At 65.7% G+C, this 56339-nt stretch carries 48 protein-coding genes, 1 tRNA gene and 1 pseudogene (2 of these 50 running past the window's edge); 24 read left to right on the forward strand and 26 right to left on the reverse strand.

Features of this window, described 5'->3' with window-relative positions:
- Nucleotides 1-569, reverse strand: partial view of an ATP-binding response regulator gene (locus ACQKQA_RS02150; RefSeq protein ID WP_427553010.1) — the 5' end (the start) only. The gene continues 1084 nt to the left of window position 1, outside the view; only the first 569 of its 1653 coding nucleotides appear in the window; the start codon lies at nucleotides 567-569; its stop codon lies off the left edge, out of view.
- A gap of 109 nt (nucleotides 570-678) precedes the next feature.
- Here ACQKQA_RS02150 and ACQKQA_RS02155 point away from each other — a divergent pair, with 109 nt between their 5' ends.
- A complete protein-coding gene (locus tag ACQKQA_RS02155) occupies nucleotides 679-1290 on the forward strand; it encodes a LuxR C-terminal-related transcriptional regulator (RefSeq protein WP_427553012.1) in 612 nt (203 codons plus the stop codon).
- 104 nt (nucleotides 1291-1394) lie between these two features.
- Entirely contained in the window at nucleotides 1395-2057 is a 663-nt protein-coding gene (locus ACQKQA_RS02160) for a glutathione S-transferase family protein (protein ID WP_427553014.1), read from the forward strand.
- 130 nt (nucleotides 2058-2187) lie between these two features.
- Here ACQKQA_RS02160 and ACQKQA_RS02165 read toward each other — a convergent pair.
- Nucleotides 2188-2262: transfer RNA gene (locus tag ACQKQA_RS02165), tRNA-Gln, on the reverse strand.
- Nucleotides 2263-2684: 422 nt separating this feature from the next.
- On the opposite strand from ACQKQA_RS02165, the gene ACQKQA_RS02170 reads away from it, so the two are divergent.
- From ACQKQA_RS02170 to ACQKQA_RS02190, 5 genes are all read left to right on the forward strand, one after another.
- Nucleotides 2685-4409 carry an amidase gene (locus ACQKQA_RS02170; protein WP_427553016.1) on the forward strand — a complete coding sequence of 575 codons (1725 nt, stop codon included), beginning with the start codon at nucleotides 2685-2687 and terminating at the stop codon, nucleotides 4407-4409.
- Nucleotides 4410-4556: 147 nt separating this feature from the next.
- On the forward strand, nucleotides 4557-4856 hold the full coding sequence (locus ACQKQA_RS02175; protein ID WP_427553018.1) for a hypothetical protein: 300 nt from the start codon (nucleotides 4557-4559) through the stop codon (nucleotides 4854-4856).
- A gap of 195 nt (nucleotides 4857-5051) precedes the next feature.
- Complete coding sequence (locus tag ACQKQA_RS02180; RefSeq protein WP_427553020.1) at nucleotides 5052-5675, forward strand: dihydrofolate reductase family protein; 624 nt, start codon at nucleotides 5052-5054, stop codon at nucleotides 5673-5675.
- A gap of 345 nt (nucleotides 5676-6020) precedes the next feature.
- Nucleotides 6021-6554, forward strand: a complete 534-nt coding sequence (locus ACQKQA_RS02185; protein WP_427553022.1) for a dihydrofolate reductase family protein — start codon at nucleotides 6021-6023, stop codon at nucleotides 6552-6554.
- Nucleotides 6551-7141: a TetR/AcrR family transcriptional regulator gene (locus tag ACQKQA_RS02190; RefSeq protein WP_427553024.1), complete on the forward strand. Its 591-nt coding sequence runs from the start codon at nucleotides 6551-6553 to the stop codon at nucleotides 7139-7141. The genes ACQKQA_RS02185 and ACQKQA_RS02190 overlap by 4 nt, the downstream gene beginning before the upstream one ends.
- On the opposite strand, the gene ACQKQA_RS02195 is transcribed toward ACQKQA_RS02190, so the two are convergent.
- Complete coding sequence (locus ACQKQA_RS02195; RefSeq protein ID WP_427553026.1) at nucleotides 7091-8026, reverse strand: LysR family transcriptional regulator; 936 nt, start codon at nucleotides 8024-8026, stop codon at nucleotides 7091-7093. The genes ACQKQA_RS02190 and ACQKQA_RS02195 overlap by 51 nt on opposite strands.
- Nucleotides 8027-8160: 134 nt before the next feature.
- Here ACQKQA_RS02195 and ACQKQA_RS02200 point away from each other — a divergent pair, with 134 nt between their 5' ends.
- On the forward strand, nucleotides 8161-9147 hold the full coding sequence (locus ACQKQA_RS02200) for a zinc-binding dehydrogenase (protein WP_427553028.1): 987 nt from the start codon (nucleotides 8161-8163) through the stop codon (nucleotides 9145-9147).
- A 27-nt stretch (nucleotides 9148-9174) separates the two neighbouring features.
- The gene (locus ACQKQA_RS02205) at nucleotides 9175-9660 is read left to right on the forward strand and encodes a YybH family protein (protein ID WP_427553030.1); all 486 of its coding nucleotides are present in this window, start codon (nucleotides 9175-9177) and stop codon (nucleotides 9658-9660) included.
- Nucleotides 9661-9745: 85 nt separating this feature from the next.
- On the opposite strand, the gene ACQKQA_RS02210 is transcribed toward ACQKQA_RS02205, so the two are convergent.
- From ACQKQA_RS02210 to ACQKQA_RS02220, 3 genes are all read right to left on the reverse strand, one after another.
- Entirely contained in the window at nucleotides 9746-10531 is a 786-nt protein-coding gene (locus ACQKQA_RS02210; RefSeq protein ID WP_427553033.1) for a PhzF family phenazine biosynthesis protein, read from the reverse strand.
- Between the two features lie 5 nt (nucleotides 10532-10536).
- Complete coding sequence (locus ACQKQA_RS02215) at nucleotides 10537-11265, reverse strand: helix-turn-helix transcriptional regulator (protein WP_427553035.1); 729 nt, start codon at nucleotides 11263-11265, stop codon at nucleotides 10537-10539.
- 98 nt (nucleotides 11266-11363) lie between these two features.
- Nucleotides 11364-12242: a LysR family transcriptional regulator gene (locus ACQKQA_RS02220; protein ID WP_427553038.1), complete on the reverse strand. Its 879-nt coding sequence runs from the start codon at nucleotides 12240-12242 to the stop codon at nucleotides 11364-11366.
- 181 nt (nucleotides 12243-12423) lie between these two features.
- Here ACQKQA_RS02220 and ampC point away from each other — a divergent pair, with 181 nt between their 5' ends.
- Together ampC and ACQKQA_RS02230 are read left to right on the forward strand one after the other, a co-directional pair.
- Nucleotides 12424-13614 (forward strand): class C beta-lactamase, encoded by a 1191-nt coding sequence (gene ampC, locus ACQKQA_RS02225; protein ID WP_427553040.1) that lies wholly within the window; start codon nucleotides 12424-12426, stop codon nucleotides 13612-13614.
- A 133-nt stretch (nucleotides 13615-13747) separates the two neighbouring features.
- Entirely contained in the window at nucleotides 13748-14302 is a 555-nt protein-coding gene (locus ACQKQA_RS02230; RefSeq protein ID WP_427553042.1) for a UPF0149 family protein, read from the forward strand.
- Nucleotides 14303-14391: 89 nt separating this feature from the next.
- Here the strand turns inward: ACQKQA_RS02230 and ACQKQA_RS02235 are convergent, their stop codons facing one another.
- Entirely contained in the window at nucleotides 14392-14790 is a 399-nt protein-coding gene (locus ACQKQA_RS02235) for a hypothetical protein (RefSeq protein WP_427553044.1), read from the reverse strand.
- Nucleotides 14787-14948, reverse strand: a pseudogene (locus ACQKQA_RS02240) (PAAR domain-containing protein); the annotation flags it as partial. The pseudogene ACQKQA_RS02240 and the gene ACQKQA_RS02235, both read right to left, overlap by 4 nt.
- Before the next feature lie 447 nt (nucleotides 14949-15395).
- On the opposite strand from ACQKQA_RS02240, the gene ACQKQA_RS02245 reads away from it, so the two are divergent.
- On the forward strand, nucleotides 15396-15659 hold the full coding sequence (locus tag ACQKQA_RS02245; protein WP_427553046.1) for a short-chain dehydrogenase: 264 nt from the start codon (nucleotides 15396-15398) through the stop codon (nucleotides 15657-15659).
- 258 nt (nucleotides 15660-15917) lie between these two features.
- Here ACQKQA_RS02245 and ACQKQA_RS02250 read toward each other — a convergent pair whose 3' ends face one another.
- The 4 genes from ACQKQA_RS02250 to ACQKQA_RS02265 form a co-directional block, all read right to left on the reverse strand.
- Complete coding sequence (locus ACQKQA_RS02250; protein WP_427553048.1) at nucleotides 15918-16703, reverse strand: sulfite exporter TauE/SafE family protein; 786 nt, start codon at nucleotides 16701-16703, stop codon at nucleotides 15918-15920.
- 197 nt (nucleotides 16704-16900) lie between these two features.
- Nucleotides 16901-17434, reverse strand: a complete 534-nt coding sequence (locus ACQKQA_RS02255) for a DUF3087 domain-containing protein (protein ID WP_427553050.1) — start codon at nucleotides 17432-17434, stop codon at nucleotides 16901-16903.
- Nucleotides 17435-17580: 146 nt separating this feature from the next.
- On the reverse strand, nucleotides 17581-18189 hold the full coding sequence (locus ACQKQA_RS02260; RefSeq protein WP_427553052.1) for a hypothetical protein: 609 nt from the start codon (nucleotides 18187-18189) through the stop codon (nucleotides 17581-17583).
- 90 nt (nucleotides 18190-18279) lie between these two features.
- On the reverse strand, nucleotides 18280-19017 hold the full coding sequence (locus tag ACQKQA_RS02265; RefSeq protein WP_427553054.1) for a DUF533 domain-containing protein: 738 nt from the start codon (nucleotides 19015-19017) through the stop codon (nucleotides 18280-18282).
- Nucleotides 19018-19217: 200 nt separating this feature from the next.
- Here ACQKQA_RS02265 and ACQKQA_RS02270 point away from each other — a divergent pair, with 200 nt between their 5' ends.
- Nucleotides 19218-20348, forward strand: coding sequence for an HlyD family secretion protein (locus ACQKQA_RS02270; protein WP_427553056.1), 1131 nt, complete (start codon nucleotides 19218-19220; stop codon nucleotides 20346-20348).
- Entirely contained in the window at nucleotides 20345-21937 is a 1593-nt protein-coding gene (locus ACQKQA_RS02275) for a DHA2 family efflux MFS transporter permease subunit (protein ID WP_427553058.1), read from the forward strand. The genes ACQKQA_RS02270 and ACQKQA_RS02275 overlap by 4 nt, the downstream gene beginning before the upstream one ends.
- 11 nt (nucleotides 21938-21948) lie before the next feature.
- Here ACQKQA_RS02275 and ACQKQA_RS02280 read toward each other — a convergent pair whose 3' ends face one another.
- From ACQKQA_RS02280 to ACQKQA_RS02300, 5 genes are all read right to left on the reverse strand, one after another.
- Nucleotides 21949-22389, reverse strand: coding sequence for a carboxymuconolactone decarboxylase family protein (locus ACQKQA_RS02280; RefSeq protein ID WP_427553060.1), 441 nt, complete (start codon nucleotides 22387-22389; stop codon nucleotides 21949-21951).
- A gap of 218 nt (nucleotides 22390-22607) precedes the next feature.
- Nucleotides 22608-24050, reverse strand: coding sequence for a mechanosensitive ion channel domain-containing protein (locus ACQKQA_RS02285; RefSeq protein ID WP_427553062.1), 1443 nt, complete (start codon nucleotides 24048-24050; stop codon nucleotides 22608-22610).
- Between the two features lie 221 nt (nucleotides 24051-24271).
- Nucleotides 24272-24898: an isochorismate family cysteine hydrolase YcaC gene (ycaC, locus tag ACQKQA_RS02290; protein ID WP_427553065.1), complete on the reverse strand. Its 627-nt coding sequence runs from the start codon at nucleotides 24896-24898 to the stop codon at nucleotides 24272-24274.
- Nucleotides 24899-24954: 56 nt separating this feature from the next.
- A complete protein-coding gene (locus ACQKQA_RS02295) occupies nucleotides 24955-25638 on the reverse strand; it encodes an isochorismatase family protein (RefSeq protein ID WP_427553067.1) in 684 nt (227 codons plus the stop codon).
- An 86-nt stretch (nucleotides 25639-25724) separates the two neighbouring features.
- Nucleotides 25725-26591 (reverse strand): pirin family protein, encoded by an 867-nt coding sequence (locus ACQKQA_RS02300; protein WP_427553069.1) that lies wholly within the window; start codon nucleotides 26589-26591, stop codon nucleotides 25725-25727.
- A gap of 106 nt (nucleotides 26592-26697) precedes the next feature.
- On the opposite strand from ACQKQA_RS02300, the gene ACQKQA_RS02305 reads away from it, so the two are divergent.
- Nucleotides 26698-27606, forward strand: coding sequence for a LysR family transcriptional regulator (locus tag ACQKQA_RS02305; RefSeq protein WP_427553072.1), 909 nt, complete (start codon nucleotides 26698-26700; stop codon nucleotides 27604-27606).
- A gap of 111 nt (nucleotides 27607-27717) precedes the next feature.
- The gene (locus tag ACQKQA_RS02310) at nucleotides 27718-28257 is read left to right on the forward strand and encodes a PaaI family thioesterase (protein WP_427553074.1); all 540 of its coding nucleotides are present in this window, start codon (nucleotides 27718-27720) and stop codon (nucleotides 28255-28257) included.
- 213 nt (nucleotides 28258-28470) lie between these two features.
- On the opposite strand, the gene ACQKQA_RS02315 is transcribed toward ACQKQA_RS02310, so the two are convergent.
- From ACQKQA_RS02315 to ACQKQA_RS02340, 6 genes are all read right to left on the reverse strand, one after another.
- Nucleotides 28471-28950 carry a hypothetical protein gene (locus tag ACQKQA_RS02315; RefSeq protein ID WP_427553077.1) on the reverse strand — a complete coding sequence of 160 codons (480 nt, stop codon included), beginning with the start codon at nucleotides 28948-28950 and terminating at the stop codon, nucleotides 28471-28473.
- Nucleotides 28951-29155: 205 nt separating this feature from the next.
- Nucleotides 29156-29563, reverse strand: a complete 408-nt coding sequence (locus ACQKQA_RS02320; protein ID WP_427553079.1) for a hypothetical protein — start codon at nucleotides 29561-29563, stop codon at nucleotides 29156-29158.
- Between the two features lie 202 nt (nucleotides 29564-29765).
- On the reverse strand, nucleotides 29766-30482 hold the full coding sequence (locus tag ACQKQA_RS02325) for an MgtC/SapB family protein (protein WP_427553081.1): 717 nt from the start codon (nucleotides 30480-30482) through the stop codon (nucleotides 29766-29768).
- 140 nt (nucleotides 30483-30622) lie between these two features.
- On the reverse strand, nucleotides 30623-33388 hold the full coding sequence (mgtA, locus tag ACQKQA_RS02330) for a magnesium-translocating P-type ATPase (RefSeq protein WP_427553083.1): 2766 nt from the start codon (nucleotides 33386-33388) through the stop codon (nucleotides 30623-30625).
- A gap of 563 nt (nucleotides 33389-33951) precedes the next feature.
- Nucleotides 33952-35286: a lysine N(6)-hydroxylase/L-ornithine N(5)-oxygenase family protein gene (locus tag ACQKQA_RS02335; RefSeq protein WP_427553085.1), complete on the reverse strand. Its 1335-nt coding sequence runs from the start codon at nucleotides 35284-35286 to the stop codon at nucleotides 33952-33954.
- Between the two features lie 131 nt (nucleotides 35287-35417).
- Nucleotides 35418-35900 (reverse strand): sigma-70 family RNA polymerase sigma factor, encoded by a 483-nt coding sequence (locus ACQKQA_RS02340; protein ID WP_427553087.1) that lies wholly within the window; start codon nucleotides 35898-35900, stop codon nucleotides 35418-35420.
- A gap of 331 nt (nucleotides 35901-36231) precedes the next feature.
- Between ACQKQA_RS02340 and ACQKQA_RS02345 the strand changes: the two genes are divergently transcribed.
- From ACQKQA_RS02345 to ACQKQA_RS02355, 3 genes are read left to right on the forward strand one after another with little or no spacing between them, the layout of a single operon-like run.
- The gene (locus ACQKQA_RS02345) at nucleotides 36232-37404 is read left to right on the forward strand and encodes an efflux RND transporter periplasmic adaptor subunit (RefSeq protein WP_427553089.1); all 1173 of its coding nucleotides are present in this window, start codon (nucleotides 36232-36234) and stop codon (nucleotides 37402-37404) included.
- Entirely contained in the window at nucleotides 37405-39378 is a 1974-nt protein-coding gene (locus ACQKQA_RS02350; protein ID WP_427553091.1) for a MacB family efflux pump subunit, read from the forward strand.
- Nucleotides 39379-39385: 7 nt separating this feature from the next.
- Nucleotides 39386-40780 (forward strand): efflux transporter outer membrane subunit, encoded by a 1395-nt coding sequence (locus tag ACQKQA_RS02355; protein ID WP_427553093.1) that lies wholly within the window; start codon nucleotides 39386-39388, stop codon nucleotides 40778-40780.
- Between the two features lie 261 nt (nucleotides 40781-41041).
- On the opposite strand, the gene ACQKQA_RS02360 is transcribed toward ACQKQA_RS02355, so the two are convergent.
- Entirely contained in the window at nucleotides 41042-42667 is a 1626-nt protein-coding gene (locus ACQKQA_RS02360) for a PvdJ/PvdD/PvdP-like protein (protein WP_427553094.1), read from the reverse strand.
- Nucleotides 42668-42896: 229 nt separating this feature from the next.
- Between ACQKQA_RS02360 and pvdM the strand changes: the two genes are divergently transcribed.
- The 3 genes from pvdM to ACQKQA_RS02375 are packed head-to-tail and all read left to right on the forward strand — an operon-like array spanning nucleotide 42897 to nucleotide 46525.
- Complete coding sequence (pvdM, locus tag ACQKQA_RS02365; protein ID WP_427553096.1) at nucleotides 42897-44258, forward strand: pyoverdine-tailoring dipeptidase-like protein PvdM; 1362 nt, start codon at nucleotides 42897-42899, stop codon at nucleotides 44256-44258.
- Nucleotides 44259-44286: 28 nt separating this feature from the next.
- Complete coding sequence (locus tag ACQKQA_RS02370) at nucleotides 44287-45579, forward strand: aminotransferase class V-fold PLP-dependent enzyme (protein WP_427553098.1); 1293 nt, start codon at nucleotides 44287-44289, stop codon at nucleotides 45577-45579.
- 46 nt (nucleotides 45580-45625) lie between these two features.
- Nucleotides 45626-46525 (forward strand): formylglycine-generating enzyme family protein, encoded by a 900-nt coding sequence (locus ACQKQA_RS02375; protein ID WP_427553100.1) that lies wholly within the window; start codon nucleotides 45626-45628, stop codon nucleotides 46523-46525.
- Between the two features lie 266 nt (nucleotides 46526-46791).
- On the opposite strand, the gene ACQKQA_RS02380 is transcribed toward ACQKQA_RS02375, so the two are convergent.
- The gene (locus ACQKQA_RS02380) at nucleotides 46792-47619 is read right to left on the reverse strand and encodes a N(5)-hydroxyornithine transformylase PvdF (protein WP_427553102.1); all 828 of its coding nucleotides are present in this window, start codon (nucleotides 47617-47619) and stop codon (nucleotides 46792-46794) included.
- Nucleotides 47620-47807: 188 nt separating this feature from the next.
- Between ACQKQA_RS02380 and ACQKQA_RS02385 the strand changes: the two genes are divergently transcribed.
- Both ACQKQA_RS02385 and ACQKQA_RS02390 read left to right on the forward strand, forming a co-directional pair.
- Nucleotides 47808-49460, forward strand: coding sequence for a cyclic peptide export ABC transporter (locus tag ACQKQA_RS02385; protein WP_427553104.1), 1653 nt, complete (start codon nucleotides 47808-47810; stop codon nucleotides 49458-49460).
- Between the two features lie 106 nt (nucleotides 49461-49566).
- Nucleotides 49567-52008: a TonB-dependent siderophore receptor gene (locus ACQKQA_RS02390; protein WP_427553106.1), complete on the forward strand. Its 2442-nt coding sequence runs from the start codon at nucleotides 49567-49569 to the stop codon at nucleotides 52006-52008.
- A 410-nt stretch (nucleotides 52009-52418) separates the two neighbouring features.
- On the opposite strand, the gene ACQKQA_RS02395 is transcribed toward ACQKQA_RS02390, so the two are convergent.
- Nucleotides 52419-56339, reverse strand: partial view of a non-ribosomal peptide synthase/polyketide synthase gene (locus tag ACQKQA_RS02395; protein ID WP_427553180.1) — the 3' portion only. 7860 nt of this gene lie beyond the right edge of the window; the window shows 3921 of its 11781 coding nt (coding positions 7861-11781); its start codon lies off the right edge, out of view; its stop codon occupies nucleotides 52419-52421.

Below are 56339 nucleotides of genomic sequence, written 5' to 3' on the forward strand. Positions count from 1 at the left end.
TCATGGCTGGCCTGGGCGAGAAACCGCGACTTTTCCAGGTTGGCGGCAATTGCCTCTTCCGAAGCCTTGCGTGTGCGTTCGAGCAACAGGTGGGCGTAGACCGGGATCACCGTACTGGTGATCAGCAGCATCAGTACCATGAAGGGTTGCGCCTGCCACGCCGGCGTCAGCTGATAGACCATCCCCAGCGCCAGCAACGCCAGCACGGTGGCGATCGCCAGGTAGCGCGAACCGAAGCGCATGCCGTTGCCCAGGTTGACCCAGACCATCACCGCGTACAGCGGCAGCGCCGTCTCGCCGCCGACCACCAGGCCGAACGAGGTGCCGGTGTAGTCGTGGACCATGCCCAGGATGCGCCGCGCCGGATAATGCCCGGGCCAGCGCACGATGGCCTGGCGCAGGACCACCGACAGCAGCAGGAACAGGCTGATATAGATCACGATCGGCAGGTAGGTCGCGACCTGCCGCCCGGGCAGGAAGCCCAGCGCGCTGATATAGACCAGCGCGCAGCTGGCCACGATGATGCGCAGATTGGCCTGGTCGAGCTCGGTGTTTTTCTCGAACTTCATGGGGAACATCCTTGTGCGTCAGTCGTCATACCCAGCACGAACCACAGGCAGTTACCGAGCCCGCTGCTAAAGTAGCTGCCTCAAGGAACGCCCAAGGAGGGGGCACCCCATGGCATGCCGGATCATCATAGCCGACGACCACCCGCTGTTTCGCGAAGGGATGTTGCGCACCGTACAGCGCCTGTTGCCGCAGGCGCTGATCGAACAGGCCGGCGACCTGGACGCGGTGCGCACCCTGAGCCAGGCCGGCGACGAGCTGGACACCCTGATCCTCGACCTGCGTTTTCCGGGTTTGACCAGCGTCAGCCAGCTGGCCGAACTGCGCCGGCAACTGCCGCGCACTACCCTGATCGTGGTGTCGATGGTCGACGACCAGGCGCTGATCGCGGAGGTCATGGCCGCCGGCGCCGACGGTTTTATCGGCAAGAACATCGCCCCGGACGAAATCGCCCAGGCGGTCCTGGCCATTCGCGAAGGCGAAGTGCTGGTCAAGTTCGCGCCTTCCGGCCTGCTGCCCCTGGGGAGCGGCGCCACCCCCACCCTCACCGCACGCCAGCAAGAAGTGCTGCGCCTGATCGCCCAGGGCCAGACCAACAAGCAAATCGCCCGTGAACTGGGCATCTCGCCGTTCACCGTGCGCATCCACGTGACGGCGTTGTTGCGCGCCCTCGGTGTACCTTCCCGGGCCGCGGCGGCGGGGAAATATTCCGGCGAGCCCTAGGCCGCCTCGTCGCCTGCCGGCGCAGCGGCCTCAGGATCGACCGATAATCCAGGGGTTTCCCTGTTTGCAAGGGGTGCCCACCACCGGTACACGAGGAACCGACCATGCCGCTGACCCTGTATTTCCATCCGCTGTCGTCGTTCTGCCACAAGGTGCTGATCGCGCTGTACGAATACGGCATCGACGTCGAAAAGCGCATCATCGATCTTTCTGACGAGGCCGACCGGGCCGAGCTGCGAAGCCTGTGGCCGATCGGCAAGTTCCCGGTCATCCGCGATCACGACCGGCAGCGCGACGTGCCGGAATCCAGTGTCATCATCGAGTACCTGGACCACTTCCATGGCGGCCGGCAGCGGCTGATTCCCGGCGATTGGGACAGTGCCCTGGAGGTCCGGCTGTGGGATCGTTTTTTCGACCTCCATGTCCAGGGGCCGCTGCAACAGATAGTCGCCGACCGCCTGCACGGCACCCACGCCGACCTGGCACCACAACGCACCGCGCTGCTGACCGCCTACCACCTGCTCGAACAGCACATGGCCTCGAGAATCTGGGCGGCCGGCGCCGACTTCAGCCTGGCCGACTGCGCCGCCACCCCAGCCCTGTTCTACGCCAGTACGCTGGTGGCCTTTCCCGACGACCATCGTCACCTGGGCGCCTATTTCGAGCGGCTGGTCCAGCGGCCGTCCGTCCAGCGGGTGATCGCCGAAGCCAAGCCCTACTTCGCCTGGTATCCGTTTGCCGAGGCGATCCCGCAGCGGTTTCGCTAGCGGTCGGGCCAGAGCATGACAGATGCGCCCAGGCGGGCGGGTGCAGAAGTATTGTGCGCAAAGCCGGACGCGCCTCAGGCCTGATGGCTGAGTGGTACCTGGAAGAGCAAGAAAAGAAGAGTAAGGAAAATGGCAGGGGCGGCTGGATTCGAACCAACGCATGGCAGGATCAAAACCTGCTGCCTTACCGCTTGGCGACGCCCCTGTATCGACCGTTGCTTGCGTTTACCGCCAGCCCGGGGAGGGCTGCTGCAAGAACGGGCGGAAATTTATCAACTTTTCTGCCGTCTGGGAAGTGATAAATGCACAAATTTGTTGTGAAAACAGCTACTTACTTTTTTAACCCAGGACCGAGTGGCCAACCACCGCGCGCCAAGCGGGCTTTGCCCGGGGCCGCGCCGGCCGCCAACCCCCCGTTCTACAAGGGCGGCGCAACCTTTAGCGGCGCCCGTGCCACGACTTGGTGCAAAATACCCCGTTCAGGTTGTAGCCCAGCCCTGTCGCGTCATGCCGTGCAACGAGAACCGATATGAAAACCCATTTTGAGATCCGCGATGTGCCCCAATCCGCTATCCCGCGTGATGGCCACCTTCACCCCCTCCCCCATCAGCAGCCGGCGGTAGCAGCATGATCGAAGTCACCGAGGTTTCCATTGCCCAACTGCGGGCCGCGCTCGAAGCCGGCCAGACCACGGCGGTCGAACTGGTCCGGGCCTATCTCGCCCGGATCGACGCCTACGACGGCCCCGACACCCCCACCGCCCTCAATGCCGTCGTCGTGCGCAATCCCGAGGCGCTCGAAGAAGCCCGGGCTTCCGATGCCCGCCGGGCCCGAGGTGAGACCCTGGGGCCGCTGGACGGCATTCCCTACACCGCCAAGGACAGCTACCTGGTCAAGGGCCTCACCGCCGCCTCCGGCAGCCCGGCCTTCGCCAACCTGATCGCCTATCGCGACGCCTTCACCATCGAACGGCTGCGTGCTGCCGGCGCCATCTGCCTGGGCAAGACCAATATGCCGCCTATGGCCAACGGCGGCATGCAGCGCGGGGTCTATGGCCGCGCGGAAAGCCCCTACAACGCCGACTACCTCACCGCGCCCTTCGCCTCGGGCTCGTCCAACGGCGCGGGTACCGCCACCGCCGCCAGCTTCGCCGCCTTCGGCCTGGCGGAGGAAACCTGGTCCAGCGGCCGCGGCCCGGCCTCGAACAACGGCTTGTGCGCCTACACGCCGTCGCGCGGGGTGATCTCGGTGCGCGGCAACTGGCCGCTGACTCCGACCATGGACGTGGTGGTGCCCTACGCCCGCACCATGGCCGACCTGCTCGAAGTGCTGGACGTCGTAGTCGCGCAAGACCCGGACACCCGCGGCGACCTGTGGCGCCTGCAACCCTGGGTGCCGATCCCCAGCGTGGCCTCGGTGCGCCCGGCCTCCTACCCGGCACTGGCCGCCAATGCCGCGGCACTGGCCGGCAAGCGTTTCGGCGTACCGCGCATGTACATCAACGCCGACCCCGAGGCGGGCACCAGCGAAGCGCCGGGCATCGGCGGGCCGACCGGCCAGCGCATCGACACCCGGGCCTCGGTGATCGCGCTCTGGCAGCAGGCGCGCCAGGCCCTCGAAGCCGCGGGCGCCGAAGTGCTCGAGGTGGACTTCCCGCTGGTGTCCAATTGCGAGGGCGATCGCCCGGGGGCGCCAACGGTGTTCAACCGCGGCCTGGTGTCCAAGGAGTTCCTGCACCATGAGCTGTGGGACCTGACGGCCTGGGCCTTCGACGACTTCCTGCAGGCCAACGGCGATCCGAAGCTCCATCGCCTGGTCGACGTGAACGGACCGCTGATCTTCCCGCACGACCCGGGCACCCTGCCCAACCGCGAAGGCGACCTGGCCGCCGGCATGGACGAATACGTGAAGATGGCCGAGCGCGGCATCACCCCCTGGGACCGGATCGACACCGTGCCGGACGGGCTGCGTGGCCTGGAGCAAACCCGCAAGATCGACCTGGAAGACTGGATGGATCGCCTGGGCCTCGACGCGGTGCTGTTCCCGACCGTGGCCGACGTCGGCCCGGCCAATGCCGATGTCGACCCGGCCTCCGCGGACATTGCCTGGAGCAACGGCATCTGGGTCGCCAACGGCAACCTCGCCATCCGCCACCTGGGCGTGCCCACGGTCACCGTGCCAATGGGGGTCATGGCGGACATCGGCATGCCCATCGGCCTGACCTTCGCCGGCCGCGCCTACGACGACTCGTCCCTACTGCGCCTGGCCGCGGCCTACGAGTCCACCGGCAGCAAGCGCCTGATCCCGCCGCGCACCCCGGCCCTGGGCGGCCAGCAGGTGAGCGCTCAATAACGCCAACGGCGGCAAGTGCCGCCTCCCCGTCCTCAGCTGAAGACGATGGCTGCCAAATGGCCGCCATCGCCCTGCGCCATGGGCCGCGGCTAAACTAAGCAGGTCACAGGCAAAACGCTTCAAGCTTCTAGCAGCAGGGGAAACAAGATGACCGCAAACACCGCGCGCCCATACTCGTCATGGGCCCTGCTCACCCTGCTCGCCATGGGCCTGGCGCTGACGGCGGGCTGTTCCAGCAAAGCCTCCAAGGCTCGCTACCTGGCCGCGAACGCCGGCTCCAACTGCTACGCCAAAGCCTTGCCCTCGGTCGGCGAAGGCGGCCTGGCCTGGGGCTCCACCCTGAGCATCGCGCGCCAGAAATCCATGGACAACTGCATCCGCTACGCCGGCCGCTCCGGCGGCACGCCAAGCACCTGCCAGGTGGTATTGGCCAAGTGCAAGAACTGAGGCGGCCCCGCATCCCCGCGGCACGGCCTTGAGACAGGATCGCAATCGACCTGTCGCCCGAAGCGCATTCGCCAGCTGTCCTCCTGTCGATTTCCCGACCGCCCGTTCGACTATCCATCAGAAAATGAATCTGCGAGCCCCGCTCGCAGGCATCCCTGTACGAACCCTTGACCCGAACGAACCAGGAGAGACCCCATGCGCCCACTTATCGTTGCCGCGTTCATCAGTCTGGATGGCGTGATTCAGGCCCCCGGCGGGCCCGGGGAAGACACCAGCGGCGGTTTCCGCTTCGGTGGCTGGCTGGTGCCCTACGCCGACGAGGTGTTCGGCCAGGTCATGCAGGCGCTGTTCGCGCAGCCCTTCGAGCTGCTGCTGGGGCGTCGCACCTACGACATCTTCGCCGGGTATTGGCCGCACATTGAGGCCGACTCCGGCAATGGCGCCATTGCCGAAGTGTTCAACCGCGTGCCCAAGCATGTGGCCACCCATCATCCCGAGACGCTGGATTGGCATAACAGCCATGGGCTGCCGGGCAATCTGGCCGACGCCATACGCACCCTCAAGCAGCAGGACGGCGCCCCGCTGCTGACCCAGGGCAGCGGCGAGCTGGTGCGCCAGCTGCTGGCCGCCGGGTTGGTGGACGAACTGCGGCTGATGATCCACCCGGTGCTGCTCGGCCATGGCAAGCGCCTGTTCGACGGCGCGGCGCAGCCGTCGGCCTTCACCCTGACGGACTGCACCACCAGCACCAGCGGCGTGCTGCTCACCCGTTATGTGCGAGCCGGGCAGGTGCGCACGGGCAGCTTCGACGAGGCCTAGCCGCCAAGCCCTTTGCCTCGCCGTGGACGACACCTCGGCGAGATAACCCTGCGCGAAGCCCAAGCAGGTTCGCACTAGGGCCACCGGCAGATAACCGTGATCCGAGCCGATATCGTCCAGCCGCGCGTGGACAATGCCCGTTGATTCAACTGCAGCCCCTTCCCGCCACGAACGTCCGGCACCTGTGGCCGGCTCGGGCCGCGATTCTGTCGGTCAATGCCGGGCATTTCAAATTGATGCGGGGCCGGAGCCGCAAATTCGCACCCCCGTGGAGAGCGCCGGTCATTGCGCTCGTGCGCGACTTCGGAACAATATATACACCGTATATTTATAAGGAGCCCGCCCATGATCACCGCTCATGTCTTCATCGCCACCAGCCTGGACGGATTTATCGCGCGCCCGGATGGCGGCATCGACTGGCTGCCGCTGGAACCGGTCGAGGATTTCGGCTATGACGATTTCATCGCGGGCATCGACATACTCGTGATGGGGCGAGGAACCTACGAGAAAGTCGTGACCTTCGAATCCTGGCTCTACGACATCCCCGTGCTTGTCCTGTCCCGGCAACTGGCCGGAACCCCGGTGCCCGAGGCACTGCAAGGCAAGGTCCGGTTCGCGGCACTCACGCCCAAGCAAGCGATGGAAGAGCTGGGCCAGCAGAACGTCCGCCGGGTCTATGTCGATGGCGGGCAAGTGATCCAGTCGTTCCTGCGTGAAGGGTTGATCGAGGACCTGGTCATCACCTCGATCCCGGTCCTGCTCGGCGCAGGCAAACCCTTGTTCGGAACCGTGCCAGCGGACATCCGGCTCAAGCTGGTTGCCAGCCGCGGCTTTGCGGTTTCCGGCGTCGTTCAATCCACCTACCGGGTGCTCCCATGAGCAAGCCCCGCGGGCGGCCGAACCAGGGCCAGGGGATTTGCCAGGCCGATATTCTCGATACAGCGCTCGACCTGCTGGAAGCCGGCGGGAATACCGGACTGACGATGCGCAGCCTGGCATCGCGCCTGGGGGTCACGCCCATGAGCCTCTACAACCATGTGGAGGATCGCGTCGATCTGCTGCGCAAGATCTCGGACCGGGTGTACAGCGACGTCGCGCACGACAACGACCCGGCGGACGACTCACCGGAGCCATTACGCCTGCTGCTGACCCGCTATTTCAGTGCGGTCGCCAGGTACCCGCAACTGACCCTGGCCATCTTCACCGAGCCGCAAGCCTTCGCCGGGGTAACGCGCAAGATTTCCGATCGGCTGACCGAGCTGTTGGAGCCGCTCACCCCCGAGCCGTCCCTGTGGCGGGACATCCTGGTCGACCATGCCCATGGCTGCGGCATTGCGCTGGCGCTGTCCTCGGCCGCTTGCGGGCAGGTGGACAAGGCGTCGCTCCAAGCGCAGTACTCACTGGCACTGGACCGGTTATTGGCCCGGATCCGGAGCGATAAGGTACCGCTGCAGTCCAACGGCTGACGCCGCCGTGGACGACACCTCGGCGAGATAGCCCAGGTAGCCCTGCGTGAAGTCCAGGTAGGCCCGCACGATGGCGGACGGGTGGCGGTGCGACGGGTACAGCAGGTGGATCTGCTGTTCCGGCAGCGGGTGTTCGGGCAGCAGCGCCAGCAGCTTGCCTTCGCGGATCGCGCCGGCCGCCAGGAACGGCGGCAGCTCCGTGACCACATCGCCGGCCAGGGCCCGGCTGCGCAGGTGCAGGTAGTCGTTGGTGGCCAGCAGCGCTTCGGGCTGGAACAGCTCCTCGCCCAGCCGCCATGTCGCATGAACGCCCTGGCACCAGATCGCGCAGGGATAAGCGTGGAGCGCCGCGACGCTGCCCGGTGCGCCCAGCCGCTCTATCAGGGCCGGGCTGGCCACCAGGATGTGGCGGTAGCTCAGCATGCGGCGTGCGACCATGCTCTCGTGGGTGATGGCGCCGACCCGCAGCGCCACATCCACCCCGTCCTCGATCAGGTCGATGCGCCGCTCGGTGGTGTAGACGCAGACCTGGATCTGCGGGTAGCTGCGCTGGAACGCCGCCAGGACTTCCCACCAGGGCTCGAACGACGGCGGCAAGGACAGCCGCAAGCGCCCTTTGAGCTGCGCCTGATCGCTGATCACCGCCTGCTCGCCCTCGATCAGCGCCTCGATGCCACGGCTGGCGTGTTCGTACAGGCGCGCCCCGGAATCGGTGAGCCGGGTGCCGCGCACCGATCGCTCCAGCAGTTGCACCTTCAACTGCTGCTCCAGCTCGCGGATGCGCCGGCTCAGGGTCGGCAGCGGGATGTCCAGGCGCTCGGCCGCGGCCGACAGGCTGCCGGCCTGAGCCACGCTGACAAACATGCGCACCGCATTGAAGTCCATGGATCACCCCTCTCAATTTTGAGAGCCAGCTTATCTTTCCCGTGGATTATCTTCCATATTCGATTGGTGGATAGTGGCCTCACTGCCTGGCAAACGCTCCTCAACCCACCCGCCACGCACCTGAGGAAATGACCATGAAAGCCTATGTGATCGAACACCCCGGTGATGCCCAAGCCCTGCAACTGCGGGATGTCCCGTCCCCCGAACCCAAGCCGGACGAAGTGCAGATCCGTGTCCGGGCGTTCGGCCTGAACCGCGCGGAAACCTACCTGCGTGCCGGCAAGATGGGTGAAATCACCGCGCCACGGGTTCCCGGCATCGAGGCCGTGGGCGAAGTCATCCATGACCCGGCCGGCATCTTCCACATCGGCCAGCGCGTGGCCACCGCCATGGGCGGCATGCAGTTCGGCCGCAACGGCAGCTATGCCGAACAGGTCACCGTGCTGCGTGACAACGTGATCGCCCTGGACGGCACCTCGCTCTCCTGGGAAGAACTGGCCGCGCTGCCGGAGGCCTACCTGACGACCTGGGGCGCGCTGGACAAGAGCCTGGCCATCCAACCGGGCCAGACCCTGCTGGTTCGCGGCGGCACTTCTTCGGTGGGCCTGGCCGCCATCGCCTATGCCAAGGCCCGTGGCTTGAGCGTGATCGCGACCACCCGCAGCGCCGCCAACAGCCAGCGCCTGCTGGAGGTGGGCGCGGATCAGGTGGTGATCGACAGCGGCGAGATCGCCCAGCGCATTCGCGAAATCGTCCCCGCGGGCGTCGATGCGGCCCTGGAAGTGGTCGGCGCGCCCACCCTGCGCGACACCCTCAAGACCGTGCGCCCCTTCGGCGCAGTCAGTGTTATCGGCCTGCTCGGCGGCGCGCCGGTGCTGGAGCAGCTGCACCTGATGCAGGACCTGCCCGGCGCCGTACGCCTGAACTTCTTCCCCAGCGGTTTGCTGGGAACGGCGGCCATGCCCTTGAAGGACTCACCGCTGCCGTGGATCGCCGAGCAGGTCGCCGCCCGGCGCATGCCCTCGATCCGCGCCCGCACCTTCGCCTTCGACGAAGTCCGCCAGGCCCACCGCCTGATGGAAAGCGATCGCGCCCTGGGCAAGCTGGTCGTCCTGCTCTGACCCCCACCAGCCTTCAGGAGTATCGCCATGCGCAACACAGTGATCGCCCTGGTCCTCGGCGCCCTGGTCCTGCCCTTGACGGCCCAGGCCGCCACCCCGGCCTCCAGGGAGGCGGTGCAGGCCGAGGTCACCCAGCAACTCAAGCGCTATGAGGCCGCGCTCAACGCATCCGATGTCGACCAGGTCATGACCCTGTACGCCAAGGATGCAGTGTTCATGCCCCAGCACAGCCAGCCAGTGGTCGGCCGTGACGCGGTGCGCGCGGCCTATTGCCGGATCTTCGGCCAGATCAAACTCGACATCGGTTTCACCGTCGACGAGATCCAGCCGCTGGCGCCTGACTGGGCCTTTGCCCGCACCCGCTCCCAGGGCACGGTCAAGGTCCTGGCCGGCAACCAACAGGCTCGCCCCGAAGGCAACCAGGAGGTGTTCCTGCTGCACCGGGAAAGCGATGGTCAATGGCGCTTTGCACGCTACATCTTCTCCACCACCCAGCCTCCCGCTGCGCCGTGAGCGTCCCGCGTGAAAAACGACACCCTGGCCGAAAGGTCCAGGGTGTTTTTTTGCGGGCGCGGTCAGCGCCCCTCGGCATCGGAGTTCAGATAAAGATCGTGCCCCGCAGGTACAGCGCGCCCTGGCCGCTGATCAGTACCCGGCCGTTGTCCAGCACCTCGCACCACAACTGGCCCTTGCGCGCCCCGCCCTGCTCGGCGCTCAGCCGGGTTTTGCCCAGGCGCGCGGCCCAGTACGGCGCCAGGGAGGTGTGGGCCGAGCCGGTGACCGGGTCTTCGTTGACCCCGACGTTGGGGCCGAACCAGCGGGAAACGAAATCGAACTGCCGGCCCGGCGCGGTAACGGCGATGCCGCGCACATCGAAGCGGGCCAACGCCGCGAAGTCGGGCTTGAGGCGGGCGATCGTCGCTTCGTCCTCGACCACCAGCAGGTAGTCGTCGGTGCGGTACAGGGCTTCGGCGCGTGGCAGGCCGAGGGCTTGCAACAGGCCGGGCGGAATGTCCACGGCCACGGGCTGTTTGGCCGGGAAGTCCATGGACAGGCGCTGGCCGTCGCGGCGCACCCGCAATTCGCCGCTGCGGGTGCGAAAGCGCAGCAGTTCGCTGGGCTCGTTCAGTTGCTCGAACAGCACCCAGGCCGCCGCCAGGGTGGCGTGGCCGCACAGGTCCACTTCCACGGTCGGGGTGAACCAGCGCAATTCGAACAGCTCACCGTTGCGCACGAAGTAGGCGGTTTCCGACAGGTTGTTCTCTTCAGCGATACGCTGCAGCGTGGCGTCGGGCAACCAGGCGTCCAGGGGGCAAACCGCCGCCGGGTTGCCGCCGAAAGGCGTGGCGGAAAACGCGTCCACCTGAAAGATTTCGAGCTGCATCGGGTTCACTCCTGGTTGGATTGTTGTGGGGGGGTGGGGTCGGTGGCCCGGATCTGGTCCAGGTAGTTGTAGATGGTGTAGCGGGTGACGCCCAGGGCCGCGGCGGCCTTCTCGATGCCGCCCTTGACGATGAACAGCCCGCGGTCCTGCATCCGCCGCACGGCCTCGAGCTTCTGGGGCTTCTTCATCAGCGCGGTACCGCCGGGGCAGGCACCCTGAATGATCTCGGCCATCAACTGCTCCATGTCCTGGGGCTCGTCGCCGCGCGGCTCGGGGGCGGCGCCCAGCCCCAGCAGTTCCCCCAGGCAGGCGTGGGCGGCGGCGATGCCGCTGAGGTCGGCGTTGGTGCACAGGGTGGCGAAGGGCTCGCCGCGGCTGTCGCGGTACACCACCGTCGAGCTGCGCAGCGGACGACCGTCGGGCGCGCGGGTCGGGTAGTTCTCCACCACCAGCGGCTCGCTGCCGGAACGGTCTTCCATGGCCCGGCGCACGGCGATGAACCCCAGGTCCTCCCGCGGCCCGCCCAGCACCGGGCTACCGACCCGGCGCCCGGTGACGTGGCCATTGACGATGGCGACGATGGAGGACTCGGGGCGGCTCAGGTCATGCAGGACGATTTCGGTATGCCGACCGACCACGCTGCCGAGCATGTTCAGGGTGCTGTGCAGCACCTTGAACACCAGTTGGCGTTCGGTGGCGCATTCGGTTGGCAAGCGGAGGTCGGGCGGGCTCATAGGGGTTCACGCAAAAGGAATCCGGGGAAAATATCAACATAACGTTTAATATTCAACTGTATGTTGATATTCGGCGATTCCTGCTACCAGCAGCGCCCTCAAGCATGCTCCACAGTCGCCAGCAACCACTCCTTGAACGCCAGCATCGCCGGGCTCTGCGCCCGGGATTGCAGGCGGGTCAGCCAGTAGCGGCCGGTGGTGATGCTCACCGCGAACGGCTGCACGATGCTACCGGCCTGCAACTGCCGCTCGAACATCAGCGGCGGCGCCAGGGCCACGCCCAGGCCTTGCTGCGCGGCTTCCATCATGCCCAGGGACGAGTCGAAGACGATGCTGCGCGTCGGCAGGCTGCTGGCCGGCAGGCCGGCGGCGCTGAACCACTCCGGCCACTCATCGGTGCGATAGGAGCGCAGCAGGGTCTGGCCCAGCAGGTCGGCGGGGCCGTTCAGCTGCCGCGCCAGCTCCGGTACGCAGAGCACCGACAGCGGCGCTTCCAGCAACGGCACGGCGTCGGTGCCGTGCCAGGCCCCGCTGCCGAAACGGATGGCATAGTCCAGGCCTTCGGCGGCGACATCGACCCGGTTGTTATGGGTCGACAGGCGCAGGTCGATAAACGGATGACGGGCCTGGAAGTCCTCCAGGCGCGGCAGCAGCCAGCCGACGGCGAAGGTGCCGACGGCGCCCACGCTGAGCATTTCCCGGTAGTGCCCGCCCTCGAAGCGGCCAAGGGTTTCGGCGATACGGTCGAAGCATTCGCACAGCACCGGCAGCAGGGTCTCGCCCTCGCTGGTGAGCATCAACCCCCGGGGCAAGCGCTTGAACAGGGTGACGTTGAGCTGGGCCTCGAGGCTCTTCACCTGATGGCTGACCGCGGCCTGGGTCACGCACAGCTCGATGGCGGCGCGGGTAAAACTCAGGTGCCGCGCCGAGGCTTCGAAGGCCCGCAGGGCATTCAGCGGCAAATGGGGTCGGATCATGACACTCCCTAGTTTTTCTAATGGCTCCTGCGAAATATCGTCGTTTGTCGATCCTTCGCCGGCCGCCTACATTGAGCCCCTCGCCGCGCCGTGCTGCAGTACCGCAAGCACGGGCGCCGGCAACAGCCGCCTGGAACGCAGTGGCTATCCTCTCCACGAAATCATGGAATGTCGCCTCATCATGCACAACAAAAACTTGACCCTTCCCGGGTTTATCACCGCCTCCCTGCTGATCTTCACGGCCACCAACAGCCTCGCCGCCAGCCAGCCGGACAGCACCTTGAAGCCGCTGGTCGACGCCGCGATCCGCCCGCTGATGCAGCAACAGGACATCGCCGGCATGGCGGTGGCCATCACCCTCAAGGGCCAGCCCCATTACTTCAACTACGGCCTGGCTTCCAAGGAGGAGCAGAAAGCCGTCGACCAGGACACGCTGTTCGAGATCGGTTCGGTGAGCAAGACCTTCACCGCGACCCTGGCGGCCTACGCCCAGGCCAGCGGCAAGCTGTCCCTGGACGCCCCGGCCAGCCGCTACCTGCCGGCACTGCAGGGCAGCGCCTTCGATCACATCAGTGTGCTGCAGTTGGCCACCTACAGCGCCGGCGGCCTGCCGCTGCAGTTCCCGGAGCAATGGGACAGCCAGGACAAGATGCTCGGCTATTACCAGCAGTGGAAACCGGCCTATGCCCCCGGCGCCCAGCGCCTGTACTCGAACCCGAGTATCGGCCTGTCCGGCTACCTGGCCGCGCAAAGCCTGGGGCAGCCGTTTAACCAGTTGATGGAGCAGCGCCTGTTCCCGCAGTTCGGCCTCAAGCACACCTATCTCCAGGTCCCGGCCGCGCAAATGGGCAATTACGCCCAGGGCTACGGCAAGGACGGCAAGCCGGTGCGGCTCGGCCCCGGCGCCCTGGACGCCGAAGCCTACGGGGTGAAGACCAGCGCGGCCGACCTGCTGCGTTTCGTCGAAGCCAACCTCAAGCCCGAGTCGCTGCCGCAGCCTTGGCAGCAGGCAATCGCCCTCACCCACACCGGCTATTACCAGGTCGAGGGCATGACCCAGGGCCTGGGCTGGGAGCTGTACCCCTACCCGATCGGCCTGGACGCGCTGCTGGACGGCAACTCGTCGCAGATGGCCTTCGAGCCGCACCCGACCCGCTGGCTGACCCCGCCCCAGGCGCCGCAGGCCAATACCCTGCTGAACAAGACCGGCTCCACCAGCGGCTTCGGCAGCTATGTGCTGTACGTGCCCGGCAAGGACATCGGCCTGGTGCTGCTGGCGAACAAGAACTACCCCAACGCCGAACGGGTGAAGGTCGCCCATGCCTTGCTCGACGCCCTGGATGGGACAGTCGGTACCGACAAGCAACCCTGAGGAAACGGCTGGCCGGGCGCGAGGCTCGCCCGGCCACGATGATCGGCGCTGGATAAAACCGGCGGAACGCGCCATCCTCCGCGTCTTTTCCCGCGCCCCACCTGGGGCGCGTGCTTTTCCAAGGAAGCCGTCCATGCACAATCAGCCACTCAGCGCCGCCGAGTTCGAATTCATCGAAGACACCCTGCTCAAGTACGGCGACGACCACTCCGTGCTCAACCTGGCCGAGCTGGACGGTTTCTGCACCGCCCTGGTCTCCGGCCCGGCCCCGGTGGATATCACCGAATGGTTCCCGGCCATCTGGGGCGGGCAGAACCCGGACTGGCAGAGCCCGGACGAATGCAAACGCTTTATCGAGCTGAGCGTGCGCCACCTGAACGCCATCGCCAGCGCGCTGGCCAGCGACCCGGCGAGCTTCCAGCCGCGCTTCGAAGAGACCGAGCATCAGGACCAGCCGCTGACGCTGGCGGAGGAATGGTGCTTCGGTTACATCCGCGCCATGGCCGTGAGCAACTGGCCCGAACTGCCCGCCGCCCAGGGCGCCCAGTTGCAAACCATCATCACCTGCGCCGAACAGGACAACTTCGAACTGCCGGCCGACCTCGATCGTGCGCAACACCAACAAAACGTCGCCAATGTCGAACAGGCCGCGCGGGCGCTGCATGATTATTGGGTAGCACAACGTTGATACAGGGGTTGGGGGGCAGGCCGAGGCCTGCTCTCTCGGTTCTCGACCGCATAAACGCCGAGATAAGAAGACGGCAACTAAGAGCTCACTTACATTAAGGGCCAGCGCCTGATCACCATCACGGCCACAGACTCCATAACAAGTACCACCAAAAGACCACCCATAATGTAGTGCGAAACAATCAATCTTCTTTTAAGCGGTTGAGGAAAGTTGTTTATCTCATCGGCATCCAACAGCCCTCTTCTGATGAAAAATCCCGGAAAAGCCAGGTAGCCCGCCACTACCCCCACCATCATGATCCGGCCCCACGTCCCCATATGCAGATAAAACCTGTTGCCGGTTATCATCTGGCAATTCTTAACATATCCGAGCATTTCACTTATACGGGTATACCCCCAATACAGATAAACACCGATCATGGCGAACATACCGATAAACGTTATTCCAATAAAAATACCCAACACGATATGAGCCGCCGTGATTACCATATCGTTCCTCCTTCAAACCCCACCGTCTGGCACACCGGGCACCAGACCGGATCGGCAATGCGGGCGACCCGTTGATTCACGACAAAGCTGGTGCTTGACCCAGCAATGACCTTGCCGCCGGTTGTGGTGGGGTCGCCTTCTCTGATGACAAAGGCCATGGCGTACGTTCCTGGTGAGGGATGGGCCCTCGAACCTAACGACACGCATCAGACGACTGAATCAGGCGATCCTGAAAAAAACGGCGCCTTCGAACCGCCCATAAATAACGATGCAGGACGCTTGTGCAAATCAGGATCAGGGCGCGACTAGCCCTACACAATTTGCAGAAAGCGCTGACTAGTTCGCGCCGGAGCCTGCGCCTTATAGTCCTGGCTCGCCCATCGAGGCGACCGGGTTTGGCGACCTGGCTATCCATCGACAAGCCGTCATGCTTGCAATCGTTGCCGTCGAGACTTTATGTTCGCGGCGATCTTTCATGGCGGCTGTGCGCGGGAGATCTTCTGATCTGCCGATTTGTGGATGGTCGGTTCGCCAACCTGCGTACAGCTGCCACCTTTCGTTTGGCGACGACAGGCAGCTCCTCTCATCTGCAAAGGAGTCATCCCATGAACTCGCAATACATTCCCATCACCGGCATCGACTGCACCATCCCCTGCCTGCTGATCGACAAAAACACACCACTCGACGTCCTCCACGCCCACAGTAGCGCCCGCCTGCTGGCCGTCACCCAGGTGCTGGAAAGTCTTTCCCGTCTTGAACTGAAAGACGCCGACGGCACCGACCTGCAACACCTGGCCCGCGCCAGCGCCATCCTCCTGCGCGACAGCTGCGACCTGCTCGACGTCATGGGCTGGCGCCTGCAGGCCTGATGCCTTCTGGAAGCACTGCGCAAAACCTGTAGCCGCTGCCGAGCCTGCGAGGCTGCGCTCGACTGCGAAGCAGTCGCAAAGCCTGACGGCGCAATCCATCTGGAAAATTGCGTCGCCTGCCTGGCGAGCGCTGCGCGCTCGTTCGCAGCCTCGCGGGCTCGGCAGCGGCTACAGGGGTCGGTATTGGATCGCGGGGAACGCTGCAAAGACGTAAAAGCCTCCCGAAGGAGGCTTTTTGGCGGACCCGCGAGCCGCGGTTCAGAACGCCAGTTTGTAGCCGATGGAAAACAGCATCACCGCCAGGAACGGCCGCAGCAGTTCGTCCGAGACGCGGCCGGTCATGTGGCTGCCGAGCCAGATCCCCGGCAGCGAGCCCATCAGTAGAAAGCCCAGCAGCTGCCAGTCCATGTTGCCCATGCTGGCATGGCCCAGGCCGGCGACCAGGGTCAGCGGCACGGCGTGGGCGATTTCAGTGCCCACCAGGCGCTTGGTGGCCAGGAACGGATAGAGGATGAACAGCGCCACGGTGCCCAGGGCCCCGGCGCCGATGGAGGTCAGGGCGACCATGGTGCCCAGGATCAGCCCGGTGACCACCGTCAGCGCGTTGAGGTTGGAGTCCTTGAGGTGGTAGTGGTCGCCGGCATGCTTCTGGGCGAAGGCCAGCAGCTTTTTCTTGAACAGGATTGCCAGCGCGGTGAGCAGCAGGACAAAACCCAGTGCCTGCTTGATTACGCTGTTCAGCGCTTGCGGATCGGTGTCCAGGCTCTTGAGAAACCACAGGGTCAGGAGCACTGCCGGAACGCTGCCCAGGGTCAGCCAGCCGGTGATCCTCCAGTCGATGTTGCGGTTTTTCTGATGGACCAGCACCCCGCCGGATTTGGTGATGGCGGCGTACAGCAGGTCGGTGCCGACAGCGGTCGCCGGATTGATGCCGAACCACAGCAGGATCGGGGTCATCAGCGAACCGCCGCCGACCCCCGTCATACCGACAATGAAACCCACCACCAGGCCCGCGATTACAAAACCGAAATTACCCACATCCATCAATAAGCCCTACGCATCAACCGCGGCCAGGTGAAAAAACTGGCGGCAGCATAGCGCTAATGCTTATGTCCATTTATATGAATAAAATCTAACGTTATAACTCCATGGCGCTTATCAATGTGCTCGGCGCATGCCGATCCTTGATTTCATGCACCCGGCACATGCCAGCACCGCGTCGAAGACGGCCCGGTCGCCGGTCATTTTTTTACTGCAATCCGCTTTACCGCCTCGATCCAGTCCGGGTTCAGGCGATTCTGCTCAGTGTCCATACCCAGGGCTTCCATGCGTTCCTTGTGCCGGTCGATCTCGTGCACCGCCTGGCTCAAAGCGCTGGAGTTGGCATCCAGCTGATGCATCTGGGTCAGGCCCAGGTGATAGAAGCGCAGCAGTTTCATCGCCGTCGGGTCCCCGGCCTCGACGCCGGCGGTGACGTGGTGCATGACGTTGGTCACGCTCATCAGGCTGCGCTTGAGCTGCCAGCCATAGACCGCCGCGGCCATCCACGGTTGCGACCAGAAGCGCAGCCGCATCAACGCGATGCTCAGCAGCAGGCCGGCCAGTACGCCCGCGACATTCAGGCGGAAGTTGTCGCCGCCCGGCGTGCCGAACAGCAGCACCGCGGCGCTGGACAGCAGCATGGCCAGCGACAGAAAGATCAGGGCGATGTACAGGGTGCTGCGGCGGGTCTGCTGACGAAAACTCTCAGGGCTCTGCGGCTGGATCTCGAACATGGTCACGACGCTTGGGTGGCGGACAGGTCGGCCATTATCACCTCTCCGACGCCCGGAGATGGCGAATAAATCCGCGCTGCGACAATCCACCTCGCCATTGCTGGCGCCACCCGCAGCGCTGCGGGTGGCCTGGTACTTCGCCCCTCTCAGATCGCGCGGATATCGATCTCGTAATCGCAGCGACTGCTTTCATCCAGGTACTTGAGCTGCTGGCTGATGGCGTACAGCTCGGTCAGCCCCAGCTCGTCGCGCAATCCGGTGAAAAAGTCGCCATTCACCGGCCATTGCAGGTACTGGTCGATGCCCAGGGCGTGGGTGATGCGGTGGTAGCGGTCGACGCCGGTCATGCGGATGCGAGCATGCCCGGCGTCGAATTGCAGGATCTCGAAACGGAATTCCGGGTTGGAGGTGAAGATCGCCGCGAGCACCAGCGTGGTGATGCCCCGGGCATTGCGCTCCAGCTCGGGTTTCCTAGCCATGTGGCGCTGCGCCAGGCTTTTGCCATGCTGGTAGAAGGTCCGGCTGGACAGCTCCTGCATGCGCTCCAGGCCAAACAGCTCGCCGGCCTGCTTGAGCATCTGGCCGTAAAAGGACGCGGTGATATTGGATTGCGTCTGGGTCAGCTCCAGCAGCGAGTCGGGGTAGAAGTCGTGGACCAGCGTCTGCCAGTCCATGTACGGGTGATAGACGTCCTGCGCCCTGAAAAATACCGATTGCCTGAAGATGTCAGGCAGCTCCCGATTGAGTGAACTCATGGCGTATCGCTCCTTGAAGATGAATATCCCTGTTGCCGCACTTCCGTTACTGGCGCTGGACCGGCCCCGCCCGGGGCCGGCCCGCGTTCGTCAAGCTGTCCCGCCCTTGGCCTGCTGTTCCAGGTGCAATTGCAGCTCGGGGTCGATCTGCAGGGCCGCGGCCAACTCGTCCAGGTAATTGCGTTCAGCGTCCTGTTGATCGTCCACCAGCATCACGCTGGCCAGGTACATTTCCGCCGCCATGCCCGGCTCGCCCGCGGCCGATTGGGCCACGTCGGCGGCGTCCAGCGGACGCGCGACTTCGTCGTCGAGCCATTGCTGCAATTGCGGGTCATCGGTGTGACGGCCGATCTCGGCGCTGATCAGTTGTTTTTCCTGTTCGTCGATACGGCCATCGGCCTTGGCCGCGGCGATCAGGGCACGCAGGATCGCATGGCTGTGTTCTTCGGCTTCCGGGCCGGCCAACTGGTCGACGGTACGCACCGCCTGTGGCGCGGCCGACTGCTGCTGTTGCCAGGCCTGATAAGCCTGGAACGCCATCATCCCCAGGGACGCCAGCGCCGCGTAGTTCGTGCCACCGCCGGAGCGGCCCTGAAGCCCCCCACCGGAAAGCGCGCCGCCCAGGCCACCGCCTCCCAGCAAGCCGCCGAGCAGACCGCCGAGGCCGCCGCCCAGACCACCCGCGCCACCGCCGCCACTGTTGCCGCCAAGCAGGCCACCGAGCAAGCCGCCCAGGCCGTCCTGCGGCGCTGAAGCCCCGCCACCCTGCTGCGTCATCGAGGCCTGGCCGGCGCGCAGCAACTGTTCAAGCAAATCACTGGTGTTCATGGCATTGCTCTCTTCGGGCAGTTATTCAGATTCCCAACAATAGTCTTCGCCACGGATTGCGCCAACTGCTGGCACCGGTGCCACGGTCGCTCTTTTTAGCGCCCGGCCCACCAGCTGACGACCGGCGCAAGAATTGAATTGCCAGGAAATATTACATACATCATATTACACAAATAATATTCAGCTCCAGGTGCCCCGCCATGACCAGCCTGTCCACCCTCGCCCCCTCCGCAGTCACTGCCACCCAGGTATCGGACAAACCGCCTGTGCTCAAGCGCCTGGCCTTCACCACCCTGGCGGTGGCAGCGCTGGTCGCCCTGGCGTTCTACGGCCTGCACTGGTGGACCAGCGGGCGCTTTATCGAAAAGACCGACGACGCCTATATAGGGGGCGATGTAACCGTGGTCGGGCCCAAGGTGGCCGGCTACATCGAGCAGGTGCTGGTCAGCGATAACCAGCGGGTCAAGGCCGGCGACCTGCTGATCCGCCTCGACTCGCGGGACTACCGCGCCAGCCTGGCCAAGGCCGAAGGCGCGGTGGCCGCCGCGCAGGCGCTGCTGGCCAACCTGGATGCCACCGAACAGTTGCAGCAGGCGGTGATCAGCCAGGCCCGCGCCGGGATCGACGCCACCGCCGCGGAAATGAACCGCTCTCGCGATGACAACGCCCGCTACAAGCGTCTCGTGGGCAGTTCGGCGGTATCGGTGGAAAGCGCGCAGCGGGCCGAGGCCGGCTTCAAGACCGCCCAGGCCCTCAACACCCGGGCCCAGGCCGAGCTGCTGGCGACCCAACGCCAGTTGCAGGTGATCGCCACCCAGAAGCTGCAAGCCAAGGCCGCCCTCCTCCAGGCCAGCGCCGAACGCGACCTGGCGCAGCTGAACCTGGGCTACACCGAGATCCGCGCGCCCATGGACGGGGTGATCGGCAACCGCCGGGCGCGCAATGGCGCCTACACCACGGCCGGCGCCCAGCTGCTGTCGCTGGTGCCCGCCAGCGGCCTGTGGGTGGACGCCAACTTCAAGGAAGACCAGCTGCAACACATGAGTCCGGGCCAGCGCGTGGTGATTCGCGCCGACGTGCTGCCCGGCCGGGAATTCCATGGCCACCTGGACAGCCTGGCGCCGGCCACCGGCGCCCAGTTCAGCGTGCTGCCGCCGGAAAACGCCACCGGCAACTTCACCAAGATCGTCCAGCGGGTGCCGGTGCGGGTCATCCTCGATCCCCAGGATGCCCTGCTCGGCCAACTGCGCCCCGGCCTCTCGGTAACGGCCGCGGTGGACACCCAGGCCCCAGCGGCAGCCGCCGCGCCCGCCGTGGCCAGCGCGCCATGAGCCGAGCCCTCGCCGCTGCAGCCCAGCCCTTCGATGCGGCCAGCATGACCACGGCGGCCAAGGTCTTTGCCTTCGCCACTCTGTGTATGGGCATGTTCATCGCCCTGCTGGATATCCAGATCGTCTCGGCGTCCCTGCGCGACATCGGCGGCGGGCTGTCGGCCGGCACCGACGAAACCGCCTGGGTGCAGACCAGCTACCTGATCGCCGAAATCATCGTTATCCCGCTGTCGGGCTGGCTGTCGCGAGTGTTCTCCACGCGCTGGCTGTTCTGCGTCTCGGCGGTGGGCTTCACCCTGGCCAGCCTGCTGTGCGGCGCGGCCTGGAACATCCAGAGCATGATTCTGTTTCGGGCGCTGCAGGGGTTTCTCGGCGGCTCGATGATCCCGCTGGTATTCACCACCGCGTTCTTTTTCTTCACCGGCAAACAGCGGGTGATCGCCGCGGCGACCATCGGCGCCGTCGCGTCCCTGGCACCGACCCTGGGGCCGGTGATCGGCGGCTGGATCACCGAAGTGTCGAGCTGGCACTGGCTGTTCTACATCAACCTGCTGCCGGGGATTTTCGTCGCCGTGGCGGTGCCGCTGCTGGTGAAGATCGACCACCCGGACCTGGGCCTGCTCAAAGGCGCCGACTACCTGAGCATGCTGTTGCTCGCGCTGTTTCTCGGCTGCCTGGAATACACCCTGGAAGAAGGCCCGCGCTGGAACTGGTTCAGCGACCAGACCATCCTCAGCACCGCCTGGATTTCCGGGCTGGCCGGCCTGGCCTTTATCGGCCGGACCCTGCACGTGGCCAACCCGATCGTCGACCTGCGCGCCCTCAAGGACCGCAACTTCGCCCTCGGCTGCTTCTTTTCCTTCGTCACCGGCATCGGCCTGTTCGCCACCATCTACCTGACGCCGCTGTTTCTCGGCCGGGTGCGCGGCTACAGCGCCCTGGAGATCGGCATGGCGGTGTTTTCCACCGGGGTGTTCCAGATTCTCGCGATCCCGCTCTATGCGTTTTTCGCCAACCGCATCGACCTGCGCTGGATCATGATGGCGGGCCTGGCGCTGTTCGCGGTGTCGATGTGGGATTTCAGCCCGATCACCCATGACTGGGGGGCCAACGAACTGCTGCTGCCCCAAGCCTTGCGCGGCATCGCCCAGCAACTGGCGGTGCCGCCGGCGGTGACCCTGACCCTGGGAGGGCTGGCGCCGGCTCGGCTCAAGCATGCCTCGGGGCTGTTCAACCTGATGCGCAACCTGGGCGGCGCCATCGGCATCGCCGCCTGCGCGACCATCCTCAACGACCGCACCAACCTGCACTTCACCCGCCTGGCCGAACACCTCAACAGCAGCAACGAGGCGCTCACCCAGTGGCTGGCCCGGGTGGGCGGCAACTTCGCGGCGCTGGGCCAGGGCGCTGACGAAAGCGTCACCGCCAGCCTGCGCCAGCTGTGGCAACTGACGTATCGCGAGGCGCAGACCCAGACCTACGGCGATGCGTTCCTGATGATCATGGTCTGCTTCATCGTCGCCACGGCGCTGGTACCCCTGATGCGCAAGGTCACCCCGCCGGCGGCGCCGTCAGCCGACGGTCATTGAGCCTGGGGGCATCAGGCCTGGGGCATTTTGCGGAAGCCCACCGCCAGGCGGTTCCAGCTGTTGATGGTGGCAATCGCCACGCTCAGGTCGACCTGCTCGCTGGGGCTGAACTGGCTGCTCAGCAGCTCGTAGTCGGCATCCGGCGCGTGGGTTTCGCTGACCCGGGTCAGGGCTTCGGTCCAGGCCAGGGCGGCCCGCTCGCGATCGGTGAAGAACGGCGTTTCGCGCCAGACCGAGACCGCGTACAGGCGGCGTTCGGTTTCCCCGCCCTTGCGCGCGTCGGCGGTGTGCATGTCGACGCAGAAGGCACACCCGTTGATCTGCGAGGCCCGCAGTTTCACCAGCTCGATCAGGGATTTTTCCAGGGGCAGTTTCGAGACCGCGGTTTCCAGGGCGATCATGGCCTTGAGGGCGTCCGGCGAGGCGGTGTAGAAGTCGATGCGTGGTTGCATGGTAATAGCTCCAGATCAAGTGAATGTGGAGCTACGTTAAGCCCGGGCAGGCTCCCTACCAATAACCAATTCCGGCTAAGACCAGGTGACCAATCGCCCCGCCTCTCCCCTGTAGGAGCGAAGCTTGCTCGCGATCCGCGCAGCGGCCATTCATTGCGGTGCCTGGGCTGACGCTATCGCGCGCAAGCTGCGCTCCTACAAGGTCGAGTGACAGTTATTCAGGTGTGGCGGCGCAGCCACTGCATGAAGCCTTTTTTCGGCGCCGGCCGCGGGGCTTCCTGGGTCAGGGCCTGGGCCAGATGCTCGCGGAAATCCAGCAGGTTCTTCATCGCCTCGTTGATGTCGCGCCGGGCATCCAGGCAAGGCTTGAGGTATTCGTTGTCGATGCAGTACAGGGTGCAGGAGGTCTTGGCCGAGAAGTCGGCCCGGGTCGCTTCTTCGGAGACCACCCCCGCCTCGCCCAGCACTTCCCCCGGCCCCATGCGCCCGCCTTCGAACTGCTTGCCATCGCGAACCAGGCTCACCGAGACCACGCCCGACTCGATGATGAACAGGTGGTCGCTGACCTGCCCCGCCGCCAGAATCGTCTCGCCGGCGCGGAAGGTCTGCAGGGTCATGTTCTGGCTGAAGGTATCCTTCTCTTCCTGGCGCAGGGTGGAGAAGAGGCTCGAGCTGTCGAGCAGCTTGCGCGCCCGCGACAGGTCGGCCGGCACGCTGCTTTCGCCGCTGGACAACAGGCTGACGCCGGACGCCTGCAGGTGCCGGAAGGCCAGGTCGAACAGCTGGTTGCGCACTTCGCGCTTCTTGCCCATGGACGCCACGAAACCGCTGATCTCGTATTCCGCCCCGGTGTTGCCCGAGCTTTTCAGGGTCACGCTGGGGGCCGGGGTCGTGAGCAGGAAACGGCAACCGAGCACGGCCCGCTCCAGCGCCTCGATCACCGTCTGCGGCCGGGCATGGGGGCTGACCTGGACGCTGATGGACAGCCCGTGCATGTCGGCGGGACGGCTGAAGTTGATGATCTTGGCCTTGGCCGCCATGGAGTTGGGAATCACTGCCGTGCTGCCCAGGGAGGTCTGCAACCTTGTGGCGCGCCAGTCGATATCGATGACCCGGCCTTCGGTGCCGTCGATGGAGATCCAGTCATCGAGCTGATAGGGCTTGGTGGTGTTCAGCACGATGCCGGAGAACACGTCGCTGAGGGTACTTTGCAGGGCCAGGCCGACGATGATCGCCACCGCGCCAGAGGTGGCCAGTACGCCCTTGACCGGCAGCTCCAGCACATAGGCCATGGCGGCGATGACGGCGATCAGGAAAATCACCGCGCCCATCAGGTCCTGCAGCAGCCGCCCGGTATGCCCCACCCGTTGCATCATCAGGGTGCCGAGCAGCACCGTCAGGGTCCGCGCGCCGAACAACCACCAGGCGATCTGCAGCCCCGTGGCCGCCAGGTGCATCGGCACGTCTTCCGGCCAGGGCGCCGCCTGCATCGGGTTCAGGCCCTGGTTGAACAGCAGCACGCTGTACAGGCTGAAGATCAGCACCCGCACCGCCAGCTTCCAGTAGCCGAGCCGCGCGCCGATCAGGCGCCACAGCAGCATGTCCAGCAGGATCAGGACCAGCGCGGCAAGCAGCGGGTGGTCGGCGAACATCATCGGCATCGGGCAACTCCAGCACAGTCAGAGGCGCGACAATCGCACAGAAGCAACGTTGCAGGTATAGCCGGAAAATAAAAAACAGGGGCCTCGTGGGAGGCCCCTGTGTGGACAGCAATGCCCCCTGTAGCCGCTGCCGAGCCCGCGAGGCTGCGATCGACCCCGCAGGGGGCGCAGGATCTTGAGATCGCTCAAGGACCTGCGGCCCTATTGCAGCCTGCGGCAGGTCATTTGCCCTGGGTCAGGGTGGTGTAGCTGGTGATCAGGTTGCGGTAGTCCGGGATGTGGTTGGAGAACAAGGTGCCGAGGCCCTCGATGTCGTTGCGCCAGTCGCGGTGCAGCTCGCAGGCCAGGCCGAACCAGGTCATCAGTTGGGCGCCGGCGGCGGACATGCGGTTCCAGGCCGAATCCCGGGTCAGCTCGTTGAAAGTGCCGGAGGCGTCGGTCACCACGAACACCTCGAAACCTTCATCCAGGGCCGACAGCGCCGGGAAGGCCACGCAGACCTCGGTCACCACGCCGGCGATGATCAGTTGCTGCTTGCCGGTGGCCTTGACCGCCTTGACGAAGTCCTCGTTGTCCCAGGCGTTGATCTGGCCTGGGCGGGCGATGTACGGCGCGTCCGGGAACAGCGCCTTGAGTTCGGGCACCAGCGGACCGTTGGGGCCGGTTTCGAAACTGGTGGTGAGGAGGGTCGGCAGCTGGAAGTACTTGGCCAGGTCGGCCAGGGCCAGCACGTTGTTCTTGAACCGGTCCGGCTCGATATCACGCACCAGGGACAGCAAGCCGGCCTGGTGGTCGACCAGCAGTACGGCGGCGTTGTTCTTGTCGAGACGCTTGTAGGCGGTAGTCATGGGGTCGTCCTCGCTTCTGATGGGCGCCGAATGCAATCGGCGCCGGGGTTGCTCGCTCAGCGCTGGGAATCCAGAACTTCGTGTTCGTTCGCCACTTGCTGGGCCTTGAGATAGCTCTCGATCAGCAGTTGGTAGTGCGGCATGGCCTGGGCGTAGACAGCGGCCCACTGCTCGGCGTCCGGGCGGTTCCACGAACCCTGCAGTTCAGAAAGCGTAGCCATGATGTCGATCGGCACCACCCCGGCCTGGGCCAGGCGGGCGACGGTCAGATCAGTGGCCAGGCGGGAGTGGTTGCCCGAGGCATCGACCACGGCGAACACCTTGTAGCCTTCGTGCACCGCAGCGATCGACGGGAACGCCAGGCACACACTGGTCAGGGTACCGGCGATCACCAGGGTCTTCTTGCCGGTGGCCTTGACCGCCGCGCGGAACTCGGGGTTGTCCCAGGCGTTGATTTCACCTTTGCGCGCCACGTACTGGGCGTGCGGCGCCTCCTGGTGGATTTCCGGGATCAGCGGTCCGTTGGGGCCCTGAGGCACCGACGCAGTGGTGATCACCGGCATCTTCAGCAAGGTGGCCGCTTTCGCCAGGGCGATGGCATTGGCCCGCAGTTGGGGCACGTCCATGTCCTTGACGATCTGGAACAGGCCACTCTGGTGGTCGATCAGCAGCATCGCCGCATCGTTGGGATCGATAATCGGTTTCAGGCCGTTGAAGTTGGCCGCATTGACGGTATTCATGAGCACTTCCTCTCTTTATTCAAGGCAACAGCCATCCCTGGCCCTAAAACCGGCCTACGTGTCCTGTGCAGGTCGGAAAGCGGGGGTCAGTCGGGCATCTGGCCGAAGCGACCGGACTGGAAGTCGACGAATGCCTGGTGGATCTGTTCTTCGCTGTTCATCACGAACGGGCCGTGGCCGACAATGGGCTCATCGATGGGTTCGCCGCTGAGCAGCAGGACCACCGCGTCGTTGTTGGCCTCCAGGCCGATCTGCGCGCCGTCGCGCTCGAACAGAGCCAGCTGTCCTTCGCGCATCAGCTCCTGGCCGTTGACCTGGACCGTGCCGCGCAGTACCACCAGCGCGGTGTTGCGCCCCGGGTGCAGGTCGAGGGTCAGGGGTTTGCCGGCATTGAGCCGCAGGTCCCAGACATCGATCGGGGTGAAGGTCCGGGCCGGGCCCTTCACACCGTCGAACTCGCCGGCGATCAGGCGCAGGGTGCCGGCCTTGCCGGGCAGCGCGATGGGCGGGATATCACCGTCGACGATGGTCTGGTAACCGGGCGCGGCCATCTTGTCCCGCGCCGGCAGGTTGACCCACAGCTGGACCATTTCCAGGGTGCCGCCGGACCGGGCGAACGCTTCGGAGTGGAACTCCTCGTGGAGGATCCCCGAGGCCGCGGTCATCCATTGCACGTCGCCGGGACCGATCTTGCCGCCGCTGCCGGTGGAGTCGCGGTGTTCCACCTCGCCCTTGTAGACGATGGTCACGGTTTCGAAGCCGCGGTGCGGGTGCTGGCCCACGCCGCGCCGCGCTTGGGTGGGGGTGAACTCGGCGGGACCGGCATGATCGAGCAGCAGGAACGGGCTGATGTGCTTGCCCAGGCTGTCGTAGGAAAACAGCGTGCGAACCGGGAAACCGTCACCCACCCAATGGGCCCTTGGGCTGGTGTAGATACCGATGATGTTTTTCATGCTGTGCCTCCGGAATGGGTGAGTTATTGCGTGGAGACACCTTAAAACCCATACCTTTGATGCACTAGACTGCAAAAATCGCCCTTAGCGTTCCATTTGGAGAACGATGGTGGAAGACCTCAACACCCTCTACTACTTCACCCAGGTCGTCGAACACCAGGGTTTCGCCGCCGCCGGCCGTGCCCTGGACATGCCCAAGTCCAAGCTCAGCCGGCGCATCGCCCAGCTCGAGGAACGCCTCGGCGTGCGCCTGATGCACCGCACCAGCCGCCATTGCTCGCTCACCGAGATCGGCCACGAGTACTACCAGCGCTGCCTGGCCATGCGCGTGGAAGCGGAAAGCGCCGCAGAGGTCATCGAGCGCAACCGCTCCGAGCCCCAGGGCCTGGTGCGTATCAGTTGCCCGACCGCGCTGCTCAATTCCTGGGTCGGGCCGATGCTGACCCGCTACATGCTCAAGTACCCGCTGGTGGAGCTGTTCATCGAGAGCACCAACCGCCGGGTCGACCTGATCCACGAAGGGTTCGACATCGCCCTGCGGGTGCGCTTCCCGCCCCTGGAAAGCAGCGATCTGGTGATGAAGGTGCTGGGCAACAGCACCCAGTGCCTGGTGGGTCACCCGGACTTTCTCCCGCGCCTGTCGCACCCCGCCTCGCCCGCCGACCTCAGTGGCCTGCCGAGCCTGCACTGGGGCGCGGCGCAGCGCGAATACCACTGGGAACTGTTCGGCCCGAACGAGGCCCTGGCGCAGATCCGCCACAAGCCGCGCATGGTCACCGACGACCTGATCGCCCTGCGCCAGGCAGCGCTGGCGGGGATCGGCATCGTCCACCTGCCGAGCGTGGTGGTGCGCGACGACATCGCCGCCGGGCGCCTGGTGCAACTGGTGCCGGACTGGACGCCCAAGTGCGGGATCGTCCATGCGATCTTCCCGTCGCGCCGGGGCCTGCTACCCTCGGTGCGCACCCTGATCGATTTCCTCGGCGAGGCGTTCAGCCACAGCGACATGACCTGAGGGCGGCATGGCCGGATCTTCCGGCCTGTGGCGGTTTTGACACTGGCCGGGATAATATTTCGAGCATAATATTTTCCCTCGAACCCTTGTTCCGCTCATGAGGAAACGCCCATGCAAAGCCCATCACGCGACGCCACCCTGGCCCAGTGGATTGCCCAGGAGCAGGCCATGCGCACACGCCTCGCAGGTCCAGGCAGCCTGTCCCTGGCCGAAGTCAGCGCCCTCTCGCCCACGGAATTCTTCGACGGTATCGGCAACGGCGAACTGCCCTCGCCGCCCATTGGCACGTTGATGGATTTCATCCCGATCGAATGGTCCGCCGGGCATTTCGTGTTCCAGGGCACACCGGACTCCCGACACTACAACCCCCTGGGCAGCGTGCACGGCGGTTATGCCGCGACCCTGCTGGACTCCTGCATGGGCTGCGCGATCCACACCCGGCTGCAGAAGGGCCAGGGCTACACCACCCTGGACCTGCGCATCAGTTATGTCCGAGCCCTGACCGGTGCCAGCGGGCCGATCCGCGCCGAGGGCAAGATCGTCCACCTGGGCCGCTCCACCGCCCTGGCCGAGGGGCGGATCTACGACGTCGACGGCCGTCTGTATGCCACCGGCACCACTACCTGCATGATTCTTGAGCCCCGGGGCTGAGACGGTCGCGTACCGGACACGCTGACCAATCCTGGCGAGTACGGGCTGAGTTTTTTGGCAAACAAGCGAGCACCGGGGACAGGACGCTGGCCTGGGGTGAAGAGCCCGAGGCTCGACCTTGAAGGAAGCTGACCGGCAGCGCCGTCGCCAGCCTGGAGCACGATCATCGCCCGACCAACCCCGCCGGCATTGCACCGGCGTGGGGCTCAGGCCTCAGCGTAAAAAGGCATTGCGCAGCATGCCATCGGGCGTGATCGCTTCCTCGTTGGAACTGTCGAGAAACCTGCCGGCCGCCGGGCCATGGTTCCGGCGACCGGTGTCGATGGCCCACATCAAGCGACTGAGGGTGTCGTGGTCCGGTAACGACAGGCTGCTGATATACATCTTGCGGTGCCGGCCCGCGGGAATCGAGGACATCCCGAGCAGCTCGCAGTCATAGACCAGCACGTGACGGATCTGCGGGTTGTCCATGCAGAACGCCAGGATATCGAGCCGGGCATGCTGTCCCAGGGAGGCATTGATGATCACCAAATCCATGGGCTCACTGCCATATTCCACGACATTCAACACTTCGGAGAGCCGATACATCGGCGCAATCCGGTAGTAACCCAGCTGGTTCAATACCCGCTCGATCTTCATACGATGAAAATGCTGTTCATCGGCAATCAGGATTCGTAACGTTTTATTCGGCATTTTTCGCAACCATGAAAAAAGTCTTATGTGGCAGGCTCCAAGCCTATGGATGAAGGCTAGGGGAGCCACAGGGAGTTTTCTCTAAGGGTTTTCTGAAAATACCTACCTTGCAGGACTTAACAGATGATTTTCGCTGTTTCACCAGCCTGAGTTAGCAGCGTTATCTGTGCAGTCGCCGAGATTATTCCGACCGCCCCCAGGAAACCTATTCCTCCCGGGAACCAGGAGGATTGATATGGGCAATGAACCGCTGGAGGATTTCCGAGGTGGCGCGACGCACCCAGAAAACCTCCTGCTGCGCGGGGGCGCCGAGGAGCACCGGCAACGGGCGCTCGGTGCGACCGCCATAGATCAGGGCATGGCGGACCTGCGGATTGCCCAGGCAAAACGCGCCGGCGTCCACCCCGGCGGCGAAGGCCAGCTCGCCGCTGAGCAGCAACAGGTCGAAGTTCTCGAAGGGTTCGCAGGAATAATGAGTCAGGGTCACCAGCTCGCGGAAGGACAACACCGCGGCCACACGGAAGTACCCCAGGCCATTCAGCAGCCGCTCGATACGCACGCTCTGCGTACAGGACGAATCGGCGATCAGGATTCTCAAACGCTTATTGGGCATGGGCGCGGCAACTGTCGGCGGAACACCAGAGGTGCAAAAGACTATCCGATGGGCCTTGCCCGACTCTTTAAGAGGAATCCCAAAGCGGGGCTATAAACCAGAGTTTTTCCTTGGGAAATGGCTTACCTCATCGGTAGGACCCCGCGGCCGATGCCCAGCCGACAGAACCGCTCACCCGCCCTCGAATACCCATCGACCGGGGTCATTCCGTGGTGCTGGGGCTCCAGAACGCCTGCTCCACCAGCGCCGAGGTGGACAGGCGCGCCACCAGGGCATCGAGCTCGTCGCCGTCCACCGAAGTGATGGCCAGGGTGGCTTCGATTTCTACGTCGTCGCTGCCGAAGGCATGGACATCGATATCGCTGGCCGGGTAGTTGCTGCGTTCCAGCTCCGCCTCGAGCAGGGCAAACACGGCCTTCTGCTGGGAGCGCCGGGCAATGACGTAGACGATGTTGGTGACCTCGGCGGAGATCACGTCCAGCGGCTGGCGGTTGATGTTGTTGACGATCGGTCGCAGCAGGGTATTGGCCGCCAGCACGAACAGCGTGCCGAGCAAGGCTTCCAGGATCAGGTCGGCCCCGGCGCAGGCCCCCACCGCCGCCGAGGCCCAGAGCGTGGCCGCGGTGTTCAGGCCACGGACGTTGCCCTCCTCGCGCATGATCACCCCCGCGCCGAGAAAGCCGATGCCGGACACCACGTAGGCCACCACCCGCACCGCGCCGTCGGCGCCACCGAGGCGGTTGGCCATGTCGACGAAGATCGCCGCGCCCACCGCCACCAGCACATTGGTACGCAGGCCGGCGGTGCGCTGCCGGTACTGCCGCTCGAAGCCGATCAGGCCGCCGAGGATAAAGGCCGCGCTGAGGCTGACCAGGGTGTCCACCAGGGACGCCAGGTTGATGTTCCGCAGGGCTTGCATCGGAACTGTCCTTGGGATTGAGGGAGGTTCGACCAGCGGACCGCTGCGCGGTGGGGCCAGCCGGTGCAACGACTATCTTGCGCCGGCGTGCATTACGAGCAGATGGCGATTGTCGGGGGACTCAAGGAATCAGGCCCACTTCATTGCCATCCAAACCGCCGGATATAGAACCCCTTCACCGCCTGGGTCAGCGCCATGTACGCCAGCAGAATCGCCGGCAGGAACACGAAGTACAGCGACGGCAGCGCCTGCAGTTTGAAGTAGTGCGCCAGCGGCCCCATGGGCAGGAAGACGCCGATGGCCATGATGATCCCGGTCATCACCAGCAGTGGCGTGGCCGCGCGGCTTTGCAGGAAGGGGATCTTCGGCGTGCGGATCATGTGCACGATCAAGGTCTGGGTCAGCAGCCCGACCATGAACCAGCCGGACTGGAACAGGGTCTGGTGGTCCGGGGTGTTGGCGTCGAAGACGTACCACATCAGGGCGAAGGTGCCGATGTCGAAGATCGAACTGATCGGCCCGAAGAACAGCATGAAGCGCCCGACGTCCGAAGGCTGCCAACGCTGGGGCCGGGCCAGCAGGTCGGCGTCGACGTTGTCGAACGGGATGGCGATCTGGGAAATGTCGTACAGCAGGTTCTGCACCAGCAGGTGCATCGGCAGCATGGGCAGGAACGGGATGAAGGCGCTGGCCACCAGCACCGAGAACACGTTGCCGAAGTTGGAGCTGGCGGTCATCTTGATGTACTTGAGCATGTTGGCGAAGGTCCGCCGCCCTTCCAGCACGCCCTCCTCCAGCACCATCAGGCTCTTCTCCAGAAGGATGATGTCCGCTGCCTCCTTGGCGATGTCCACGGCACTGTCCACCGAAATGCCGATGTCGGCGGTGCGCAGCGCCGGCGCATCGTTGATGCCGTCGCCCATGAACCCCACCACATGACCGTTGCCCTTGAGCAGGCGGACGATGCGTTCCTTGTGGCTCGGGGTCAGCCTGGCGAAGACATTGGTGGTCTCCACCGCCTGGGCCAGCTGGGCGTCGCTCATGCGCTCGATGTCGTTGCCCAGCAGCAGGCCCTGTTGCTCCAGGCCGACTTCGCGGCAGATCTTCGCGGTCACCAGCTCGTTGTCGCCGGTCAGCACCTTCACCGCCACGCCATGGGCGGCCAGGGCCTGCAGGGCCGGCGCAGTGCTGTCCTTGGGCGGGTCGAGGAAGGCCACATAGCCGATCAGGGTCAGCTCGCGCTCATCCGCCAGGCTGTAAGTCTCGCGGCCCGCCGCCATGGGCCGCGCCGCCACCGCCACCACCCGCAACCCCTCTTCGTTGAGGTCGGCGGTGACCTGGCGGATCCGCGCCAGCAGGCTGTCGGTCAAGGCTTCCTCGGCATCGCCGTGGCGCACGTTGCGGCACACCGCCAGCACTTCTTCCACCGCCCCCTTGCAGATCAGCAGGTGCGGCCGCTGTTTCTCGGCCACCACCACCGACATGCGCCGCCGGTTGAAGTCGAAGGGAATCTCGTCGACCTTCTGGAACGCCGTGCCGACCCGCAGTTCACGCTGCACCTCGACATGCTCCAGCACCGCCACGTCCAGCAGGTTCTTCAGGCCGGTCTGGTAGTAGCTGTTCAGGTAGGCCATTTCCAGCACCTGCTCGGACTCCTCGCCCCAGACATCCACATGCCGGGCGAGGAAGATCTTGTCCTGGGTCAGGGTGCCGGTCTTGTCGGTGCACAGCACGTCCATGGCACCGAAGTTCTGGATCGCGTCCAGGCGCTTGACGATGACCTTCTTGCGCGACAGGAACACCGCGCCCTTGGCCAGGGTCGAGGTGACGATCATCGGCAGCATTTCCGGGGTCAGGCCCACGGCGATGGACAGCGCGAACAGCAGCGCCTCCATCCAGTCGCCCTTGGTGAAGCCGTTGATGAACAGCACCAGCGGCGCCATCACGAACATGAAGCGGATCAGCAGCCAGCTGACCTTGTTCACCCCGCTCTGGAACGAGGTCGGCGCCCGGTCGGTGGCCCCGACCCGCTGCGCCAGGGCGCCGAAATAGGTGGCGTTGCCGGTGGCCAGGACCAGCGCGGTGGCCGCGCCGGACACCACGTTGGTGCCCATGAACAGGATGTTGTCCAGCTCCAGCGGGTTGAGGGTCGCGGCGTCCTGCTGGCGCGGGAACTTCTCCACCGGCATCGATTCGCCGGTCATCGCCGCCTGGCTGACGAACAGGTCCTTGGCGCTGAGCACCCGGCAGTCGGCGGGGATCATGTCGCCGGCCGAGAGCAGCACCAGGTCCCCCGGCACCAGCTCGCGGATCGGCAGCTCCAGGCGCTGCAGCCCCGAGTTCGCCACGGCCGCCCCGTGCAACCGGACGAACACCGACGGCGATGGCTCGGCCACGTCACGGCGCAGCACGGTGGCGGTGTTGCTGACCATGGCCTTGAGGGCATCGGCGGCCTTGTTCGACTTGGCCTCCTGCCAGAAGCGCAGCAGGGTCGAGAGCACCACCATGGACAGGATCACCGTGGCCGCCTTCAGGTCTTCGGTCAGCCAGGAGATCAGCGCCAGCAGGCTCAGCAGCAGGTTGAAGGGGTTCTTGTAGCAATGCCACAGGTGCACCCACCACGGCAGCGGCTGCTCATGCTCGACCTCGTTCAGACCATGCTGCTCGCGCAGGGCCTGGACCTCGGCCTCGCTCAGGCCGTCGGTATGGCTGCCGAGGCGTTCCAGCAGACCCGCGGCATCGCTGTTGGCCGCGGCCACCAGGGTCTGCGCGAGGCTCGGCGGCACATCGCGGCTGACGCTGGCGTCGCTGAAGCTTTCCAGCAGGGCCAGGCGGCGAAAGTGCCGGGCGAAGTGCCGGGTCCGCAGGAAACCGGCAAAAAACTCTTTGAGCAGGGTGAGGTTCATCGATGTCCCCTAACGGTCGGCGCCGCGGGACTCGCAACAGGTACGGGTTCGCCGGCCGCGCAAGCGCGCGCCGTAGCGGCGATGCGGCACAGGGCCGGGCATCGCCCACTGGTGCAGTGTCGACGGGAAGGCATCGGGAGCGGGCCGTGAAGGCCGCGATCGGGAAGCCGCCGCTCGCTGTTACGGCGAGACAACGGCGCAAAAAGCGGAGACGTTATCTGGCCGGGAAGGGGCCGGTCAGTACAACCGGCCGACTACTGTCACTCGAACACGTACCCACTGTGGGTCTCCGCTTGATGGAAAACGCGCGCAGCTTACGCCGCGGTTTTTGCAGAGTAAATCGACGCCAGAGCGCCGGTCGGGGAATCGAAAAGTTCTTCAGCGAAGGTTCAGAAATGAGCGGTAGCGAAGGCGGGATGGGGGGATTTGCGGGGATATCGAGGGGACTGGAATGGGCCGGCTACGCCGTCCATCGCGGGCAAGCCTCGCTCCTACGTAGGAGCGAGGCTTGCCCGCGATGAGGCCCGAACGTCCCACGCGGGAACCTCGGGCCCGACGCCAAATCAGCTGGCGGTAGCCAGCAACAGATCGCGCACCGACCGGCTGTGGCGACCCTTGTCGTGCTCGTACAGCGAGGCGGCGATTTCCTCGGCGCGGATCGGCAACACCGACAACAGGGTGTCGCTCAGGCCGTGGCTGGCCTGGCTGAAGCCCTGGGTGTAGATGCCGGCCTTGCAGCGCTCGTCGGTGATGACCCGGTAGTTGCGGTCCACCTCGAAGTCGCCCAGGTAGTCTTGCAGCGGCGCCAGCAGCGCGCGGTGGGTCTGGCGCTCGTAGCCGGTGGCCAGGATCACCGCGTCATAGTGGCGGGTGCTCAGCTCGCCGGTGGAAGTGTTGCGCAGCAGCAACTCGATGCCCTGCTCGGTGGCGGTGGCCTTCTCCACGGTGGTCTGGGTGCGGAACACATGGCGCTCGACGCCGGAGACCTTCTGCCGATAGAGAATGCCGTAGATGCGCTCGATCAGGTCGACGTCCACCACCGAATAGTTGGTGTTCTGGTATTCGTGGACCAGGCGTTCGCGCTCGCTGTGCGGCTGCTGGAACAGCAGGTCGGTGAAAGCCGGCGAGAACACTTCGTTGACGAACGGGCTGTCGTCCGCCGGCTTCAGCGCCGAACCGCGGACCAGCATGTCCACCTGCACCCCAGGGTAGCTGTCGTTGAGGTCGATGAAGGCCTCGGCCGCACTCTGCCCACCGCCGACGATCGCCACGTTCATCGGCTTGCCGCTGGCACACGGTTGGTTGGCCATGCGCTCCAGGTAATGGGCGTGGTGGAACACCCGGCCATCGTCCTTGAGCGCCTTGAAGGTCTCCGGGACCAGCGGCGTGCCGCCGGGGCTGACCACCACCGAACGGCTGGTGCGCACGAACTCCTGGCCCTGGCTGTCACGGGAAATCACCCGCAGCGCCTCGACCTGCTGGTTGTGCAGCACCGGCTCGATGCCCAGCACTTCCTCGCCGTAGCGGCTCTGCTCCTGGAAATGCCCGGCGACCCAGCGCAGGTAATCGTTGAACTCCATGCGGCACGGATAGAAGGTGCCCAGGTTGATGAAGTCCACCAGGCGCCCGTGGTGCTTGAGGTAGTTGACGAAGGAGTACGGGCTGGTCGGGTTGCGCAGGGTCACCAGGTCCTTGAGGAAGGAAATCTGCAGATCGCTCTGGGCCACCAGCGTGTTGCCGTGCCAGCGGTAGTCGGCCTGCTTGTCGAGAAACAGCGCGTCCAGCGGCCCCTGAATCTGCCCGCGCTCTTCCAGCGCGATAGCCAGCGCCAGGTTCGAGGGGCCGAAACCGATACCGATCAGGTCGTGAACGATGGTCGATGCAATTGCCTGTGTCATTTCCAGTGTCCTCTGGATAAATCCCTTAACGCGGGGAGAAATCGACGGTGACCTGAGAGGCCCATGGCGAGGCAGCAGGTCGTCTGTTGAGTAGGAACGAGGACAGTGAAAAAAAATTTAACAAAGAAGGATCAATGGGCGTCCCACTGCCGGACGCGCACCCGGCAATGCTTCATCGCGTTGACGATGTGCTTCTCCACCAGGCTGCGGGAGATCCCCAGGCGCGCGGCGATCTCGGGGTGGGACAGGCCTTCGAGCTTGCGCAGCAGGAAACTTTCCCGGCACAGCGCCGGCAGTTCCGCCAGGGCGCGCTGCAGCATGTCCAGGCGCTGGCCGTGGTCGATGCTCGACTGCGGCGACGGGCTGAAAAAACGCTCTTCGTTGTCGAGCACATCCAGGGGCTCGACCTGGCGCAAGGCGTTGCGCCGGTGGCCGTCGATCACCAGGTTCAGCGCGGTGCGATAGAGGAAGGCCCGCGGTTGCTCGATCGGCGTGTCGCTGGAGCGCTCCAGCACCCGCACATAGGCGTCATGCACCACATCTTCGGCCACCTGCAGGTTGCCCAGCTTGGCGTTGAGGAAACACACCAGCTCGCGATAGTAGTTTTCCAACATGACTCCCGACCGCACCTGCGGCTTTGTCCTTGAGCGCGACCGGCGAGCCGCCCATGGGCAGCCGGTTCGATGATGGCCGTTTAGAAGTGGCGTAATTTATAGTAATTCTCATATAGATTTAAAGTGCCGCGTCGATTCGCCGCCCCTCTTTTCATCGGCTATACCTGAAGGCTTTACCTGTAACGCCATGTTTCCCGGCTTAAATTCCCCCCGGCCCGCCTCGTTTACCTGACAGCTCCCCGTCTCTGTCGCCCAGGCGGCAGCCTCTCGCCCTGCCCATCCCCCGGGTCGGGCCGGACCACGGGCCGACTTCCTCTGGCCGGAACCCTGCATGAAACGTCCCCGTCACCCCCGACGCGCCCTGCTTGCCACCCTGTGTCTGATTCCCGTCGTGGCCTTCGCCACCTGGCAGATCCTGCCGCCGGGGCGCGACCAGTTCGCCACCGTGCAGGTCAGCCGCGGCACCATCGAAAGCAGCGTCACCGCCCTGGGCACCCTGCAACCGCGACGTTATGTCGACGTCGGCGCCCAGGCCTCCGGGCAGATCCGCAAGATCCACGTCGAGGCCGGCGACACGGTCAAGGAAGGCCAGTTGCTGGTGGAAATCGACCCGGCCACCCAGCAGGCCAAGCTCGACGCCAGCCGCTTCTCCATCGAGAACCTGCAGGCCCAGTTGCAGGAGCAGCGGGCGCAGAACGAACTGGCCCGGCAGAAGTACCAGCGCCAGCAGAACCTCGCCGCCGGCGGCGCGACCCGCGACGAAGACGTGCAGACCGCCCGCGCCGAACTCAAGGCCACCCAGGCGCGGATCGACATGTTCCAGGCGCAGATCCGCCAGGCCCAGGCCAGCCTGCGCAGCGACCAGGCCGAGCTGGGCTACACCCGCATCTATGCGCCGCTGTCCGGCACCGTGGTGGCGGTGGACGCCCGCGAAGGCCAGACCCTCAACGCCCAGCAGCAGACCCCGCTGATCCTGCGTATCGCCCGGCTGTCGCCGATGACCGTCTGGGCCGAGGTTTCCGAGGCCGACATCGGCCACGTCAAGCCGGGCATGACCGCCTACTTCACCACCCTGAGCGGCGGCAGCCGGCGCTGGACCAGCACCGTGCGGCAGATCCTGCCGATCCCGCCCAAGCCGCTCAACGAAACCAGCCAGGGCAGCGGCAGCCCCAGCAGTTCGAGCAAGAGCGGCAGCGGCCGGGTGGTGCTCTACACCGTACTGCTGGACGTGGACAACGCCGACAACGCACTGATGGCCGAAATGACCGCCCAGGTGTTTTTTGTCGCCGACCGCGCCCAAGACACCCTGACCGCGCCGATCGCCGCCCTGCAGGACAGCGCCGAGAGCGGCGTCCAGTTGGCCCGGGTGGTGGCGAAAAACGGCGCGATCGAGGAGCGCAAGGTGCGGGTCGGCATCAGCGACCGCTTGCGCATCCAGGTCCTGGACGGCCTCGCCGAAGGCGAACACCTGCTGATCGGCCCCGCCAACAGCAGCGGAGGTTGAATGCAGACCCCGCTGATCGACCTCAAGGACATCCGCAAATCCTACGGCGGCGGCGACACGCCGCAGGTGGACGTGCTGCGCGGCATCGACCTGGCGATCCACGCCGGCGAATTCGTCGCCATAGTCGGCGCCTCCGGCTCCGGCAAATCGACCCTGATGAACATCCTCGGCTGCCTCGACCGCCCGACCTCGGGCGAGTACCTGTTCGCCGGGGAAAACGTCGCCCAGCTGGGCAGCGACGAGCTGGCCTGGCTGCGCCGCGAGGCCTTCGGCTTCGTGTTCCAGGGCTATCACCTGATTCCGTCCGGCTCGGCCCAGGAAAACGTCGAGATGCCGGCGATCTATGCCGGCACCCCGGCGGCCGAGCGCCACGCCCGCGCCGCCGCCCTGCTGGAGCGCCTGGGCCTGGCCAGCCGCACCGGCAACCGCCCGCACCAGTTGTCCGGCGGCCAGCAGCAACGGGTGTCGATCGCCCGCGCGCTGATGAACGGCGGCCATATCATCCTCGCCGACGAACCCACCGGCGCCCTCGACAGCCACAGCGGCGCCGAGGTCATGAGCCTGCTCGACGAGCTGGCCAGCCAGGGCCACGTGGTGATCCTCATCACCCACGACCGCGAGGTCGCGGCCCGGGCCAAGCGCATCATCGAGATCCGCGACGGCGAGATCGTCAGCGACACCGCCGAGCAGCAGCCCGAGGTCCAGGCCAGCGCCAACGGCGGCGCCCTACAGGCGGTGGACCTGCGCCAGCGCCTGGCTGCCGGCAGCGAACACAACGGCGCCTGGAAAGGCGAGCTGGTGGATGCCGTGCAAGCGGCCTGGCGGGTGATGTGGATCAACCGCTTCCGCACCGCCCTGACCCTGCTGGGGATCGTCATAGGCGTGGCCTCGGTGGTGGTGATGCTGGCGGTGGGCGAAGGCAGCAAGCGCCAGGTCATGGCGCAGATGGGCGCCTTCGGCTCGAACATCATTTACCTGAGCGGCCATATGCCCAACCCGCGCACCCCACCCGGCCGGATCACCCTCGAGGATGTCGCGGCGCTGGCGGCGCTGCCCCAGGTCAAGCGCATCATGCCGGTCAACGGTTCCGAGGCCGGCGTGCGTTTCGGCAACGTCGACCATATGAGCTATGTCGGCGGCAACGACACCAACTTCCCGGCGATCTTCAACTGGCCGGTGGTCGAGGGCAGCTATTTCACCGAAGCCGACGAGCGCGCCGCGGCCGCGGTGGCGGTGATCGGCAAGAAGGTCCGCGACAAGCTGTTCAAGGACATGGCCACGCCCCTCGGCCAGTACATCCTGATCGAGAACGTGCCGTTCCAGGTGGTCGGCGTGCTGGCGGAAAAAGGCACCAGCTCCGGCGACAAGGACAGCGACGACCGCATCGCCATCCCCTACTCCGCCGCGAGCATTCGCCTGTTCGGTACCCATACCCCGGAATACGTGGCGATCGCCACCAGCGACGCGCGCAATGTGAAAGAGGCCGAGCAGGCCATCGACCAGCTGATGCTGCGCCTGCACAACGGCAAGCGCGACTTCGAGCTGTTCAACAACGCGGCGATGATCCAGGCCGAGGCCCGCACCCAGAACACCCTGTCGCTGATGCTCGGCGCCATCGCTGCGATCTCGCTGCTGGTGGGCGGCATCGGGGTGATGAACATCATGCTCATGACCGTGCGTGAACGCACCCGCGAGATCGGCATCCGCATGGCCACCGGCGCCCGCCAGCGCGACATCCTGCGCCAGTTCCTCACCGAGGCGGTGATGCTCTCGGTGGTCGGCGGCCTGACCGGCATCGCCCTGGCGCTGCTGATCGGCGGCGTGCTGATCTTCAGCGAAGTGGCGGTGGCCTTCTCCCTGGTGGCGGTCCTGGGCGCCTTCGCCTGCGCCCTGGTCACCGGTGTCGTCTTCGGTTTCATGCCCGCCCGCAAAGCCGCCCGGCTCGACCCGGTCACGGCCCTCACCAGTGAATGATCGACCTATGAAAGCGCCCCTCAACCTCATCGCCGCCAGCCTGTTGCTGGCGGCCTGCAGCGGCCCCGCGCCGCGCCCGGACAGCGGCCTGCGGGCACCGGCCGCCTGGTATTCGCCCCACACCGCGGCGGCGACCCAGGACAACCGCCAATGGTGGACCCGCTTCGGCAGCCCGGAGCTGGACCGCCTGATCGAACAGGCCCGGCTGGGCAGCCACGACCTGGCCGCCGCCATGGCCCGGGTGCGCCAGGCCCAGGCCACGGCGGTGATCGCCGGCGCGCCGCTGCTGCCGGAACTCAAGGGCGCGCTCAACGCCAACCGGCAGAAGCTCATGCGCGGCAACGGCTACAGCCAGCTGGACACCAACAGCGGCAACGACGCCGTGGACTACTTCGACGCCAGCCTCAGCGCCAGCTATGAAATCGACTTCTGGGGCGGCCGGCGCGCCGCCCGCGACAGCGCCGTGGACAGCCTGCGGGCCAGCGAATTCGACCAGGCCACCGTCGAGCTGACCCTGCTCAGCGGCGTCGCCAACAGCTACGCCCAGGTGCTGTCGCTGCGCGAGCAGAGCCGCATCGCCGAACTCAACCTGGCCAATGCGCAGAGCGTGCTGAGACTGGTGCAGACCCGCTTCGACGCAGGCTCGGCCACCGCCCTGGAACTGGCCCAGCAGAAAAGCCTGGTGGCCGCCCAGCAGCGTCAGCTGCCCCTGGTGCAACAGCAGGCCGAGGACGCGCGGATCACCCTGGCCGCCCTGCTCGGCCAGCCGGTGCAGAACCTCGAGCTGGGCCAGCAGCCCTTCACCCGTTTGACCTGGCCGAGCATCGATGCCGGGGTGCCCAGCGAGCTGCTGAGCCGGCGCCCGGACATCGCCAGCGCCGAGGCCCGGCTCGCCGCCGCCCAGGCCGACGTCACGGTGGCGCGGGCGGCGATGCTGCCCACGGTCACCCTGAGCGCCAGCCTCGGCTCGGGGAGCAATACCGCCTCACAGATCCTGCGCAGCCCGTTCTACAACCTTACCGGCGCTTTGGTCGCACCGATCTTCAACGCCGGCCGTCTGAGCGCCGAACGGGACAAGGCCCGGGCGCGCCAGGAAGAGCTGTTGGAAACCTATCGCGGGGCGATCGTCAACGGCTTCGCCGACGTGGAAAAGGCCCTCGCCAACATCCGCGGCCTCGACCGCCAGCGGCAGTGGCAAAGCGAAGAACTGCAACAGGCGCAGACTGCCTTCGACCTCTCCCAGAGCCGCTACCAGGCCGGCGCCGCCGACCTGCTGACCGTCCTGGAAACCCAACGCACCCTATACGCCGCCCAGGACCAGAACGTGCAACTACGGCTGTCCCGGCTGCAGGCCAGCGTCGCCCTGTACAAGGCCCTGGGGGGCGGCTGGAAAGCGCTCTGAACCCGAATCACGACTGACAAACGCCGGGCTTGCGTAGCCGCTGTCGAGCGCCAGCGAGGCTGCGATCGACCGCGAAGCGGGCGCCGGATCAGCCGACACCCTCCATCAGACACACCGCGCCGCCCGGTTTTACGGGGCTATGCCCCGATCGCAGCCTCGCCAAGGCTCGGCAGCGGCTACAGGGAATGGATGTAAGCCTCTGTCGCCGCTGTCGAGCGCCAGCGAGGCTGCGCAGCGGGCGCCGGGCCAGACGATGCGGTGTTACAGCATCCGCTCGCGCACTTTCAGGTGGCGGGCGTACCACGGCCGCTTGGGCACTTTGCGGAACAGCTCGGGAAGCTTGTCTTCCTCGGCGTAGGTGATGCGCAGCGCCAGCTTCATGGTTTCCGGGTCCATCTCCACCGAACGCCCTACCTGCAGGCCCGGGGTGGTGCTGCAGCCGTGGGTGTCCGGCCCCAGCCAGGGGTCGTCGACCTCGACCCAGCGCCCGGAGGCGAACCAGGGCACACCGTTGACTTCAAGGCGGCTGACCTCGCCCGGATGGAACCGCTCATGGGCGCGGAACCAGTCTTCCACGCGATCGTCGATCCAGCCGTGGAACGACCAGAACACCGGGTTCACATGGGAGGAAAACGGATCGCCGAGGAAGTCGTTTTCCGCGGCGTACCAACGTGCCGCGAAGTCCGCCGGATCCCGGGCGAACGGCACCGGCGCGCCATTGGAAGGGTCCCGCGGTACCGAGGCCCAGCGCATGTGCAGCCAGTCGTGCAGGCCCAGCTCCAGTTCGGAACCGAACTGCCCCAAGCTCAGCGTCGCCAGGTAGCGCGGGTCGCGGTAGCGTGACTCCCAGACCTGGAAATTGCTGTGGTAGGTCTCGGCGGTCTTGATATCGCTGACCCACTGGGTGTAGTCGGCGTCGTCGCTGGCCAGCCAGGTCGGCGGCAAGGCAAAGCCGTCGTGGTTGTCGAAATAGCGGGCGAACCCCTGGCGGTCGCGGGCCAGCTCCGGCTGCGGCGTGGGAAAGTTCGACCAGGACGGCAAATCCTGCATGGAGCGCGCGGTGCCGAGCATGTGCCGGTGCATGAAAAAGAAGTCGATGCCCGAGCCGTTGCGGTCCTTGCGCTTGCCCCGGGCGTCACGCTCCCGGCCGGGCGGACCGGGCTGCCAGCCGATGCCGCGCAGGGCATCGCGTTTTTCTTCGGACAGGGTGTGCCACTTGTCCCGCGAGGCATGCCACAGCTGGTGGAACAGCCGGTGCTCGGGGGAAATCAGCCAGGCCAGCAACGTCGGGTCCAGGCCGATGCGCTGGCGGGCTTCGGGGAACAGCTGCTTGGTGGCGACAAAACGATTGTCCTGCTCGGGCAGCGCCAGCGACCGGTCCAGGCGCTGGATACGACCACTGAGGGTGCCGCTGCCGGCATTACCGAAATCGGCCCAGACTTCGTCGAGCTTCACGCTGAATTCATAACAGGGCGCGCCGTCCCTGGCGTCGGCACTCACCAGGCGCCAGTAGAGCTGTTGCGGGTCGGGGGCCAGCAGATCGCCCACCACCTGGTAACGCGGCTCGGCGGTGCCGCGCAACGCCTCGGCGCTATCCAGGCAACCGCGCAGGCCGCGCCCACGCTGGGCGACGTCGAGAAACAGCTCCAGGCCCTGGCGCGGCAGCCCTGCCAGGCCACCCTCCGCGCCCTCGAAACGCAGGGTCCAGACCCCGCGCAGCTTGTCCGCCAACTGCTGGCCGGCGGTGTCCGCCAGATCGACCGTGGCTTCGCCGGGGGTCACCGGCTCCTCCTCACGCGTCAGTTCACGGTGCGCATACATGGCCGCCGGCACCGCGGCTCCGGTGAGCGCCAAGCCTGCGATAAACCCTCGTCGAGAAATCGTCATTGCCCTACCTGTGTCAGCCCTGAAGCAGGCTTTATCCCAGCTAGGACGATTGCTGAACGGGGAAATTTAGCCTCGCCGCCAAAGCCCGGCGCCCGCCACACAGAGCGGCCACGGAGCCTAATTTTCCACCGACCTCACTCGTTCCTCCCAGATAGCAAAAGGCGCACCGCTACCGGCACGCCCGCACCCCGGTGCGTACACCCTGACGGCGAACCCGACTGAGATGGCAATGACAAAACCACGTTCGAAAAAGGCTCTTTACATCGGTCTGCCGCTGGCGCTGGCCGTCAGCGTCGGGGCAGGTTTCCTGGCCTGGGACTATTGGTTCCGTGGCAACCCCGGCTACCCGGTCAAGGTCATCAAGCAGGCCGACGAGCTGCAGGAACGCCTGCTGTCGTTCGACAGCCATATCAGCCTGCCGCTGGACTTCGGCGCCGCCGGCAACGAATTCGATAAGGACGGCGGCGGCCAGTTCGACCTGGTCAAGGCCAATCGCGGGCGTCTCTCTGGTGCCGCCCTGACCATCTTCGGCTGGCCGGAAATGTGGAACGGCCCGAATGCGCCGCACCGCCCCACCGAAGGCTTCGTCGAGGAAGCGCGCAACCAGCAGGAGGTGCGCTACAAGATCATCTCCGGCATGGTCCGCGACTTCCCCAACCAGGTCGGCATCGCCTACACCCCGGACGATTTCCGCCGCCTGCACGGCGAAGGCAAGTTCGCGATCTTCATCAGCATGCTCAACGCCTACCCCCTGGGCAACGACCTGAACCTGCTGGACCTGTGGACCGCCCGCGGCATGCGCATGTTCGGTTTCAGCTACATCGGCAACAACGCCTGGGCCGACTCCTCGCGGCCGCTGCCGTTCTTCAACGACTCGCCGGACGCCCTCGACGGCCTGTCGGACATCGGCAAGCAGGCGGTGCATCGCCTCAACGACCTGGGGGTGATCATCGATGTCTCGCAGATGTCGACCAAGGCCCTGGAGCAGGTGGCGCAACTGAGCCGCACGCCGATGGTGGCCTCGCACTCGGCGCCGCGGGCCTCGGTGGATATCCCGCGCAACCTCAGCGACAAGGAAATGCAGCTGATCAAGAACAGCGGCGGCGTGGTCCAGGTGGTCGGCTTCTCGCAGTACCTGCGCCCGCTGACCCAGCCCACCCAGGACAAGCTCAACGCCCTGCGCGCGCGCTTCGACCTGCCACCGCTGCCGAACCTGGCCATGGCCCTGATGCCGGGCGACCCGATCATCTCGGCCTGGCCGGAACAGCGGTTCGGCCAGTACGCCAGCGAGCTCTACGCCATCCTCGAGGAAGAGCCCAAGGCGACCCTCAAGGACCTGGGCGACGCCATCGACTACACCGTGCGCAAGATCGGCATCGACCATGTCGGCATCAGCTCGGACTTCAACGAAGGCGGCGGGGTCAAGGGTTGGGAGAACGTCGGCGAGATCCGCAACGTCACCGCCGAGCTGCTGTCGCGCGGCTACTCGGAGGCGGACATCGCCAAGCTCTGGGGCGGCAACTTCCTGCGGGTCTGGGACCAGGTGCAGAAGGCCGCGAACCCTTCCGTACAGCCCGTGGCCAACCGTTGATTCTTTTGCCGACAAGTGAAGCGCAACCATGACTGACCGCCGTACCTTTCTCAAACAGGCCGGCCTGCTGGCCGCCGGCCTGCCCCTGGGCAACACCGCCCTCGCCGCCCTGGCCCAGGCCGACGACGCTCGCGACGACGCGCCGGCCGCCGGGGACAAATGGCAGCGCCTGCGCCAGCTGTTCGACCAGGATCCGGACTACCTGCACTTTTCCAACTTCCTGGTGACCTCCCACCCCAAGCCGGTGCGCGACGCCATCGCCCGCCACCGCGCGAGCATCGACCGCAACCCCGGCCTGGCCATGGACTGGGAACTGCAGGAGACCTGGAAGCGCGAAGCGCAAGTGCGCCAGTGGGCCGGGCGCTACCTGGACGCCAAGCCGGGGCAGATCGCCCTGACCGGCAGCACCACCGAAGGCCTGGCGCTGATCTACGGCGGCATCCATGTGCGCCCCGACCAGGAGATCCTGACCACGGTCCACGAGCACTACGCCACCGAGTACAGCCTGGACTTCCGGGTGAAAAAACAGGGCACCCAGGTGCGCAAGATCAAGCTGTTCGAGAACGCCCATACGGTGTCGGCGGACGAAGTGCTGGGCTCGATCAAGCGCAATATCCGCCCCAATACCCGGGTGCTGGGCATGACCTGGGTGCAGTCCGGCAGCGGGGTGAAACTGCCTATCGGCCAGATCGGCCAACTGGTGGAAGAACTCAACCGCGAACGCGCCGAGGCGGATCGCATCCTCTACGTGGTCGATGGCGTGCACGGCTTCGGCGTGGAAGACCTGAGCTTTCCGGAGATGCACTGCGACTTCTTCATCGCCGGCACCCACAAGTGGCTGTTCGGCCCCCGCGGCACCGGGATCGTCTGTGCCCGTTCCGAGGAACTCAAGGACCTCACGCCGACGGTGCCGACCTTCTCCGAGGACAACAATTTCGCCACCTCGATGTCCCCCGGCGGCTTCCACGCCTTCGAGCACCGCTGGGCCCTGGACGAAGCCTTCAAGCTGCACCTGGAGCTGGGCAAGGACGAGGTCCAGGCGCGGATCCACAGCCTCAACAGCTACCTGAAACAACGCCTGCGGCAGCACCCGCAGATCGAACTGGTCACGCCGCTGAGCACCGAGCTGTCCGCCGGTTTCACCTTCTTCCGGGTCAAGGGCCAGGACTGCGACGCGGTCGCCACCTACCTGATGCAGAACCGCGTGGTGGCCGATGCCGTGGACCGCGACGTCGGCCCGGTGATCCGCACCGCTCCCGGACTGCTCAACGACGAAGCGCAGATCGACCGTTTCATGGACTTGCTGGCGCGAAAACTCTGAGACCGCGCCGCTGGCGATCCACCTTTGCCTACCTTCGAGATGACTCATGACCACTAGATCTACTCACCCCTCCGCCCCGCCGCTGCCGTTGAAAAAACTCTGCGCCGCGTCCCTGCTCGCCCTGTTCGGCAGCCTGCTGTCCCAGGGCGCGCAAGCCGCCACACCGCAACCGGGCCAGGTGTTCAAGGACTGCAAGGACTGCCCGGAAATGGTGGTGCTGCCCGCCGGCACCTTCACCATGGGCACCCCGGACGACGAGGTCGGCCGCGAACCGGACGAAAGCCCGATGCATGACGTGACCTTCGCCAAGCCCTTTGCCATGAGCCGCTTCCAGATCACCGCCGGCGAGTGGGACAGCTACGTCAAGCAGACCGGCGTGGTGATCGCCAACGGCGACACCCGCCCCGGGCGTGAATGCATCGCCAGCAAGCCGCGCTACAAACAGGGCCCGCGCCAGCCGGCGGTGTGCATGGACTTCGCCGATGTGCAGGCCTATGTCGCCTGGCTGTCGAAAAAGACCGGGCACCATTACCAGATGGTCAGCGAGGCCCAGCGCGAATACGCCGCCCGTGCCGGTTCCAAGGGGCCCTTCCCGTTCCCGTTCGACGAGGGCAAGGGCTACAACATCGCCCAGCACGCCAACACCTACGGCCCGGCCGACGGCTACAGCTTCACCTCGCCGGTGGGCAGCTACCCGGCCAACGCCTTCGGCATGTACGACATGCACGGCAATGTCTACGAGTGGATCGCCGACTGCGAACACGCCAACTACGTGGGCGCTCCCACCGATGGCAGCGCCTGGGTCGAGCCGGGCTGCGAAGCGCTGCAGATCCGCGGCAACGACTGGGGCGAAGCGCCGGTGTTCTCCCGCTCGGGCAACCGCAACAACATCTACCCAAGCACCCGCGGCGACTGGATCGGCTTCCGCGTCGTCCGCGAGCTGTAACCCCCTCCCTACGGCAGCAGCTACAGCCCTGTAGCCGCTGTCGAGCACCAGCGAGGCTGCGATCGCCTGCGCAGCGGGCGCCAACCCGACAACCCCATCCATCAGACATACCGCGTCGTCAGGTTTTACGGGGCTGCGCCCCGATCGCAGCCTCGCCAAAGCTCGGCAGCGGCTACGGGGGTAGGCCGCTGTAGCCGCTGTCGAGCGCCAGCGAGGCTGCGATCGACCGCGCAGCGGGCGCCGGGTCGGGCGCCCGTCCAAGGGGTTCAGCCCTGCTTGGCCAGCAGTTCCAGGCCTTCGTGCAGGGCCGGGAACAGGCTGTTGTTGAAGTTGTTCCAGCGCAACTCGAGGATGGTGTCGTCCGGGGCGATGGTGGTGTTGAGCACGTCGTGGAACACCTCGCCGGAATCGATGCCGTTGTCCACGTAATGGAAGGACGCGCCGGTCTTGTACAGCGGCTCCACCGGCACGGTTTCCCGGGTGGCCCAGTCCACCACTTTCTGCCCCCGGGCACCGTACAACGCATTCCAGGTGGCGTAGGCGCCGCGACGCTCGTAGGGCGACTCGATACGGGTGATGCCCGGGTGGATATTCATGATCCGCCGCGCGAACGGCGCCCCCGGCCGCACCAGCTCATCGAGGATCACCAGCAGGCCGTCGAGGACCACGATGTCGGCCTTCAGCTCCACCAGGGTGTCGTGCAGACGGCGCTCGAAATCCTGCTTGCCGGCGATATGCTCGGCCGAACCCCGCGGATGGCGGCGATAGGTGGACGGCACGCTGAGCAGCAGGTCGTTGACCAGGCGCCCCTGCACCCGCAGGTCCGCCGGGTACAGCCATTGCCGGCCCGGCTGATAGGCAAAGCCGTAGTCGCTCACCAGTTGCTGGTCCCGCGGCGACTGCTCGTCATCGTCGTACACCACCCCGACCAGCTCGTAAGCCTCGCCCAGGGGCGTCTGGTTCAGCGACTCCACCAGGAACTCCAGCACCGACTTCATATAGCGCTCGTGATCCTTGTAGGCCACCGGCTGCCCCGCCTTGTCGGCGGCCGCATTCCTCAGGGACCAGACATACACCAGATTCTTTTTCGTCATTTGCTCGCTCTCGCTCAATGGATCAGGCACTGCGTCGATACACGTGCGCCCACAGCACAAGAACGAACCAGGCCCCGGGCAATTTATCCGTGGCCCGCCCCCCGAGCTAAATACTGCCGCCAGGGTTTCGTCTGTCAGGAGTACGGGTCTGCATGCCCCGACCCTTTATCCACTCCCGGGAACCCCTTATGACCGACCCCAAGCGCGGAGCCTTCCACGGCCTGCTCGCCCTGCTCAGACCCTTTCGCACCACGGTGGTGATTTCCGTTGCCCTGGGCATGGTCGGCGGCCTGGCCATCACCCTGCTGCTGGCCACCATCAACAACGCCCTGCACTCGCAGACCGGCATGACCCAGGGCGTGGTCCTGACCTTCGCCGCCCTGTGCCTGCTGGCGCTGACCAGCTCGATCGTCTCGGACATCGGCACCAACTATGTGGGCCAGCGCATCATCGCCGCCCTGCGCAAGGACCTGGGCGAAAAGGTCCTGTCGGCGCCCATCGGCCAGATCGAGCGCTATCGCTCCCACCGGCTGATCCCGGTGCTGACCCACGACGTCGACACTATCAGCGACTTCTCCTTCGCCTTCACCCCGCTGGCCATCGCCGCCACCGTCACCCTGGGCTGCCTGGGCTACCTGGCGTACCTGTCGGTGCCGATGTTCCTGATGATGGTGGTCGCCATCGTCATCGGCATCAGCGTGCAGTACGTGGCGGGCGGCAAGGGGATCCGCGGTTTCGACCTGGCCCGCGACCAGGAAGACGAACTGCAGCGCTACTACAACGCCATTGCCTCGGGCGCCAAGGAGCTGCGCATGCACCGCCCGCGCCGCTATCGGATGAACACCTACCGGATCCAGGAGACTGCGGACCGCATCGCCTCGATCCAGGTGCGCTCGGTGAACATCTACATCCTGGCCAAGACCTTCGGCTCGATGCTGTTCTTCGTGGTCATCGGCCTGGCCCTGGCCATGCAGGCCTACTACCCGAACCCGGACCCGACCGTGATCACCGGCTTCGTGCTGGTGCTGCTGTATATGAAGGGCCCGCTGGAAAACCTGGTGGCCTACCTGCCGGTGGTGGGCAAGGCGAAGATCGCCTTCGGCCGGATCAGCGAGCTGTCCGAACGCTTCTCCTCCCCCGAACCGCACCTGCTGCTGGACGACAGCGAAGCGCCGAAACCGGTGGTGCACAGCCTGGAGCTGCGCGGTGTGCGCTACAGCCCGCCGCCGGTGGAAGGCAGCGAGCCGTTCCACCTGGGGCCGATCGACCTGAGCATCAAACAGGGCGACATCGTGTTCATCGTCGGCGAGAACGGCTGCGGCAAGACCACCCTGATCAAGCTGCTGCTGGGCCTGTACCAGCCCCAGGCCGGGGAGATCCGCCTGAACGGCGAAGCCGTGACCGACCCGGCCCGCGACGACTACCGCCAGCTGTTCACCACGGTGTTCGCCGACTACTACCTGTTCGACGACCTGGTCCAGGGCAGCGGCGGCCCGTCCCTGGACAGCGCCGCCCAGTACCTGGACCGCCTGGAGATCGCGCACAAGGTCAGCATCAAGGACGGCGCCTTCACCACCACCGACCTCTCCACCGGCCAGCGCAAGCGCCTGGCCCTGGTCAACGCCTGGCTGGAAGAGCGCCCGGTGCTGGTGTTCGACGAGTGGGCCGCGGACCAAGACCCGGCCTTCCGGCGGATTTTCTATACCGAGCTGCTACCGGACCTCAAGCGCCTGGGCAAGACCATCGTGGTGATCAGCCACGACGACCGTTACTTCGATATCGCCGACCAGCTGGTGCGCCTGCACGCCGGCAAGGTGGTGCAGGAAATGCAACCGGCCTGATTTTTTTCCGGTTTGTTCAGGGATGAACGTCTCACTATCGGTAATGAGAATTAACCGCAATAAATACCTATAACTGCCATCCCCAAACACAGAAGAGAACGCATCCATGCCAGCACTACTCGGTCTCAGTCCTCTGAGTAAAGCGCTATCCATGCGAAAGGCCCTGAACATCAACCTTCTCCCCAGCGCCCTGGCCCTCGCCGTGTCGCTGCCGGTAGCCGGCTATGTACAGGCCCAGGAGATCGAGCTGGACATCCCCGTGCAATCTCTGGGCAGCGCCCTGCAGGAATTCGGCCGGCAGACCAACCTGCAGGTGCTGTACAGCCCGCAGGACGTGCAAGGCAAACAGAGCACCGCGGTGAAGGGCAAGATGGATGCGCAGCGGGCTATCGGCATCCTGCTGGGCGGCAGCGGCATCCGCTACAGCCTGCAAGGCAACTCGCTGACCCTCAGCGCCGCCAGTGCCAGCAGCGAGGGCCTGGAGCTGAGCCCGACCCAGGTCACCGCCAACCAGCTGGGCAACGTGACCGAGGGCACCGGTTCCTACACCCCGGGCACCATCGCCACCGCCACCCGCCTGCCGCTGACCTTGCGCGAAACCCCGCAGTCGATCAGCGTGGTCACCCGCCAGCACATGGACGACTTCGCCCTCAACAGCGTCGACGCCGTCATGCGCCATACCCCGGGCATCACCGTGTCGTCCTTCGACACCGACCGGACCAACTACTACTCCCGCGGTTTCTCGATCAACAACTTCCAGTACGACGGCATTCCCTCCGCCGTGCGCAACGTGGCCTATTCGGCGGGCAACACCCTGAGCGACATGGCCATCTACGACCGCATCGAGGTGCTCAAGGGCGCGTCCGGCCTGCTCAGCGGCGCCGGCTCCCTGGGTGGCACCATCAACCTGGTGCGCAAGAAGCCCACCGCCGACTTCCAGGGCCACGCCACCCTGGGCGCAGGTTCCTGGGACAACTATCGCAGCGAACTGGATGTCAGCGGCCCGCTGACCGAAACCGGCAACGTCCGCGGCCGGGCCGTGGCCGCCTACCAGGACAAGAATTCGTTCATCGACCGTTACTCGAGCAAGAACTCGGTGTTCTACGGCATCGTCGAGTTCGACCTGTCGCCCGATACCCTGCTGACCGTGGGCGCCGACTATCAGGACAACGACCCCAGGGGCTCCACCTGGTCCGGCAGCTTCCCGCTGCTCAACTCCAAGGGCGAGCGCAACAGCGCCAAGCGCTCGTTCAGCAACGCCACCGACTGGAGCAGCTGGCAGCAGTACACCCGCACCGTCTTCGCCACCCTGGAACACGACTTGGGCGACGGCTGGGTGACCAAGCTGCAACTGGACCACAAGTACAACGGCTATGACGCGCAGATGGGCTCGATCCAGTTCGACCAGCCCCAGCCCGACGGCAGCGCCGAAATCAACGCGCAACGCTACAAGGGCGACACCACCAGCGACTCGGCCGACCTCTATGTCAGCGGCCCGTTCAGCATGCTCGGCCGCGAGCATGACCTGGTGCTGGGCGGCTCGATCAGCAAGGCCCACTGGAAAGGCAAGGGTTACTGGGACGAAACCTTCTCGGTGCCCAACCGCGTGGACTACAACAACTGGCACGGCAACCTGCCCAAGCCCGACTGGGGCCCGGTGTCGCAGCGCTCCGACGACGTGATCCGCCAGACCGGTGCCTACATGACCACCCGCCTGAACGTGACCGACGACCTGAAAGTGCTGCTGGGCGGGCGCGTGGTCAACTACAGCCAGACCGGCCTGACCCCGAGCTTCACCGAGTCCGGGCGGTTCATTCCCTATGCCGGGGCGATCTACGACCTGAACGAGAACTTCTCGGTGTACGCCAGCTACACCGACGTGTTCATGCCCCAGGAGAACTACTACCGCGACAGCAATCGCAAGCTGCTTGAACCAGACGAGGGTGAGAACTACGAAATCGGGATCAAGAGCGACTTCTTCGACGGTCGCCTGAACGCCAGCCTGGCCTATTTCGAGGTCAAGGAAAACAACCGCCCAATAGCGGATGACGACTTCAACAACAAGAACCCGACTCTTCCATACGCATACAAGGGCAGCAAAGCGACCACCAAGGGCTACGAACTGGAAGTTTCCGGCGAGCTCACCCCGGGCTGGCAGGTCCAGGGCGGCTACACCCACAAGGTGGTGCGCGACGACAACGATGTGAAGCTCTCGACCTTCGAGCCCGAAGATCAGCTCAGCCTCTACACCACCTACAAGCTCACCGGCAACCTGGACAAGATGACCGTCGGCGGCGGCGCGCGCTGGCAGAACAAGGCCTGGCAGCAGATCTGGAACAGCCCCAAGAACAGGAATGAAGACATCACCCAAGAATCCTACTGGGTGGTGGACCTGATGACCCGTTACCAGGTCACCAAGAACCTGTCGGCGACACTCAACGTCAACAACATCTTCGACAAGTACTACTACACCAACGTCGGTTTCTATAACTCCGCCATCTACGGCGAACCGCGCAACGTCATGGTCACCACCCGCTGGGACTTCTGATCCCGACGCCCCGCGTCTCCCCGCGCCCTGGAAAGGTCCTGCCTTCCCGGGGCGTTTTTTTTGCCTGCGATGCCTGCCGTAAACCTGACCACGCGATATGCCTGTGCCCGGGTTACGACCGCTGCGCGCTCGAGCGCAGCCTCGCCAGGGCTCGGCAGCGGCTACAGGGCCATGCACGGCTCCGGATCGGACGGGCTGTCGTAGCCGCTGTCGAGCGCAGCGAGGCTGCGATCGGGGCGCAGCCCCGTAAAACCTGACGATGCGGTGGGCCTGGGTTGCGCGGTACCCGGGGGGCGACCGCTGCGCGCTCGAGCACAGCCTCGCCTAGGCTCGGCAGCGGCTACAGGGGCCGGGTAAAAAAACGCCCCCGGTCACGGGGGTGGCCGGGGGCGTTTCTGTTACTGCCGGGGTTACGCCAGGGCGGCGGCGAAGCTTTCGATGAACTCGGCGTTATCGATGATCCGGTCGTGGTCGGTATCGATCACCACCGAACGCGCCACGCAGGACTGGCCGATGACCTGACGCATGCTCGCCTCGATCAGCTCCCGCTGCTGCCCGGCCCGGCTCAGGCCGGCCCACCAGCAACTGAGCGGCGCCTTGATCGGCTTGAAGTCGGCCTGTGCCATGCGCTGGGTCAGGGTCCGGTCGACATCCCAGGAGATCGCCGCCTCGTTACCGCGCAGCAACTCTTCCCGGATCTCGCGGAAGGCCTCGCCCAGGGTCTGTTCGGCCCAGGCGCAGAAGCGGTTCCACTGCTCCGCCTCGTCCGTCGACTCGGCCTGGCACGCCAGCCAGGACTCGCGGATCGCCTCGGCGAACCCGGCGAACATCACCCCGAGCAAGGCCACCCGCCGTTCATTGGCCGAAACCTCGCGCTCCTCGCCAACCACCACCGCGTCCCAGTAAGACTTGAGCCAGAACGGCGGTGCCGAGTCGATCCAACCCACCAGTTCCACCTGCCGGCCTGCCTGCTCCAGGGCGTAGGCGACTTCCATCGCCAGGTTGCCGCCCAGGGACCAGCCGGCCAGGCGGAAGGCGCCCTGGGGCTGCGCCTCCAGCAACTGCCGGGTGTAGTCCTCGACCATGGCAGCCCAGGCCGGCACTTCGGCGCCTTCCTCGGCCAGGGCTCGGCAGATCACCCCCAGCACCGGCCGCTGCTCCCGCAGCGCCAGGGCCAGCGCCTTGTAGCAGTGCACCGAACCGTAGCTGGGGTGGAACAGGTACAGCGGCGTGCCCTGGGTCTGGCTGTTGAGCGGGACGATCAGCGAGCTGCGCGCCTGGCCTTGCAGGCAATGGACCTGGCCGCGCACGGTGGGGTTGAGCATCAGTTGGCTGACCGACAGGCCGATGCCGCTGGCCTTGCGGATCCGCTCCTTGAGCCTCAGCACCAGCAGCGAATGGCCGCCCAGCTCGAAGAAGTTGTCGTTCAGGCCCACCCGCTCCACGCCCAACACCTCGCTCCAGATCGCCGCGAGTTGCCGCTCCAGCGCGCTGTGCGGCGCCTCATAGGCCTGCGCGGCCTGTTGCGCCTCCGGCGTGGGCAACGCCTTGCGGTCCAGCTTGCCGTTGGGGCTCAGGGGCATCCGCTCCAGCAGCAGCCATTGCGCCGGCACCATGTAGTCCGGCAACTGCGCCGCCAGGTGTTCGGCCAGGGTTTCGCGCCAGTCGTCCCGCGCCTCCTGCAGCACCAGGTAACCCACCAGATGCTTGCCCTCCACTGCCAGCACTGCTGCCTCGCGCACCAGGGCGTGTTCCAGCAGGCGCGCCTCGATCTCGCCCAGTTCGATGCGCAAGCCACGCAGCTTGACCTGATGGTCGATCCGACCGGCGTACTCGATCACCCCGTCGGCGCGGTAGCGGGCCAGGTCGCCAGTGCGGTACATGCGCTCGCCGCTGACGAACGGATGGGCAACGAAACGTTCGGCGCTCAGGGCCGGCCGCCGGTGGTAACCACGGGCCAGGCCGACGCCGCCCAGGTACAGCTCGCCCAGCACGCCCACCGGCACCGGTTCGAGGTTGGCGTCCAGCACATGGCAGCCCAGGTTGGCGATCGGCACCCCGATCGGTACCCCGTCGCGGCCTTCGTCGACGCAGGTCCAGTGGGTGACGTCGATCGCCGCCTCGGTCGGGCCATACAGGTTGTACAGCGCAGCCCCCGGCAGTTTGTCGAAGACCTGCTGCTGGGCATCCACCGGCAGGGCTTCGCCACTGCAGACGATGCGTTGCAGGCTGCGGCAGGCGGCCACGTTCGGATCCTGCAGGAAGGCCTGCAGCATCGACGGCACGAAGTGCAGGGTCGTGACCTGCTGCCCCTCGATCAGTTGCACCAGTTGCTCCGGATCGCGGTGAGCCCCCGGCGCCGCCACCACCAGGCGCGCGCCGGTCATCAGCGGCCAGAAGAACTCCCACACCGACACATCGAAACTGAACGGGGTCTTCTGCAACACCGTGTCGCGCGCGTCCAGCCCATAGGCTTCCTGCATCCAGCACAGGCGGTTGGTCAGGGCTGTGTGACGGTTGCCCGCGCCCTTGGGTTGCCCGGTGGAGCCGGAGGTGTAGATCACATAGGCGAGGTTCTCCCCGTCCAGCTCGATGCCCGGGTTGTGTTCGCCGTAGCCTTCGAGCCACTGCTCGCCCGGCTCCAGCACCAGGCTCTGCAGCCCGGCCGGAATCGGCAAGTGCGCCTGCAGATGGGCCTGGGTCAGCAGCAGTTTCACGCCGCTGTCCTCCAGCATGTAGGCCAGGCGGTCGCGGGGGTATTCCGGGTCCAGCGGCACATAGGCGCCACCGGCCTTGAGCACCGCCAGCAGGCCGACCACCATCTCGATGGAGCGCTCCACCGCCAGCCCCACCAGCACATCGGGACCGACACCGGCGGCGATCAGGCGATGGGCCAGGCGGTTGGCGCGACGGTTCAGTTGGGCATAGCTCAGTTGCTGTTCACCGAAGGCCAGCGCCGGAGCGTCCGGGCTACCCAACACCTGATCCTCGATCAACTGGTGCACACAGCGTTGCAACGGGTAATCCCGGGCGGTGGCGTTCCAGTCGTGGAGCATGCGTTGGCGCTGCACGGCCGGCAGCGACGGCAGGTCCGCCAGGCGCTGCGGCGCGGGGCTGGCCAGGGCCAGCAGCAGTTGCTGGAAGTGCTCGCCCAGTTGCTCGATGTCCTCGCTGCCGAAGGCCTGAGGGTCGTAGTTGAATTCCAGGCCCAGGGTCTCGCCGATGGCCAGCAGCACCGTCAACGGGTAGTGGGTCTGCTCCAGGCTTTCGATGGCGCCGAAGCGCAAGCCTGCCGGCGAGCCCTGCTCCAGCGCCTCGGACACCGGGTAGTTCTCGAACACCAGGATGCTGTCGAACAGCGCCTCGCCCCCCAGCCCGGCCCAGCGCTGGATCTCGAACAACGGCGTGTGTTCCTGCTCGCGCAGGCGCAGGTTCTGTTCCTGCAACTGCTGCAGCCACTGCTCCACCGGCATCTGCGGCTCGGGCGTGGCCACCACCGGCAAGGTGTTGATGAACAGGCCGACCTGCTGCTCGATGCCATGCAGCTCCGCCGGGCGCCCCGCCACCGTCGCGCCGAAGGCCACGGTGCGCTGCCCGGTATGGCGCTGCAGCAGCAACAGCCAGGCGCCTTGCACCAGGGTGTTGAGGGTGACCTTGCGGCCCTGGGCGAAGGCCTTGAGGCCCTCGGTCTGCGCGCGGTCGAGGCCCAGGCGGTGCGCGCCGTTGACCGGCGCGGTCGCCGCGTTCCGAGCCTTGCCATCGAGAGCCCCGCGAGCCAGCCGCGTCGGTTCTTCGAGCCCGGCCAGCTGGTCTTTCCAGAAGGTCTCGCTGAGCCCGCGGTCCTGGGCCTGCAGCCAGGCGATGTAGTCGCGATAACGCCCGAGCGGCGCCCGCGGAGTCTCGCCGGCATAGTGTTGCAGCACCTCGCCGAACAGCTGCGAACCGCTCCAGCCGTCCATCAGGATGTGGTGATTGGTGTAGATCAGGTGATGGCTGTCGGCTGCAGTGCGCACCACCACCAGGCTCAACAACGGCGCCTGTTCGAGGACAAAACCCTGGATCCTGGCCGCTTCGGCCAGTTGCTCGAGAGCCTGTGCCCGGTCCGGGCGATGCTGCCAGTCATACTCCACCAGCGGCACCTGGCGCTGCTTGTAGACCACCTGCAGCGGCTGGGTCAGTTCGGCCTGCCAGAGGAAGCCGCTGCGCAGGATCTCGTGCTGCTCCAGCGCCAACTGCCAGGCCGCCTGGAAGCGCCCGACATCCAGGCCCTGGACATCGACCCGCATCTGGTTGATGTAGTCGCCCGAGCCCTGCCCGTACAGGGACTGGAA

The organism is Pseudomonas sp. NPDC089530 (assembly GCF_050280705.1).
Classification (GTDB): Bacteria; Pseudomonadota; Gammaproteobacteria; order Pseudomonadales; family Pseudomonadaceae; genus Aquipseudomonas.

What these genes read in the sequence shown, in the direction of transcription:
- ACQKQA_RS02260 (WP_427553052.1), bottom strand. Translation starts at nt 18,189, where the DNA reads ATGAGTTCACTCAATCGGGAGCTGCCTGACATCTTCAGGCAATCGGTA.
- ACQKQA_RS02280 (WP_427553060.1), bottom strand. Translation starts at nt 22,389, where the DNA reads ATGCAACCACGCATCGACTTCTACACCGCCTCGCCGGACGCCCTCAAG.
- ACQKQA_RS02170 (WP_427553016.1), top strand. Translation starts at nt 2,685, where the DNA reads ATGATCGAAGTCACCGAGGTTTCCATTGCCCAACTGCGGGCCGCGCTC.
- ACQKQA_RS02185 (WP_427553022.1), top strand. Translation starts at nt 6,021, where the DNA reads ATGATCACCGCTCATGTCTTCATCGCCACCAGCCTGGACGGATTTATC.
- ACQKQA_RS02380 (WP_427553102.1), bottom strand. Translation starts at nt 47,619, where the DNA reads ATGACGAAAAAGAATCTGGTGTATGTCTGGTCCCTGAGGAATGCGGCC.
- ACQKQA_RS02375 (WP_427553100.1), top strand. Translation starts at nt 45,626, where the DNA reads ATGACCACTAGATCTACTCACCCCTCCGCCCCGCCGCTGCCGTTGAAA.
- ACQKQA_RS02315 (WP_427553077.1), bottom strand. Translation starts at nt 28,950, where the DNA reads ATGCCGAATAAAACGTTACGAATCCTGATTGCCGATGAACAGCATTTT.
- ACQKQA_RS02360 (WP_427553094.1), bottom strand. Translation starts at nt 42,667, where the DNA reads ATGACGATTTCTCGACGAGGGTTTATCGCAGGCTTGGCGCTCACCGGA.
- ACQKQA_RS02175 (WP_427553018.1), top strand. Translation starts at nt 4,557, where the DNA reads ATGACCGCAAACACCGCGCGCCCATACTCGTCATGGGCCCTGCTCACC.
- ACQKQA_RS02355 (WP_427553093.1), top strand. Translation starts at nt 39,386, where the DNA reads ATGAAAGCGCCCCTCAACCTCATCGCCGCCAGCCTGTTGCTGGCGGCC.
- ACQKQA_RS02370 (WP_427553098.1), top strand. Translation starts at nt 44,287, where the DNA reads ATGACTGACCGCCGTACCTTTCTCAAACAGGCCGGCCTGCTGGCCGCC.
- ACQKQA_RS02180 (WP_427553020.1), top strand. Translation starts at nt 5,052, where the DNA reads ATGCGCCCACTTATCGTTGCCGCGTTCATCAGTCTGGATGGCGTGATT.
- ACQKQA_RS02250 (WP_427553048.1), bottom strand. Translation starts at nt 16,703, where the DNA reads ATGGATGTGGGTAATTTCGGTTTTGTAATCGCGGGCCTGGTGGTGGGT.
- ACQKQA_RS02210 (WP_427553033.1), bottom strand. Translation starts at nt 10,531, where the DNA reads ATGCAGCTCGAAATCTTTCAGGTGGACGCGTTTTCCGCCACGCCTTTC.
- ACQKQA_RS02265 (WP_427553054.1), bottom strand. Translation starts at nt 19,017, where the DNA reads ATGAACACCAGTGATTTGCTTGAACAGTTGCTGCGCGCCGGCCAGGCC.
- ACQKQA_RS02385 (WP_427553104.1), top strand. Translation starts at nt 47,808, where the DNA reads ATGACCGACCCCAAGCGCGGAGCCTTCCACGGCCTGCTCGCCCTGCTC.
- ACQKQA_RS02390 (WP_427553106.1), top strand. Translation starts at nt 49,567, where the DNA reads ATGCCAGCACTACTCGGTCTCAGTCCTCTGAGTAAAGCGCTATCCATG.
- ACQKQA_RS02195 (WP_427553026.1), bottom strand. Translation starts at nt 8,026, where the DNA reads ATGGACTTCAATGCGGTGCGCATGTTTGTCAGCGTGGCTCAGGCCGGC.
- ACQKQA_RS02300 (WP_427553069.1), bottom strand. Translation starts at nt 26,591, where the DNA reads ATGAAAAACATCATCGGTATCTACACCAGCCCAAGGGCCCATTGGGTG.
- ACQKQA_RS02200 (WP_427553028.1), top strand. Translation starts at nt 8,161, where the DNA reads ATGAAAGCCTATGTGATCGAACACCCCGGTGATGCCCAAGCCCTGCAA.
- mgtA (WP_427553083.1), bottom strand. Translation starts at nt 33,388, where the DNA reads ATGAACCTCACCCTGCTCAAAGAGTTTTTTGCCGGTTTCCTGCGGACC.
- ACQKQA_RS02160 (WP_427553014.1), top strand. Translation starts at nt 1,395, where the DNA reads ATGCCGCTGACCCTGTATTTCCATCCGCTGTCGTCGTTCTGCCACAAG.
- ycaC (WP_427553065.1), bottom strand. Translation starts at nt 24,898, where the DNA reads ATGACTACCGCCTACAAGCGTCTCGACAAGAACAACGCCGCCGTACTG.
- ACQKQA_RS02320 (WP_427553079.1), bottom strand. Translation starts at nt 29,563, where the DNA reads ATGCCCAATAAGCGTTTGAGAATCCTGATCGCCGATTCGTCCTGTACG.
- ACQKQA_RS02255 (WP_427553050.1), bottom strand. Translation starts at nt 17,434, where the DNA reads ATGTTCGAGATCCAGCCGCAGAGCCCTGAGAGTTTTCGTCAGCAGACC.
- ACQKQA_RS02220 (WP_427553038.1), bottom strand. Translation starts at nt 12,242, where the DNA reads ATGATCCGACCCCATTTGCCGCTGAATGCCCTGCGGGCCTTCGAAGCC.
- ACQKQA_RS02155 (WP_427553012.1), top strand. Translation starts at nt 679, where the DNA reads ATGGCATGCCGGATCATCATAGCCGACGACCACCCGCTGTTTCGCGAA.
- ACQKQA_RS02305 (WP_427553072.1), top strand. Translation starts at nt 26,698, where the DNA reads ATGGTGGAAGACCTCAACACCCTCTACTACTTCACCCAGGTCGTCGAA.
- ACQKQA_RS02215 (WP_427553035.1), bottom strand. Translation starts at nt 11,265, where the DNA reads ATGAGCCCGCCCGACCTCCGCTTGCCAACCGAATGCGCCACCGAACGC.
- ACQKQA_RS02275 (WP_427553058.1), top strand. Translation starts at nt 20,345, where the DNA reads ATGAGCCGAGCCCTCGCCGCTGCAGCCCAGCCCTTCGATGCGGCCAGC.
- ACQKQA_RS02205 (WP_427553030.1), top strand. Translation starts at nt 9,175, where the DNA reads ATGCGCAACACAGTGATCGCCCTGGTCCTCGGCGCCCTGGTCCTGCCC.
- ACQKQA_RS02345 (WP_427553089.1), top strand. Translation starts at nt 36,232, where the DNA reads ATGAAACGTCCCCGTCACCCCCGACGCGCCCTGCTTGCCACCCTGTGT.
- ACQKQA_RS02190 (WP_427553024.1), top strand. Translation starts at nt 6,551, where the DNA reads ATGAGCAAGCCCCGCGGGCGGCCGAACCAGGGCCAGGGGATTTGCCAG.
- ACQKQA_RS02335 (WP_427553085.1), bottom strand. Translation starts at nt 35,286, where the DNA reads ATGACACAGGCAATTGCATCGACCATCGTTCACGACCTGATCGGTATC.
- ACQKQA_RS02285 (WP_427553062.1), bottom strand. Translation starts at nt 24,050, where the DNA reads ATGCCGATGATGTTCGCCGACCACCCGCTGCTTGCCGCGCTGGTCCTG.
- ACQKQA_RS02230 (WP_427553042.1), top strand. Translation starts at nt 13,748, where the DNA reads ATGCACAATCAGCCACTCAGCGCCGCCGAGTTCGAATTCATCGAAGAC.
- ampC (WP_427553040.1), top strand. Translation starts at nt 12,424, where the DNA reads ATGCACAACAAAAACTTGACCCTTCCCGGGTTTATCACCGCCTCCCTG.
- ACQKQA_RS02235 (WP_427553044.1), bottom strand. Translation starts at nt 14,790, where the DNA reads ATGGTAATCACGGCGGCTCATATCGTGTTGGGTATTTTTATTGGAATA.
- ACQKQA_RS02245 (WP_427553046.1), top strand. Translation starts at nt 15,396, where the DNA reads ATGAACTCGCAATACATTCCCATCACCGGCATCGACTGCACCATCCCC.
- ACQKQA_RS02310 (WP_427553074.1), top strand. Translation starts at nt 27,718, where the DNA reads ATGCAAAGCCCATCACGCGACGCCACCCTGGCCCAGTGGATTGCCCAG.
- ACQKQA_RS02270 (WP_427553056.1), top strand. Translation starts at nt 19,218, where the DNA reads ATGACCAGCCTGTCCACCCTCGCCCCCTCCGCAGTCACTGCCACCCAG.
- ACQKQA_RS02325 (WP_427553081.1), bottom strand. Translation starts at nt 30,482, where the DNA reads ATGCAAGCCCTGCGGAACATCAACCTGGCGTCCCTGGTGGACACCCTG.
- ACQKQA_RS02340 (WP_427553087.1), bottom strand. Translation starts at nt 35,900, where the DNA reads ATGTTGGAAAACTACTATCGCGAGCTGGTGTGTTTCCTCAACGCCAAG.
- ACQKQA_RS02295 (WP_427553067.1), bottom strand. Translation starts at nt 25,638, where the DNA reads ATGAATACCGTCAATGCGGCCAACTTCAACGGCCTGAAACCGATTATC.
- pvdM (WP_427553096.1), top strand. Translation starts at nt 42,897, where the DNA reads ATGACAAAACCACGTTCGAAAAAGGCTCTTTACATCGGTCTGCCGCTG.
- ACQKQA_RS02350 (WP_427553091.1), top strand. Translation starts at nt 37,405, where the DNA reads ATGCAGACCCCGCTGATCGACCTCAAGGACATCCGCAAATCCTACGGC.